General features: G+C 60.0%; 40 protein-coding genes and 1 tRNA gene (2 of these 41 cut by a window edge). 20 read left to right on the top strand and 21 right to left on the bottom strand.

Annotation, left to right across the window (positions count from 1 at the left end; genetic code table 11):
- The 4 genes from ACYU7Q_RS00420 to ACYU7Q_RS00405 all read left to right on the top strand — a co-directional run.
- Positions 1 to 156: the end of a RagB/SusD family nutrient uptake outer membrane protein gene (locus tag ACYU7Q_RS00420; protein WP_460607455.1), read on the top strand. 1,359 nt of this gene lie to the left of the window's left edge; the window shows 156 of its 1,515 coding nt (coding positions 1,360-1,515); its start codon lies beyond the left edge, outside the window; its stop codon occupies positions 154 to 156.
- 165 nt (positions 157 to 321) lie between these two features.
- Positions 322 to 3,336 (top strand): DUF4982 domain-containing protein, encoded by a 3,015-nt coding sequence (locus tag ACYU7Q_RS00415; RefSeq protein WP_460607454.1) that lies wholly within the window; start codon positions 322 to 324, stop codon positions 3,334 to 3,336.
- Positions 3,337 to 3,345: 9 nt separating this feature from the next.
- Positions 3,346 to 6,798 carry a DUF4450 domain-containing protein gene (locus tag ACYU7Q_RS00410; RefSeq protein WP_460607453.1) on the top strand — a complete coding sequence of 1,151 codons (3,453 nt, stop codon included), beginning with the start codon at positions 3,346 to 3,348 and terminating at the stop codon, positions 6,796 to 6,798.
- Between the two features lie 16 nt (positions 6,799 to 6,814).
- Entirely contained in the window at positions 6,815 to 8,950 is a 2,136-nt protein-coding gene (locus ACYU7Q_RS00405; RefSeq protein WP_460607452.1) for a hypothetical protein, read from the top strand.
- Between the two features lie 34 nt (positions 8,951 to 8,984).
- Here the strand turns inward: ACYU7Q_RS00405 and ACYU7Q_RS00400 are convergent, their stop codons facing one another.
- The 7 genes from ACYU7Q_RS00400 to ACYU7Q_RS00370 all read right to left on the bottom strand — a co-directional run bounded on the left by ACYU7Q_RS00400 (position 8,985) and on the right by ACYU7Q_RS00370 (position 24,160).
- Positions 8,985 to 10,949, bottom strand: coding sequence for a hypothetical protein (locus tag ACYU7Q_RS00400; RefSeq protein ID WP_460607451.1), 1,965 nt, complete (start codon positions 10,947 to 10,949; stop codon positions 8,985 to 8,987).
- A 29-nt stretch (positions 10,950 to 10,978) separates the two neighbouring features.
- Positions 10,979 to 14,131, bottom strand: coding sequence for a DUF6603 domain-containing protein (locus ACYU7Q_RS00395; RefSeq protein WP_460607450.1), 3,153 nt, complete (start codon positions 14,129 to 14,131; stop codon positions 10,979 to 10,981).
- Between the two features lie 202 nt (positions 14,132 to 14,333).
- Entirely contained in the window at positions 14,334 to 17,381 is a 3,048-nt protein-coding gene (locus ACYU7Q_RS00390; RefSeq protein WP_460607449.1) for a tail fiber domain-containing protein, read from the bottom strand.
- A 29-nt stretch (positions 17,382 to 17,410) separates the two neighbouring features.
- Positions 17,411 to 21,817, bottom strand: coding sequence for a hypothetical protein (locus ACYU7Q_RS00385; RefSeq protein WP_460607448.1), 4,407 nt, complete (start codon positions 21,815 to 21,817; stop codon positions 17,411 to 17,413).
- A 301-nt stretch (positions 21,818 to 22,118) separates the two neighbouring features.
- Complete coding sequence (locus tag ACYU7Q_RS00380; RefSeq protein ID WP_460607447.1) at positions 22,119 to 22,670, bottom strand: hypothetical protein; 552 nt, start codon at positions 22,668 to 22,670, stop codon at positions 22,119 to 22,121.
- 158 nt (positions 22,671 to 22,828) lie between these two features.
- A complete protein-coding gene (locus tag ACYU7Q_RS00375; protein ID WP_460607446.1) occupies positions 22,829 to 23,470 on the bottom strand; it encodes a glycoside hydrolase family 19 protein in 642 nt (213 codons plus the stop codon).
- A 270-nt stretch (positions 23,471 to 23,740) separates the two neighbouring features.
- Positions 23,741 to 24,160, bottom strand: a complete 420-nt coding sequence (locus tag ACYU7Q_RS00370) for a hypothetical protein (RefSeq protein ID WP_460607445.1) — start codon at positions 24,158 to 24,160, stop codon at positions 23,741 to 23,743.
- Positions 24,161 to 24,382: 222 nt separating this feature from the next.
- On the opposite strand from ACYU7Q_RS00370, the gene ACYU7Q_RS00365 reads away from it, so the two are divergent.
- The gene (locus ACYU7Q_RS00365) at positions 24,383 to 24,649 is read left to right on the top strand and encodes a hypothetical protein (RefSeq protein WP_460607444.1); all 267 of its coding nucleotides are present in this window, start codon (positions 24,383 to 24,385) and stop codon (positions 24,647 to 24,649) included.
- A gap of 153 nt (positions 24,650 to 24,802) precedes the next feature.
- Here ACYU7Q_RS00365 and ACYU7Q_RS00360 read toward each other — a convergent pair whose 3' ends face one another.
- Both ACYU7Q_RS00360 and ACYU7Q_RS00355 read right to left on the bottom strand, forming a co-directional pair.
- A complete protein-coding gene (locus tag ACYU7Q_RS00360; protein ID WP_460607443.1) occupies positions 24,803 to 25,036 on the bottom strand; it encodes a hypothetical protein in 234 nt (77 codons plus the stop codon).
- Between the two features lie 216 nt (positions 25,037 to 25,252).
- Positions 25,253 to 25,326: transfer RNA gene (locus ACYU7Q_RS00355), tRNA-Ile, on the bottom strand.
- Between the two features lie 98 nt (positions 25,327 to 25,424).
- On the opposite strand from ACYU7Q_RS00355, the gene ACYU7Q_RS00350 reads away from it, so the two are divergent.
- From ACYU7Q_RS00350 to ACYU7Q_RS00310, 9 genes are all read left to right on the top strand, one after another.
- Positions 25,425 to 26,084: an HAD family hydrolase gene (locus ACYU7Q_RS00350; protein ID WP_460607442.1), complete on the top strand. Its 660-nt coding sequence runs from the start codon at positions 25,425 to 25,427 to the stop codon at positions 26,082 to 26,084.
- On the top strand, positions 26,071 to 27,330 hold the full coding sequence (locus ACYU7Q_RS00345) for a site-2 protease family protein (protein ID WP_460607441.1): 1,260 nt from the start codon (positions 26,071 to 26,073) through the stop codon (positions 27,328 to 27,330). Before ACYU7Q_RS00350 ends, ACYU7Q_RS00345 begins: the two co-directional genes overlap by 14 nt.
- 203 nt (positions 27,331 to 27,533) lie before the next feature.
- Positions 27,534 to 28,172 carry a hypothetical protein gene (locus tag ACYU7Q_RS00340; RefSeq protein ID WP_460607440.1) on the top strand — a complete coding sequence of 213 codons (639 nt, stop codon included), beginning with the start codon at positions 27,534 to 27,536 and terminating at the stop codon, positions 28,170 to 28,172.
- Between the two features lie 80 nt (positions 28,173 to 28,252).
- A complete protein-coding gene (locus tag ACYU7Q_RS00335) occupies positions 28,253 to 28,978 on the top strand; it encodes a glycosyltransferase (RefSeq protein ID WP_460607439.1) in 726 nt (241 codons plus the stop codon).
- 193 nt (positions 28,979 to 29,171) lie between these two features.
- Positions 29,172 to 29,549, top strand: a complete 378-nt coding sequence (locus tag ACYU7Q_RS00330) for a hypothetical protein (RefSeq protein WP_460607438.1) — start codon at positions 29,172 to 29,174, stop codon at positions 29,547 to 29,549.
- A gap of 126 nt (positions 29,550 to 29,675) precedes the next feature.
- A complete protein-coding gene (locus ACYU7Q_RS00325) occupies positions 29,676 to 30,455 on the top strand; it encodes an MbnP family protein (RefSeq protein WP_460607437.1) in 780 nt (259 codons plus the stop codon).
- A 7-nt stretch (positions 30,456 to 30,462) separates the two neighbouring features.
- A complete protein-coding gene (locus tag ACYU7Q_RS00320) occupies positions 30,463 to 31,518 on the top strand; it encodes a cytochrome-c peroxidase (protein WP_460607436.1) in 1,056 nt (351 codons plus the stop codon).
- Between the two features lie 18 nt (positions 31,519 to 31,536).
- Entirely contained in the window at positions 31,537 to 32,544 is a 1,008-nt protein-coding gene (locus tag ACYU7Q_RS00315) for a hypothetical protein (protein WP_460607435.1), read from the top strand.
- Positions 32,545 to 32,611: 67 nt separating this feature from the next.
- Positions 32,612 to 32,962, top strand: a complete 351-nt coding sequence (locus tag ACYU7Q_RS00310) for a hypothetical protein (protein ID WP_460607434.1) — start codon at positions 32,612 to 32,614, stop codon at positions 32,960 to 32,962.
- A gap of 15 nt (positions 32,963 to 32,977) precedes the next feature.
- Here ACYU7Q_RS00310 and ACYU7Q_RS00305 read toward each other — a convergent pair whose 3' ends face one another.
- Positions 32,978 to 33,406, bottom strand: coding sequence for a hypothetical protein (locus ACYU7Q_RS00305; RefSeq protein WP_460607433.1), 429 nt, complete (start codon positions 33,404 to 33,406; stop codon positions 32,978 to 32,980).
- A gap of 91 nt (positions 33,407 to 33,497) precedes the next feature.
- The gene (locus ACYU7Q_RS00300) at positions 33,498 to 34,577 is read right to left on the bottom strand and encodes an LptF/LptG family permease (protein WP_460607432.1); all 1,080 of its coding nucleotides are present in this window, start codon (positions 34,575 to 34,577) and stop codon (positions 33,498 to 33,500) included.
- Positions 34,578 to 34,663: 86 nt separating this feature from the next.
- On the opposite strand from ACYU7Q_RS00300, the gene ACYU7Q_RS00295 reads away from it, so the two are divergent.
- Complete coding sequence (locus ACYU7Q_RS00295) at positions 34,664 to 36,271, top strand: ArnT family glycosyltransferase (RefSeq protein WP_460607431.1); 1,608 nt, start codon at positions 34,664 to 34,666, stop codon at positions 36,269 to 36,271.
- 43 nt (positions 36,272 to 36,314) lie between these two features.
- Positions 36,315 to 37,199, top strand: coding sequence for a lysylphosphatidylglycerol synthase transmembrane domain-containing protein (locus ACYU7Q_RS00290; protein ID WP_460607430.1), 885 nt, complete (start codon positions 36,315 to 36,317; stop codon positions 37,197 to 37,199).
- 24 nt (positions 37,200 to 37,223) lie between these two features.
- Here the strand turns inward: ACYU7Q_RS00290 and ACYU7Q_RS00285 are convergent, their stop codons facing one another.
- The 10 genes from ACYU7Q_RS00285 to ACYU7Q_RS00240 form a co-directional block, all read right to left on the bottom strand.
- A complete protein-coding gene (locus ACYU7Q_RS00285; protein ID WP_460607429.1) occupies positions 37,224 to 38,027 on the bottom strand; it encodes a carbohydrate deacetylase in 804 nt (267 codons plus the stop codon).
- Positions 38,028 to 38,030: 3 nt separating this feature from the next.
- On the bottom strand, positions 38,031 to 39,056 hold the full coding sequence (locus ACYU7Q_RS00280; RefSeq protein WP_460607428.1) for a glycosyltransferase family 2 protein: 1,026 nt from the start codon (positions 39,054 to 39,056) through the stop codon (positions 38,031 to 38,033).
- Between the two features lie 169 nt (positions 39,057 to 39,225).
- On the bottom strand, positions 39,226 to 46,464 hold the full coding sequence (locus ACYU7Q_RS00275; protein WP_460607427.1) for a putative Ig domain-containing protein: 7,239 nt from the start codon (positions 46,462 to 46,464) through the stop codon (positions 39,226 to 39,228).
- A 51-nt stretch (positions 46,465 to 46,515) separates the two neighbouring features.
- Positions 46,516 to 47,481, bottom strand: coding sequence for a methionyl-tRNA formyltransferase (locus tag ACYU7Q_RS00270; protein WP_460607426.1), 966 nt, complete (start codon positions 47,479 to 47,481; stop codon positions 46,516 to 46,518).
- 111 nt (positions 47,482 to 47,592) lie between these two features.
- The gene (locus ACYU7Q_RS00265; RefSeq protein WP_460607425.1) at positions 47,593 to 48,126 is read right to left on the bottom strand and encodes a phage tail protein; all 534 of its coding nucleotides are present in this window, start codon (positions 48,124 to 48,126) and stop codon (positions 47,593 to 47,595) included.
- 56 nt (positions 48,127 to 48,182) lie between these two features.
- Positions 48,183 to 48,731 (bottom strand): phage tail protein, encoded by a 549-nt coding sequence (locus tag ACYU7Q_RS00260; RefSeq protein ID WP_460607424.1) that lies wholly within the window; start codon positions 48,729 to 48,731, stop codon positions 48,183 to 48,185.
- A 54-nt stretch (positions 48,732 to 48,785) separates the two neighbouring features.
- Entirely contained in the window at positions 48,786 to 49,319 is a 534-nt protein-coding gene (locus tag ACYU7Q_RS00255) for a phage tail protein (RefSeq protein WP_460607423.1), read from the bottom strand.
- A 131-nt stretch (positions 49,320 to 49,450) separates the two neighbouring features.
- On the bottom strand, positions 49,451 to 49,984 hold the full coding sequence (locus ACYU7Q_RS00250) for a phage tail protein (RefSeq protein ID WP_460607422.1): 534 nt from the start codon (positions 49,982 to 49,984) through the stop codon (positions 49,451 to 49,453).
- Between the two features lie 496 nt (positions 49,985 to 50,480).
- Complete coding sequence (locus ACYU7Q_RS00245) at positions 50,481 to 51,671, bottom strand: phosphoglycerate kinase (protein ID WP_460607421.1); 1,191 nt, start codon at positions 51,669 to 51,671, stop codon at positions 50,481 to 50,483.
- A 76-nt stretch (positions 51,672 to 51,747) separates the two neighbouring features.
- Positions 51,748 to 52,602, bottom strand: coding sequence for an N-acetylglucosamine kinase (locus ACYU7Q_RS00240; RefSeq protein WP_460607420.1), 855 nt, complete (start codon positions 52,600 to 52,602; stop codon positions 51,748 to 51,750).
- A gap of 68 nt (positions 52,603 to 52,670) precedes the next feature.
- Here ACYU7Q_RS00240 and ACYU7Q_RS00235 point away from each other — a divergent pair, with 68 nt between their 5' ends.
- The 4 genes from ACYU7Q_RS00235 to ACYU7Q_RS00220 all read left to right on the top strand — a co-directional run.
- Positions 52,671 to 53,687: a N(4)-(beta-N-acetylglucosaminyl)-L-asparaginase gene (locus ACYU7Q_RS00235; RefSeq protein ID WP_460607419.1), complete on the top strand. Its 1,017-nt coding sequence runs from the start codon at positions 52,671 to 52,673 to the stop codon at positions 53,685 to 53,687.
- Complete coding sequence (locus ACYU7Q_RS00230) at positions 53,684 to 54,388, top strand: copper homeostasis protein CutC (RefSeq protein ID WP_460607418.1); 705 nt, start codon at positions 53,684 to 53,686, stop codon at positions 54,386 to 54,388. The genes ACYU7Q_RS00235 and ACYU7Q_RS00230 overlap by 4 nt, the downstream gene beginning before the upstream one ends.
- A 97-nt stretch (positions 54,389 to 54,485) precedes the next feature.
- Positions 54,486 to 57,182, top strand: coding sequence for a D-alanine--D-alanine ligase family protein (locus tag ACYU7Q_RS00225; RefSeq protein WP_460607417.1), 2,697 nt, complete (start codon positions 54,486 to 54,488; stop codon positions 57,180 to 57,182).
- An 85-nt stretch (positions 57,183 to 57,267) separates the two neighbouring features.
- Positions 57,268 to 57,671, top strand: partial view of a PASTA domain-containing protein gene (locus tag ACYU7Q_RS00220; protein ID WP_460607416.1) — the 5' portion only. Its footprint extends 358 nt past the window's final position; only the first 404 of its 762 coding nucleotides appear in the window; its start codon is at positions 57,268 to 57,270; its stop codon lies beyond the right edge, outside the window.

Below are 57,671 nucleotides of genomic sequence, written 5' to 3'. Positions count from 1 at the left end.
CTGACCGTGATGAACGCCTGGGCCCAGCGCGAAGACCTGGCCCCGCCGTTCAACAAAATCACCCGGCCCATCACCGCCAACCTGCTGCTCTACCCCGTGCCGCAGGCCGAACTGGCCGCCGTGCCCGGTCTCTACGACCAGAACCCCGGCTACTAAAAACCTGTTTGCTGAGGCGCTACGCCCGGTTTTGGCTTCGGTCGGCAATTCGCCGATGGGGCCGGAGCCGGGCGTAGCTGCGTTCGGCCCGCCGCACCCCACAGTACAGGAGAGTACGAGCCGTGACGGCCGCTTCTTTTGCTCCTCCCTCCTATTTCCCACCCCATGTTGAATCCCCATTTCCGCTGGTTTGCAAGCGTGTGCCAGCCTGCCGGGCTGCTGCTGTTGCTGTGGAGCCTGGGCGTTGTCGGGCTGGCCGGCCCTGCTCCGGCCGGCCGTCAGAAATTCAACTTCAACCCCGACTGGAAGGTGCGGGTAGGCGATGTGCCCGGCGCGGCGGCTGTCTCCTTTGATGATGCGAATTGGAAAAGCGTGACCCTGCCCTATGCCTGGAACGAGGACGAGGCGTTCAGCAAAGACATCAAGGATTTGAGCACCGGCGTGGCGTGGTACCGCAAGCATTTCCGGCTGCCGGCCGGGGCGGCGGGCCAGCGGGTTTTCATCGAGTTTGAAGGCGTGCGGCTGGCCGGCGAGTTCTACCTGAACGGCCAGCGGCTGGGCCTGCACGAAAACGGCGTAATGGCCGTGGGCTTCGATTTGACGCCTTTTCTCAAGCCCGCGCCGCAGGAAAACGTGCTGGCCGTGCGGACGGATAACGACTGGGACTACCAGGAAAAAGCCAGCGGCCAGACGTACCAGTGGAGCAACCGCAACTTCAACGCCAACTACGGCGGCATCCCCAAAAACGTGTTTCTGCACGTCACGAACCCGCTGCACCAGACGCTGCCGCTGTTTTCGGCGCTGGGCACCACGGGCGTGTACGTGTATGCGCAGGACTTCGACGTGGCCGGCGGCCGGGCCACGGTGGTAGCCGAGGCGCAGGTGAAAAACGAGTTTCCGGCGGCTCACACCTTCACGTTTGAAACGTCGGTAGCCGATGGCGCGGGCAAAACCATCGGCACCTTCAGCGGGGGCGAAACGACCTTGCAGCCGGGCGAAACCAAAACGGTGACGGCCCGCGCCAGCCTCAGCGGGCTGCATTTCTGGAGTTGGGGCTACGGCTACCTGTACACGGTTTCGACCCGATTAATCGCCAACAAACAAGTCATCGACGAAGTAAAAACCCGCACTGGCTTCCGCAAAACCGAATTCGCCAACGGCCTCATCAAGCTGAATGACCGCGCCATGATGGTGCACGGCTATGCCCAACGCACCAGCAACGAGTGGCCCGCCGTGGGCTTGGGCGTGCCCGCCTGGCTCTCGGACTACAGCAACGGCCTGATGGTGGCCGGCAACGCCAACCTGGTGCGCTGGATGCACGTGACGCCCTGGAAACAGGACCTCGAAAGCTGCGACCGCGTGGGCCTGCCCCAGGCCATGCCCGCCGGCGACGCCGAAAAAGACGTGGCCGACCGCCGCTGGGGCCAGCGCCTGGAGCTGATGCGCGACGCCATCATTTACAACCGCAACAACCCCAGCATCCTGTTTTACGAGGGCGGCAACGAGAGCATCAGCGCCGCCCACATGCAGGAATTGAAGGACATTCGGAACCGGTATGACCCGCACGGTGGCCGCGCCATTGGCTCGCGCGAGATGCTGGACATTCCGCAGGCCGAGTACGGCGGCGAGATGCTCTACATCAACAAAAGCGCCACCAAGCCACTCTGGGCCATGGAATACTCGCGCGACGAGGCCCTGCGCAAGTATTGGGACGAGCTTACGCCGCCTTTCCATAAAGACGGCGCCGGCCCGCTCTACAAGGGCGCGAATGCGGCCGACTACAACCGCAACCAGGACTCGCAGGCCCGCGAGGACGTGATGCGCTGGTACGACTACTGGCACGAGCGGCCCGGCACTGGCACCCGCAGCAGCGCCGGCGGCGTCAACATCGTATTCTCCGACACCAACACCCACTACCGCGGCGAGGAAAACTACCGCCGCAGCGGCGAAGTCGACGCCCTGCGCATCGCCAAGGACGGCTACTACGCCCACCAGGTAATGTGGGACGGCTGGGTAGAGCCCGAGAACCCCCGCACGCACATCATCGGCCATTGGAACTATAAAATGGGCACGGTAAAAAACGTGGACGTGGTTTCGAATGGCGAAAAAGTGGAGCTGTTTCTCAATGGCAAGTCCCTGGGTTTCGGGCAGCAGAGCTACCGCTTCCTCTACACTTTCAAAAACGTGGCCTGGCAGCCCGGCACCCTGCGCGCGGTGAGCTATAACGCCGCAGGCAAAGCGGTGAGCCAAGCCGAGCACCAGACCGCCGGCCCGGCCGTGGCCCTGCGCCTCAGCCCGATAATAAGCCCCGCCGGTCTGCACGCCGATGGTGCCGATTTGGCTTTGGTTCAGGTGGAAGTCATCGACGCGCAGGGCCGCCGCTGCCCCACGGCGCTTAACATGGTCAACTTCACCCTGAGCGGCCCAGCCGAGTGGCGCGGCGGCCTGGCCCAGGGGCCGGGCAATTACATTCTGGCCCGCAGCCTGCCGGTGGAAGGCGGCGTAAACCGGGTGCTCATTCGCAGCACCACGCAGGCCGGCAAAATCACGATTGCCGCCACTTCTGAAAGCTTGAAACCGGCCACAATCAGCCTGAAATCGGAACCCGTGATAGTGGAAAACGGCTTGGCTGCGCAGCTGCCGGGCGCGGATTTACCGGTGAATATGCGGCGCGGACCCACGCCGGCGGGGCCGTCGTTCACCGTGTCGCGCGTAACGGTGCCCATTACCGCCGTAACGGCCAGTTCCAACGCCACCAACGCCCCTTTCAGCTTCGATGACAATGAGCTGTCGGAGTGGATTTCGGACCGAAAGGAGGGCCGGCCGTGGATTGAATACGCACTGGCCCGCCCCGCCAACATCAGTCAGGTAGCCATGAAAGTGACCGGCTGGCGCACCAGCACCTACCCTATCCGCATTCTGCTTGATGGGCAGGAAGTTTTCAGTGGCACTACGGAACGCAGCCTGGGCTATTTCACGGCCGTATTTCCGCCGCGCACCGGCCAGAAGCTCCGCATTGAGCTAACCGGCACCACCCAGGCTAAAGACGCTTTCAATATCACCGAGCTCGAAACGCCTAAAGTGCCCACTGCCGCCACCGACCAGGCCGGCCCGCCCGGCACCCTGGGTCTGGTGGAAGTGGAAGTATACGAAAAGCCAGCCGGCTCGCCCGCGCCGTAATCCGCCGCTATGCTCAAAAATGCGTTCCTTTTCTGCGCACTCCTACTGCTGACCGGCCCGCTGGTCCGGGCGCAAACTGCCCCTATCCCGCCGCTCTGGCACAACCAGCCGCGCACCCTGCGCTACCAGCCTGAAGGCCCCGATTTCGTCATCACCAACGGCACGCACCGCTTCACCCGTGCCCTCTACGGCACCAACACGGCCTTCCGCGTCGAGGCCGGCGACCTGCCTGAATTCGCCCTCTACCTGCCCGGCATGGGCGGCAACCTGAAATTCGGGCTGCTAGCCAACGGCCAAAGCAAGTGGCTCATCAATGCCGAAAACATCACCGCCCGCTACCGCCCGGGAATGATGCTCTACGACATCACCGACCCACTTTTGGGCACTGGCAAGCTCCACCTCGAAGTGCTGGCCCGCGCCGAAGCCGAGGGCATCATCGTAAAAGCCCGCTTTGAAAACGTACCGCCTAATAAGATACAGCTGCTCTGGGCTTTCGGCGGAGCCACAGGCAAAAAATTCAGCCGCGACGGCGACATTGGGGCCGACCCCGAATCGAGCTTTTACCTGAAGCCGGAGTATTGCCAGGGCAATGCCTTCGAGCTGAAAAAAAACAGCTTCACCCTGAGCTACGGCGCGGCCACAAAGCCGGTGGCCGGCGCCGCCGAAGCAGCCAAACCAACGGCCGTTACCGACCGCAAACTTCTGGTGGGCACGGTGCCCCCGGCCTCCAAAGCGCACGTAGCCGATGCCGCGCAACAGGAAACGCCGCAGCAGCTTTGGACTTCTGCCGCATCGACCACGCCGGTGCTGGTGGGCACGGTGCCGGCCCGCGCGGGCGAGGACCTTTACTTCGCCGTGCAGAAGCCGGAAATCGCTCCGATTCCCTCCTATGCCGCCTTGCTGGACGCTTTTGCCTGGGCCGAAGCCGCCCGTGTCGCGCTGTCCAGCCGCATCAAAGTCAGCACGCCCGACCCGTACATCAACACACTGGGCGGGGCGCTGGCGGTGGCCGCCGATGCCATCTGGGAAGCCCCCTCCTACCTGCACGGCGCGGTGGCCTGGCGCATCCGGCTCGATGGCTGGCGCGGCCCCTACGCCGCCGACCCGCTGGGCTGGCACGACCGCGCCGCCACCCACTTCCGGGCCTACGCCCAGTCGCAGCTTACCAGCCCGCCCAGCGGCCCGGTCACGCCCGATACTGCGCTACATATGGCCCGGCAGCTCGAAAAGCTGGGCACCACCGTGTTCAGCGAAGGCTACATCAGCCGCAACCCTGGTGGTGATTTCCGCCCCCACCACTACGACATGAACCTCGTGTTCATTGATGAGCTGCTACGCCATTTCAACTGGACCGGCGACCTTAAGCTGGCCCGCGAAATGTGGCCCGTGCTCCAGCGCCACCTGGCCTGGGAGAAGCGCAACTTCGACCCCGACAACGACGGCCTCTACGACGCCTACGCTGCCATTTGGGCCTCCGATGCGCTGCAATACAGCGGCGGGGCCGTCACCCACACCTCGGCCTACAACTACTTCGCCAACCAGAAAGCCGCCGAGCTGGCCCGCTTGCTGGGCGAAAATCCTACCCCCTACCGCCAGGAGGCGCAGCACATCCACCAGGCGCTGCAAAGCCGGCTTTGGCTGCCCGCCCAGGGCTGGTACGCCGAGTATCAGGATGCCTTGGGCCTTCAACGCCTGCACCCCGCCGCCGGCCTCTGGACCATCTACCACGCCCTCGATTCGGAGGTACCAGATGCCTTCCAGGCCTACCAGGCGCTGCGCTACATCGATGCCGAAATCCCGCACATTCCGGTGCGCGCCGCCGGCCTGCCCGATGCCGGTTACTACCTGCTTTCCACCACCAACTGGCAGCCCTACGACTGGTCGCTGAACAACGTGGTGCTGGCCGAAAACCTGCACACGAGCCTCGCCAACTGGCAGGCCGGCCGCCGCGAAGAAGCCTTCCTGCTCTGGAAAAGCGCCCTGCTCGAAAGCCAGTACCTGGGCAGCAGCCCCGGCAATTTTCAGCAGATTTCCTTCTACGACAACTACCGGGGCGAGCTCTACCGCGACTTCGCCGACCCCATCGGCATGGCGAGCCGCTCGCTGGTGGAGGGCCTGTTCGGCATCCGCCCCGATGCCCTGCACGACACGCTGCGCATCAGCCCCGGCCTGCCCGCCGCCTGGGATTCGGCCGCGCTGCAAGTGCCCGACGTAGTCTTCCGTTTCCGCCGCCAGGACCGCCGCGAAACTTACACCATCACCCCGCAACTGCCAAAGCAGCTGGCGCTCCAGCTGCGTATCCCCGCCCTGGCCAGCCGCGTGGCTTCGCTGAAAGTGAATGGCGAGCCAGCCGCGTGGCGTAACGTGCCCGCCGCAGTGGGCCGGCCGGTTATTGAAATCAGCAGCGCGCCAGCAACTCGCTATGTGGTTGAGATTGAATGGCAGGGTGACGCGCCGGATGCGGCTGCACCGCAAGCAGAGGCGGCCAGCGGCGCGGCTTTTTCTGCCACGTTTGACCATGCCCGAATTATTCGGGTTTCCGACCCGCAGCAGGTGTTGCGGCAGCCTCGTCTGAACGGCTCGGTAATCGTGGCACAGGTAGCAGGGATGCCCGGCAGCCGCACCGCTTTCGTGCAGCTTCAGCAGAATGATTTGACGTGGTGGGAGCCCCTGAAAATTACGGTGCACCGCCCGCCCTCGCCTGCTTCTACAGCTAATAATTCTGCGACTTCCGCCAAGTGGGAAGCGCTTGATTTAACCGCCGCTTTCAACGACCGGGTGACGCAGATTTTCCAGAACAAATACCTCACGCCCCGTCCCGCCGTGGCCACGCTGGAATTACCTACCCAGGGCATCGGCAACTGGTGTTACCCGCTCACCCAAGCCAATATTGATGATGCAGGCCTACGCCATCTGGCCGGCCCGCAAAATCAAATCCAACTGCCCGAAGGTGTGCCCCTGCGCACGCCCGGCGCGGCCGGCGCGAAGAATATTCTCTTCGTTTCGCAGTGGGACAATTACCCCCACCAAGCCACGCTACCGCTACGAGGCCGCGCCCGCCGCGCCGTGCTACTCATGGCCGGCTCCACCAACGCCATGCAAAGCCAGTTTCTCAACGGCGAGCTCACCATCACCTACGCCGACAACACCACCGCCACGCTGCCCCTGCGCAACCCCGACTCCTGGTGGCCCATCGAACAAGATTATTTGGACGACGGCTTTGCCTTCCAGACCGGCGCGCCCCGCCCCTACCGCGTGCACCTCAAAACCGGCCTCATCACCCGCGATTTCAGCCAGTACACCAGCATCAAAGGCTTCAGCACCCGCGCCATCGAAGGCGGCGCGGCCACCGTGCTGGAATTACCCCTCAACCCCAGTAAAAAGCTCAAATCCCTCACTCTCAAAGCCCTGGCCAACGACGTAGTGATTGGGCTGATGAGCGTGACGCTGGACCGTGACTAGTGCTTCTTCCCATAAAATGAAACAGACTTTCCGCTTTTTACTCGCTAGCTCGTTAGCAGCCAGCAGCCTCTCGCTGGCCGCCCAGCCCATCAACCGCCAGGCTTTGGTAGAGCGCCACAAAGTGGTAATCACCAATACCGATTCGCTCAATTCACTGTCCGTGGGCAACGGCAAATTCGCTTTCACCGCCGACATCACGGGCTTGCAAACCTTCCCGCTGCACTACGAGAAAGGCATTCCGCTCGGCACCGAATCGGAATGGGGCTGGCACCGCTTTCCCAATAAAGAAGGCTATCAATTCGCCCAAAGCCTGCGCGAATACCAGTTCAACGGCCGCCCGGTGAGCTACTCGGTGCAGGTGAAAACGCCCGGCAGCAAAGACGCCGTGGATTACCTGCGCGCCAATCCGCACCGCCTGCAATTGGGTAACCTGGGCTTTATCATCCTGAAAAAGAACGGCCAGCCCGCCAAAGTTCAGGACCTTAAAAACATCCATCAGGAGCTGAATCCTTGGACCGGCGAAATCCAGAGCCATTTCACGGTGGAAGGCACGGCGGTGGACGTGGTCACCGTGGGCCACCAAACGCAGGATGCCGTAGCCGCCAAAGTCACTTCCGAGCTGCTAAAAGCCGGCCGCCTAAAAGTGGCTTTGCGCTTCCCCTTCCCCACCGCCGGCTGGGCCGACATGGGCACCGACTATTCGCACGACGCCGACCATAAAACGGCCATTGCCACGCAGGCGGCGGGCCGCGCCCTGCTCACTCATCAGCTCGATACCACCAAATATTACACCGCCCTAAGCTGGGCCCAAACTGCCACGCTGGCCCCCGGCCGGCCGCACGAATTCATCCTCACGCCCGGCCGCCAAAGCAGCGTGCTGGAGATGAGCTGCTGGTTTTCCCCCCGCAAGCCCGCATCTACCGCGCCCACCTTCGCCGCCACCCGCGCCGATAGCCGCCAGCAGTGGCAGGCCTTCTGGCGCAGCGGCGGGGCCGTCGATTTCAGCGGCACCGCCGACCCGCGCGCCGCCGAGCTGGAGCGCCGCATCGTGCTCTCGCAGTACCTCACGCGCCTGCACAACGCCGGCTCGCAGCCCCCACAGGAAACAGGCCTGCTTTTGAACAGCTGGTACGGCCGCCCCCACCTCGAAATGCACTGGTGGCACGCCGCCCATTTCGCCCTGTGGGGCCGCCCCGAGATATTAGAAAAGAGCCTAACCTGGTACGCCCGGCCCGATGTGCAGGCCGTGGCCAAAGGTATTGCCCAGCGGCAAGGCTACGCCGGTTGGCGCTGGCAGAAAATGACCGACCCATGGGGTGCCGAAGGGCCGTCATCCGTCGGGGCGTTTTTGCTCTGGCAACAGCCACACACCATTTATTTTGCCGAAGAAGCCTACCGCGCCCACCCCAACGCCGCCACCCTAAAGCTCTATCAGGAGCGGGTGCAGCAAACGGCCGACTTCATTGCTTCCTATCCATTTTTCGAGAAAGACAAAGGCCGCTACATCCTCGGCAAGGGCGTGATTCCGGCCCAGGAACGGTTCAAAGCCGAAGACACCTTCAACCCCACTTTCGAGCTGGTGTACTGGCACTGGGCCTTGGAAACCGCCCAGAAATGGCGCGAACGCCAGGGCCAGCCCCGCAACCCGCAGTGGGACGACGTGCTGGCCAAACTCGCCAAACTGCCCGAAGCCAACGGCGTGTACCTGGCTACCGAAAGCGCCCACGATTCCTACACCAATCCCGAATACAAAACCGACCACCCCTCCGTGCTGGCCGCGCTGGGCATGATGCCCGCCACGGGCCAACAGGACGCCGCCACCATGCGCCGCACCTTCGACCTGATTTGGAAAGATTGGAGTTGGGACAAAACCTGGGGCTGGGACTTCCCCATGACGGCCATGACGGCCACCCGCCTCGGTCTGCCCGAAAAGGCCGTGGACGCCCTGCTGATGAAGGTGCAAACCAACACCTACCTGCCCAACGGCCACAATTATCAGGAAGGCCGCCTGCCGCTTTACCTGCCCGGCAACGGTGGCCTGCTCGCCGCCGTGGCCCTTATGTGCGCCGGCTACGACGGCTGCCCCACGCCTACCCCCGGCATTCCTAAAAACTGGAAAGTGCGCTGGGAAGGCCTGCAAAAGATGCCGTAGCACCGGCATCTTTACCCATACCCGCTGTAGCTGGTTAATTAATCTCAAATACCACTTCCTCTATTTTTTGAATTAGCGCCCTCGTAAATTCAGCCACATTTCTGGCTGCTACGCCCGTATATATTTTTTCTATATCTACTTTATTCAAAGAAGTATAGTCAATATCTGCCTTTTTATTTTTGCCTTTTTTATCGGTATATTCTACCTGCAATTGGGAAGAATCACCGTCCTTGTCTATAAATCCAAAATGCACCGACTCTGGCTTTTGGTTAATAGACAGGGAAGTAATTTGCTTATCGTACAAACAAAACAACAGGTCCTCCGCCAGTTCGTCCCGCCGCCGTACCTGCCCATCGGTTTGGATAATCAGGTCAGGCCAGCCATCAACCGCCCGCGAACGCAGCAAAAAGCCTGATTTTGGTATGTCGCCGCCCGAAGCAATTGCCCCGGTGTCATACAGCTCCGCATCCGTAGCCGCATCTGTCGCGGACAGCCGCCCAATGCTGAAAGCACCATCCACCAAGCACCTAACCCACTCGTCATCAACACTAAAGAACCGCAGAGATTCAAACGGCAGAAATGCTTCCGTAGGCACCAGATAGTTGAATGGAACACCTTTCAACAGCTTCAAATCAGTGAGCCACCGCCCGACAAATTCCGGCATAGCTGGATACTGGCTTGCCACTGATTTCAATATGAGGTGGCCAGTGAGCTGGTTGCTTGCCGATGCTTTTTTAAACTGATAACATTCCCGCTTCCACCGAAATAAAGCGGTGGAGAAGTTTTTATCACTCAGGGCCAGTATCCGGCCCAGCTCCCAGGCCGAAGCGTACGAAACATCAACATACTTCCCCTCGCCATAGGCCAGGAACCGAAACAGCTCATCTCCGTCCATCACCGGCACCTGCGCAACCGGCCGTCCCGGGCCCGCCACCGGGTTAGGCACCAATGGTCCCCGGTAAACGGCATTAATCCGTTCGCCCGTTTTCAATACATACGGGAGCTTTACATACCCGTCCAGCGATAAATCATCGGTATCCGGCAGGCGCAGATTTGCGGGGCTCCGGTTCAAATGTTTCAGCAGCGACGTAAGATGCGCTATTTCAAACGTCTTAAATAAGCTCGCCGCCGCCTCATCACTGACCGGAATACTAATTGCTTTTAAGAAATCCGCTTTATTAAAAAATGCAAGGCCCGCTATTTTAGCTAATGCCGATGCCAAAGCCGTGCTGACCCCACCAGCCGACACGTAAACAGCCAACACTTCGGGCGTAACAATAAAATGGTCGTTGCAAAAGAACTCCCAGCTGTACAAAGAAGCAAAGCCGTAAAATCCGTCTTTGGGCTTGCCGATAAAATCGCCCTTCTTGGTGTACATATCCTCTAGGGATACCAGATGGACAATGTTCTTTTTGTCTTTTACCGGCATCCGGCTGCCCACCACCGATGCTTTTTCTTCTTTTTCCTGCCCCCGCACGTGGGCCAGATAGCCCAGTTCCTGATAAGTGGGCAGAATACTGTTCAGAAACGCCGCTTCAATTAGCAGGCCCCGTACCGAAATATCCGCTTCGCTCGTGCTTTCAACGGGAGCAAATGGCGTCGTTTCCCAAGTGGACTTTACGGCATTTATTTTCCTGGCTTTGCTGGCATCGGCCACTTCATCTTCCGTAAGCAGCAGCAACGCCAGCCACGGTTTTACGGTGTCATCCTTTTCGTTGGTCTTTCTTTCCCAAGGGAAAGTGCTTCTTTTCAGAATAATATTGGGCAGAATTGTTGAAAAATCGCCTAATGCGGACATGGGCGGAAATACCGAGTCAATCTGACTGGGATTTAGGGAAAACTGTTCGCCTTGCACCGAAAAATATAACGTTGCAGGCGGCAGCGCCAGCGACTCCTTATCAACGCCAAAGCGTTGCGTACTCTCCACCTTGTAATAGCCCGCTGTCAGGGCCGGCTGATGGCTGTCATAAATCAGGATTTTATCGTCGGCAGTAGCCATGATGCTATTATTCGGACAGCTCAGGCTGGCTACTCGGCAATGCCAAGCTGCTTACCCAGTGCTTTAAAGGTGGAATTATATTTGGAAAAAGACAGCGGTGCGCTGGTTTTCTGGCGGGTAAGGCTGATGGGAGTATCCCGAAAAACAATTTCAGCTAATTGCGGAAATTCGATACCGCCTTCCGGCAATACAATCGGCTCAGCAGTGGCTATATTGATGCCGGTGGGCACTTCTACGGTTCTATTCTCCGTATTCAAAACGGGCTGAAAAGTGGTTCCCCAAATAGCAGCGGGCACCGATTTTTGCTGCGGGGTGATAATAAGGTTTCGTAGGCTCTCCGAATCCATTAGCTCATAATCCGACGGCTTATCCGGGTTATGAGAAATGACCACGGCTAAGTCACTTTTAACATCGTCATTATTTTTCGCCATCGGCGAAACGCCAAAACGAATAGCGGAGCTGCTGGTGATGTTATAAACTTCCTCCTTATTAACCGATATACTTTTGACCGGAATAGCCGAATTAACGATTAACTCCAGCTCTTTAGGGTTTACAATAGGGTTCTGGGATTCATCCTTGTCGTGCTGCCCGCGGGCAACCGCCGCCCCGAGCACCTTGCTAGCCTCGGGCAGGCACTTGGTTTTGAAATCATCCCAGGTAATCGGCTTCAATTCGGCCGAGTCATTCGCGCCGAAGTGTATCGTAATGTCGCACACGTAGATGTGCACCGTTGCCCGCCCCGAAAATTCCGGCCCCCATATCGCCAGGTCGGCCCCCAAATCGACCGAGATGGTGTGGCTGCCAAAAAAGTGAATGGTATACGAGGCCCCCATGCTCACGTAAATGCTGGCCTCGTAATGATAGGGCTGCCAGGTAACCAGGAAATCGGCGCCGGCCTTGAACCACGCCTTAAAATCCCCGTCCTCGTACACGGCCTCCAGGTGGCCGCCCGCCATAAAGGCGTGGGCGCACAAGGCAAAATACATATCGCCTTTCACGCTCAGCTGCTCGCTCACCTGCCAGTTGAGCGCCAGCCGCGGCACACTCGGATAATGAGCCGGCACTTTAAATGCCGGGTGGTACCCGCCCACCGTGGCCACAAAATCGCCCTCATGCTCCCCCTTAAACCAGCTGTAAAACGCCGCCCCCCCGGTTAGGTGGCAATCCTTGGAAAAGATGTAAGAATCGGGGCTCAGCTGCGCCATTACCGCCAGAAAGCCTTCGTCGGGCAGGTATTTAGCCATCAGCAAAATTTTGACCTCGGCCAGCGGCGTAACTGCTTTGCCTAATTCCTGCAGCGGCACCACAATGTTGGATTGCCCCAGCAAATCAATCTCCATGCGGTTGCCAAAGGAAACGACGAGCAGCGCAAACGAATTTATCAGCTTGAACGAGCTGAACTTTACTCCGACAGCCAGAAATATGTCGCCCACCGATGGCGGCACATAGGCCGATAAGGCCTTTAGCTGGGCCTGGAGCGCCATCGCCGGGTTCGTCTCGGCCGGCACCGAACTGCCCCCCATTACCTGCGCCACCAATGGAAAATTGGCCACCTGGCTGATATCAGGCATTACCAACGCCCTGTTATACCCGAAACCAGCAGCCAATCCTTCTACAAAGAAGAAACTGGGGCCACCAAGCGCTTTTTCTAGGTAGGCATAAATAAACAGCGAAGGATGCCCGTCGTAATAACAATACGACCCCATGGCAGAAAGGGCAAAACCAGTAGTTTTTATGGTAGCCGCCCCGTTATACACCTCGGTGCTTACGCCATTGATTACCTGCTGCTGCCTCAAGAAAGCAGCCCCAATTTCTAATCCGTTTTTGCTGAAGTCGATGCTTAAGCCGGACAAATTGAACGACGGCCGGAAGTGCTTGATGGAGGAGCCAACCGACAATTCATCAAGCGCAATGGACAGCCCGCCCACGGAGATGCCGGCATCGAGATACAGCCACAGCTCGCTGTTTTTAAAGTCTACGCCGACGCGTTTAAAAGTGGCAGGACCAATTGTTTTCTCGACATTAAACCACTTCACCGAGGTGTCGGCCGCTGCCGGAACGGCGGGCTCGCTTGCAGTGGACGAAGTAGCTTTTGAGTTTTTGGGCAGGGCCTTTTGCTTCGGCTTGGGGGCAACGGCAGTTGTCGCGCCGCTTCCGACCATTAGCGTTTGGCTGGTTCCCGCAATGTTGAAGCGGCCGGAAAGGGCCAGGCCTTTGGCAATGCCTGTGGCGGCAAAACCGGCAATATGCGACGGAAGCAGCTGGTTGATGCCGACCAGTTGGTCTTCGCTGAACTGGCCGGAGCTGTAAAGAATTTGCAGGTCGTCGAGGCCCAGCGACAAGTCTTTCGGCAGTTGCTGGCCCACCATCGGCAGGTTGGCCAGGTCAATGGTCGTGCCTAGGTCAATTGCCAAAATAAACTGCTTGTTGCCCGCATTTTTATCCTGTTGGTACACAAACCTGACATCCTTCAAGTCAATCCCAATACCATCGGGCACCTCCCGCGCCATCTCAGCCGATATCGTGTTCAGCAGGCTATTGAGCTTTATGCTGGTAGTGGAACCATCCGGCTGGGAATAGGTCGCAATAAACGTATTAGCCTGGGGGTTGCCATCAAAACGCAAATCAAATTGCAGGCTGCCAATTCGGATAGTGCCACCGAAAGTATATTGATACTCAATCTTTCCCAAAGCAGACTCCTTGGCAACGATATCAATAGTTACCACCGCATCCACGGCCGTACCGGCGATGTTGAAACCACCCCGGCACGAAAAATGAAATTTCTCGGTGCCGGTGTCATACCTGAAATCGATGCCAGATAGCTCAAACGTTTTGAAAGGGGCCGGCACTTTTACCCCAAACTTTTCGCTCAAATCGGCAATCAAAGCCCCCACCTTCACGGGTTGTCCAGCTTTTGTAGCGCCCTCTATCGACCAGCCATCGTCAGGCGCGCTGTTTTTCGACAGCGACAGCGCGGCCGGAACTCCCGCAATGGCCATGCTGCCCTTGAGGGCCACCGTGTGCTTTCCAAACTCGAAAGCCACTGTGTTCATTTCAAATACCGTCGCGCCAGTTCCGACCTGCTGCAACGATACCTCGGTCAGCATCTCGAAACTACCCTGGGACGAAATAACCAGGTTGAATTCGCGCGGGGCGCCGAAGGAAAGGAAGTGGTAAAACATAGGCTATTGCTCGTGGGAAGCGGAAGCATGCGGTGAGGCAAGGCGCAGGCGACAAACCGCTTCCTCTTGGCACTCACAAAAAAACGGACTCGGATAGCCGAAAGACCGAACGATTAATTTTCGTCCGGCTTCTTTCCCGGGCATTATAGGTTTTGGCATCGCTGCCTGCGTATCTGAAGGCGACGATAAAGGCGTGTTTATATTATTCCGGCTTACTCAACAAGGCTTCCAGTCGCTGCAACCGGGTTTCCTGCTGCCGCAACTGCTGAGTAAGCGCGTCGACCTGCTTGCTCAGCTCCTGAATGGCGCTGATGCCGGTGCAGAAAACATAGTCGTAATCGAGGGTTCGAAAATCGTCTACCTCCTTCCCATAGATAAACAGGTGTTCTTCAGAGAATGCCCAGCCCTCAACTGCGAAGGTCAATTCATCCAGGACATTCACGGGCACCTCCTGAGCACCACTTTCTTCGGTAATGATTCTTACCCGGTCGCCGCTGCCGAGTTGATGTGCTTTTTTCAGCGTGATAATGAGCAAGCCGTCCACCAGCGTTGTCTTTTCCGGCAAAGCGTAGATATCGGGCGTAAAATCTTTATTTACGGATACTGCCTCGGGAATAATTTTTTCAACTTCCTGGGCAATGAACCCCTTTTTCAAATTGGGGCCGTGAGCAACAAAGTCTTTGTAATAATAATTTTTAACGGCCAGTTTATTCAGCAATTCCAAGTCCTGCCGCCCGTCTGCCAGCGCTATTTCTTCTTTGATTCGCTCATCGCTGTAGCAATAGTATGCTTGGCTATAGATTGAGGTTGAAACCTTAATAGCCACCGAGTTTGAGTAAGTACCTCTTGAAGCGCGGCAGTCGCCCTGCATCAAGAACCAATACCCTTGATTCATGGTGACATTGTTCCAGGAATCAATGTGGAGAGGAAACTCCGGGTCATGTTTCCCTATTCCCATCCTGCCGTTCACCAGCAGATTCCCTTCGCTGGTGATAATAGCCAAATCACGGTAACCATCGGGGTTGCCTTGATTGGCCAAGGTTCTGAAATATAGATTCCCGCTGCTTTGATTCCCCCAGTCAATAACAGCATCCCGGCTATCGTACACCAGGTGCGTGCCCTTGATATATAAATCTCTGGCTTGCAGGTCGCCATCTACCTGTAGCTTCTTGCGTGGGTCATTGGTGCCAATGCCAACGTTGCCATTGGGCAGCAGGCGCATTATTTCAGGGTAAGACTGTTGGCCATAGCTCCCCGAATTGGTATTTCCCACCCGCAAGGACAGCCCATTTTCTGCTCCTCCGGCACTAATATAGCCCGTGGCACCGTCATGATGCATCGTCAGGTGGTCCCAGGCCGCCTCGTTTCTAATGCCGATACTGCCCACTACATCCAAGGTCTGCTGCGGGTCGATGTTATTAATTCCCATTCGCCCCGCGCTGGTGATGACCGCCACATCGCGATACTCACTGTTATTGCCCTGGTTGCGCAGGTTTCTGAAATAAAGGTTGCCAGTACTTTGGCTGCCCCAGTCAATGGTAGCGTGCTGATTGTCGTAGATTAAGTGGGTGCCCTTGATATAACAGGTGCTGGCCTGCAGGTCGCCGTTTACTTCCAGTTTCTTGCTTGGGGGATTCGTTGTCCCAATGCCTACGTTGCCATTGCTGGCAATTGTCATGCGGGCATCGGCCAGGGTTACCGGATTGGCATTCACCTCGCTGTTTACCAGAAACTTCAGATTGCCGACGCCATAACCAGCCAACCTTTCGTGCACAACGGCCGCTTTTGCCCAATTGCCATTTGCTTCGTTGATGAAGCCCACTCCCACCGCGTTGCCATTGCCCTCGGCGCCACTCAGGTTGCTTAGCAGCAAGGGAAAATTTAAGCCGCTATTATTTACGGTTACTTCTAGTTTCTGAGCGGGATTATTGGTCCCTATGCCTACATTTTGGTCCTGAAAAACCATCGGCTGCTTGTCAATGTGCAGCACGAATGTCTCGTCCCAATAGCCGGGGATATTTTCCAGCCGCACACTCAGCCTGGTTTTGCCGGTGATGTAATTGGTAACGATGTTATCAAACGAAAAATCAATATATGTGATGCTGTCCGGCATGTCAGCAGCCTTATCGTTCCGTACGCCCAGAGATGATTTGATGTATCCAATCTGCGAGCCTCCTTCGATAATTTTACCAACTGTAAATCTATCTTTATCAATGGTCTGAATAAATTTACCAGTTATGGGCACGTAAATCCTGCGGTCATCAATCGTAAATAGCAATTCGCCTTCGTTTACCAGCCGGCCATTCACGCAATTCTCCGCTCTGCTCGTCAGCACACCGGCATTACTGTTAGATACTTTTATTTGAGCCGGAAGCGGCCGGGTAAGTAAACCGGTATCACTGCTATTAATCATCGGTAAAAGCAGTAGGCCCGCACTATCAGCTACCGTAAAGGTCCACACGGGCAAAGGCTCTTGCCCCGATGGAGAAGCGCCGTTAAAATGAGTATCGAAGGGAGCCTCTTCTTTAACAATAATTCGTTGAATAGCATCGGCACTCGCCAGCGCAGCAGCGGTTGAATTATGGTTGGGGTCGAAGAAAAAAAGAATTTTAGAGTTTTCAGTGAACTCAATCGCTCTGTCCCCTTCGGCGTCTGACTTATTGGTATTGCTGATTCTCAACCGCAGGCTGTTGCGGGAAATCCCGTCGTTCAGAATGGTATCGGCATCTTTAAAGCTGAGCTGCAACGGCAGTCCGGCTTTTCCGCGGTGGTTTATCAGCGTCCAGTTTATTTGCCGAACAGAATCCTCAAACAGCACATCGCCGGCCGTAATGTTCTTGCCCAGCAGTTCCACATTGGTGGTTCGGGAACCCTTATTGCCATTTATATCTACCAAAAACTTAATTTCAATGCGGCCCTTGCTTTCGCATGTAAGCGGTGCAGCGCCGGCATATAGCAGATATACTGTTGAGCAGCCCTGCGCGTCAATTACAGCCCTGCTTATTTTCCAATCCCCGAAAGCCTGTTCTTCTTTCTTGTTATCATTAAGCACCTCCGGCCGGAATTTCAGTGCAAAATGGTAATTGTTTGCATCAGCTTTTCCACCCAGCAGGTTAAGCTGCATTGGAACCGCCAGTTGGTTGGTAATTTGAAGGGTTACGCCTTCTATTTTGTCCTCCAGGTAAAAAAAGTCCTCCTCTTTGCTATTCAGCAGGCAAAAATCAAACGGGTAATTAGTTCTGAAACCCATAAATTCGGTCAGTAAAAGAAATTGGCGATTTATTTGGTCACGCTCAAGCTTAGCCAGCCCTCCCTAATGAGGATATCTTCTGAGAAGTGGCCTTGTGCATTCATGGGTACAATGTGCCCGGCATCCAGCATTTGTTGAATGCGTTGCAAATGGGCCAACAGCAACGGCGACGGAGCAGTCCATTGCGTTTTGGGGTTGATAAGCGCCTTCTGGTCGGCGGTTTCTTTTATCCAGCCGGCGGTCAGCATATCCTGCCATATGGCTTCACCATCGGCCGCGAATACCTGCGAGAACAGCGCCTTATCTGCGGTGCCCGTAGTAGAAACCTCCGTCCATTTGCCGGCTTCCATTGCCAGCCACGACCACGAATAGCCCGCCTCCTCGGGCAGCGAAATTGCAATGCTGCCCTTGGCCATTAGCAATGGCCTGGTGAAAAAGCTCACATTCATGCGGGCGAGGGCGGGCTTGAACTGGCTGGCGGGAATGGATATGCTTTTGGCCGGCAGAATTCCAGTGGTGGCATGGGCCTCTCCCCGCGGGTCTATCAGCAGCGTAAGGTTTTTGGGCTTGTCAGTGATGGATAACGAGAAAGTGTGGGCACCATCCTGATGGGCTAAAAAGTACCCTTTATCGATATCTTCCGGGTATACCGACTGAAATACGCTGGCACTTTCATCCTCATCCCAGAAGCCCAAAACGCCGTCATTCAGAATGCCGGGCTCGCCGATGAGAACGGGGAATTTAACCTTTTCCCAGCGGTTGGTTTCCCGGCTGTTGCGGCCCAAATCCGCATTGAAATAATCCCAGCTTTGATTGATAGCCGGCATCCCCTTCACCTCCAGGCTGACTGCAGCCTTCACCACGGCCATCGGCCGGCCGACCAGCATGGCCAAATCTAAATGCTGGGCAAAATTTTCGGGGTCTATTTGCTGCAGGGTATTGTCCAGCAGTTCAACAAAGTCAGCAAAGTCGCTTTTTCCCAGCAACCTACCAACTACTTCCCGCAGATGATTATTGGGTATCTGAGTTGCATCCGTAAGCGTGACGTTGCCGGGGGCCGATGCCCATTCGGTTAGCGAGCTGCCACCTGCGGTTTTATTCTGCTGAATAAGGCCGAGAAGATAGCCATCGGCATCATATACCATTAGGCTGACATCCAGTTTATTGGGCATTAGCCACCCGCATACCGGGTTGGTATTCTGGCTGGCGTCGGCAGTGAGTCGGTTTGCAGCACTATTAGCGGCCGAAACCCATCTGAAATTCAAACGTGCCGGCTGAACTATGCGCGGCGGCAAAAACGCCTCCTTACCCTTGGAAACTACTGTGAACGAATGGGAAAACAGCACATCAGTGGTTCGTATCGGAATATTAACCACCTGGCCAAAATTGTCGATAATGCCCAACTGGTTAATTCTAACAGTACCTGTTTTTATCGGATTAAACTGGTTGAGCGGCAATGGTGCCCGCTTATTTTCGCCCCCTATCAACTTGGCCGCCAGCGAAGTCACCGCCTGCGATTCTGTGAAAGACACTGGGTCGTCTACGGGTAGCTGCATAGTCTCATGCAACTGCAACAAGGCCGCATTGAACCCACCCAGCGACTGCGATAGGTAATTGCTGACACTTACTTCCATCGCTGCCGCCACTACATGCTGCAGAAATGGATTAATGGATTCCGGTGGCTTAACTGCCTTCAGCAAATTATCAAAGGCGACAAAAACGTCGTTGTGAAAGCTATTCGCTTCCGCTTCAGTAGTTTGGTTTTTAGCAGCGCCTTTAAGCCTGGCAATTTCTTTTGCCAGCTTGGCATACATCACCTGCTCCAAATCACCTTTTTCCAAGCCCAGGTTGGCCGTAAGTTCGTCGGCATCCATGGCCAGCAGGTACGCGCTGATTACACTTTGCAGCTTCGTCTGGGCATGGGCTGATAAGATGGTTGAGCCGGCATATGATTTAATTCTTTCCCCCTGCAAAACATCGGTGCTCGCAACGGCAAGGTCGTAGTCACCGGTTTTAATGGCGTAATTAGACGTGATAAAATCCTCAGCAAACTCCGTTGAATAAGGCCCGTTTAATTTGATATTATCCTGAACAATTACTTCCCACTGCAAAAGCGTAGGGTTCCAATTGCCTTCCGGATTTCCCGGTCTTTGCGTCAATCCTTTAAGCGTCTTTGCCGCAGGAATTTTTTTAAGGTCATAATGTGACGATTGATTTCTGCCGATAATTCCGGTAAAATCAAAGCAAACACAATCGAGCTGCTGACTTACCAGATGCCTATTCCCAACTTTCACATCACGGCCGGCAATCAGCACTACGGGGTCGTTGGGCAGCCAGAACCGGGGAGCTTTGTCGCTTTTCAGCTGCGCCCTTTTTAGTTTCAGCACATTTCTATCAGTGAAAAGCTCCTCTTCGCTCAACAGCTTTTCACTGATTCGCAGACTGGCCAGCTTGCCCTTCAGGCCCCGAAACAGGGTTATTTGCCGAGCAGCCATGGGGGCGCGGGCCACAAGATGGATATGCACCCAACGGTCCTTGGGAATATCATCCCATTGGCGCAGCTTATAGGGGTCCAGCTTTACGCCATCTATAAAAACAGCCGTCCACCAATCGCCGGGCGTGGCCGGCCCCAGCACACTCGCCGGGTCGTCATCGATTTGCAATAGATAGCTCCCAATGGCTGGGGCCTTAGCGCTTATATTAACCAGCACCGACAGCGCCACCATTTTGGTGGCCGGTGCTGCGGCATAGCTGAAAAAATCCGGTTCGGCCGCAGTGCCATCCGGGCCTTGAAATACCGCAACGTACTGCCCGGCTAAGCTGGCCTCCGGGCTCAGCGTGAAAGATGGGGCCGGAGTGGCATCATCAAACAGCACCACATTTCCAAGTTCCGGCCCTCCTCCGTCGAAATCGGCGATGCTTTGATTGACTGCTGTAATTGCTTTTGATAAGTCCGCTTCGTAATCGGACAGGTCCTGTTTTTTTTGGTTAATCAGCCCGAAATGGTCGATTTCTATCAAAAACTTAACCCGGTCAGCGTCTGCGGTATGCGTATTTAAGTCGTCGTGATAGCACGAAACCATGTATTTATACCAGTCAGCAAACAACTGCTGCTGAAGGCTGATAAGCTCGTCACTTGCCCGGTCGTACCCTTGCTGTAGACGGTTTAAGGCCTGAACTTTACTTGCCATGAACGTCGGCAGGTCGAAGGCCACACCGTCGGGCTGCACAGCTGGGCTACCATCCGCGTTGGGTCTGGTGTCGGTCGACGAGGCATTTTCGATGCTTACGCTCCAGGCAATGCCCCCGTCAACCTGAGCAAAACCCTGCTCGTGCATGGCTTGCAGCATTTTTTTACCGGTATCCAATTCCTGGCCCGCCATTTTGGCGAAAAGCTGCAACGCTTCCAATTGGTCTTCGATAATTGTGTGATGATTATCGAGGCCAAATTGCTGATTGACGCGACTGCCGAGCAAAGTGGACAGTGCTTCCGTACCGGTGTTGCCAACAGTCACGGCGAGCCCGTCTGCATTCAAAGCATCTTTTCTTGCTACGAAATCCTGGTAGGTTATCGTACCGCAGCATATCAGGCCGTCGCAGTCAAAATCAAGGCCAGCAATTTTCCAGTTGAGTTTATTCAGAATAATTTCGGCGTAGCCGCCGGCCGATGAATCCTTATTTGCTTTTTGAAAAGCGTGCAATAAGCCAACAGGGTCCTTCGATGCGTCGCTGTACCAACCCCAAACATCGTACTCAAGAGCAGCCAGCATATCTGCGGTTACATCGGCATCATAGAACCCAAAAACACTGTGGCAATTGGGATAAAAGGCCGAAAAAACCGGACTGCCGTAGCCTATCGAAGTCAGGTTTTGAAAATAGCCCGCTCCTCGGGGAATCCTGAGGTCATCGGGGCTTACATTGCCTTCGCCATCCACCGGATAATGCCGCCCCATGTACCGGTAGGGCTGCTCGCTACCGCTGTTAATGAGCGGATAGCTGATGCCGTTGTAGGGATTATCGGCGGAGGGGCCAGTGCAATGCAGGTAGTTGCTCTCAACAATCCAGGCCTGGTTGATATTTTTTCCAACTTTCCGGATAACCAACCACCTATCGGGCACCACCGGAAAAACTACTCCACTGTCTCCAACGGCATTTTGAGCAGTAAAAATCTTAGGGGCCCTTTCATTTGAAATCCCATTTACCAATGCGGCCGGCAGTGCCCAATGCAAATGAACACCAGGCGGCAGCAGCAAATTCTGATTTTGGAATGGCCTGGAAATAAAGCTTTCACTCAAATACGGCACTTCATAATTGAAATCAGTAACCGTATTATTATAAGGCAGATTCGTGAAATTAGCAGTTGGCTCAGCAATGACCTTTTCATCTAACAGATATAATCCATCGATATGTATTGGGACAACTACTGATTTGTTCATGACAAAGGGTTAGGAAAAGCAACGCAATTATTTTGGCAGTATGCTGCCAGTAATGTGGTGCCCGATATGGCACCACATTACTATTTTTGAGGACGTTAATAGCTTTAATAACTTAACGAACCGCTACCTGGGCAGCATTCAGAAGCGTAGTATATTAATAGCTGATATTCTACCCGATACTGCTTATTATTTTATTTTTTTGATTCGATAACAATAAAAAGTCACAGCATCTCCAGCCACTAGCAGTGCATTGACGGGAGATGCTGTGACTTTTTATTGTTATCGAATCAGTCGCTGCTATTTATTCTGCTACTACTGCATAAGTATTGGTGCGCTCAATACCGATACCGCCCCCAACGACACTGAAAATACCGCCAAATGGAATGGGTTTCTCTACCGTAGGATTGTCGGGGTCCATGGCGGTGCCGGTTAGTGCCAGCTTGAATTCCGGAGCCGGGTACTTACCAGCTTCATCCTGGGGGTCTTGCCGGAACCGGAACTGGGTGACTTTCGTCTCGACATTCAGCACCCCGTTGAAAATTGCTTTAATGGCATCCGGCCAGTCTCTGTCGACCTCGGTCGGAATAGCATCCGAGCCAATTTTCGCATTAAACCACTGCAACAATTTTTTCAAAGTGCCAAGGGTAACCGACGTTCCCGCCGGAAGCTCGAAGGTAATTCCTTTGGTAGCCACTTTGGCCAGGTCCGAGGCATAAAGGGTAACGACGTTTTCAACATTATCTCCGAGTTGCAGCGTAATGTTGAAATCCGTGGTCGTGGTCGTTGTTACCGTGTTGGCAGCCACTGCTTTGGTTTTTGTGGTTGTTGCTGGCGTGGTCGTTGATTCAGGCATTTTACGTGGGGGTTGAAATGGTTATTGGAAATATTGCTTTCGGGTTTTCCTAAGCGGCGGTTAGCGTGAGCATGAGCAGTAGTCGTGTATTTTTTAATACCTGATGAAGCAGGAGCACAGGAAAATGAACTGTTAAATCCTGGGATTAACCTGCCCTTTTACACCGATTTTTGGTCCTTTAGCAGGGGGTAAAAGCGGTTGAAGTATTTGGTGCGGTCGAGCAGCCCATTAGTGCCGCCATTCACGGCCTTGGTTACCGCCGTTAGCAGCGGCTCTGCGCCTTGGTTGCATAAGTCCACCAGAGACATGGATTTGCCTTGGTAGGCCACCTTCCTGTTGAAAAAGAACCAGGCGGCCGAAACTAACGGGTATTTGGTGGCTACAAGGTCGGGGCCGGCGAGCACATCGTCGTCAACAAATTTATTGAATGCCTTAAAATTATCTTTCCCAGTGAGTTGGATATAGCCCCGGCCTCTGTATTTCCAGCCATCTTTTGATGCTTCATCGCCATTGCCCATGCGCGACGCATAGACCCGGCACGCAATGGCTTCCGGCTTTCGGGCGTAAGTATCGCACAGGCTGCTGGTGGCCGGGAAGTATTTGGGGAATGTCTTTTTGAGGCCGTCACCCGAATAGTTCAGGTTCTCGACCACGGCGGTAAAGTTGTTGCTCTCGTGCGCGCACTGCGCTAAAAAATGCGCCAGCTTCAACGGGGTATCTATTTTGAACAGCTTAATAACCGTGGGGATTTGCGCTAAAACGCTACCGGGAATTTGCTTATCAAGCTTGTCGAGGTTCATGCCGTTTGGTTTTGGGGGCTGGTCAAAACTAATTGAGCGAGCCGGGGAGGTTTAACCTTCCCATGCGCCCTGCAAACGTACATTGCGCATATTGCTTTGAACCACGTATTAATACCTGTTTTTTGTTTCAGGCGCCACTATTTAACCCGTCAATTAGCATTGGTTATGCTTTCTGCATCAGAGGCTTGATTTGGCATGCCGGGACGTTCTCCAAGCATTTCGGTAGTGAGCACCGCGATGCGGCCAAGCCCCGAATTGATGGCTCAGGAATTAGGGTAGTTGCGCCAGCCAGATTGCAGCTTCGGCCTCTTCTGCAAACAGGCGGTAAGTCATGGCCTTGGCTGTGGATTCGCCGGTGGCCTGGTCAAGGGGGAGACGGGCCAGGACCTCGGTGGGCAGCAGCACGGCTCCGTAGAAGTCGTGCATGCGCGTGCGGGGCATGCTCAGCCAGCACTCGGTGACCCAGGTGGATTCTTCGGGCGTGAAGGGTGTCATGCGGCGGTGGTCGCCGATGACTTTATGCCAACGGCGGAGCGCTAAGAGTTGCTTGGCGTGGCCAAGCAGCGTCTGCAGGTCGGCCAACCGGCGCGGGCCGGTGGTGTACCGGATGATGATGTATCCGCCGGCGGGTTGTTCCAGCAATTGACCGGCCGCGTTTCGAAAGTGGATGCGAAGTTTACCAGAAGCCATAATCGTCGCTAAGGTAATCTTAGAGATGATAAATCGGCCCAAATCGCTGATTTAAGAGGCTTCTACGCCACCTTACGTCTGGCGGCTCGGCTGTTCTGCCCCCGGCGGGCATTGGCATTTCCAGTCAATCTGGCTTAAGGCAGAGCGCACCGATAGAAAACGCCCGGGAAATTGCACGAAAGCGAAGCCGGTTTGGTTGGGCTTTTTCTATACCTTTATTTTATGGAAATAGCTAACCACACTTTTGCCGAAGCAACTTCGGCGGCTCCGTTTCTGGATTATGCCATTTGCGTAGATGCCGACAACCGGCCGGCCAACCACGTGGGCGACTGGCCCGTGCAGGGCCAGGCCTACGCCGTGCGCGTGGTAGAGAGCCGCACCGAAGGCCTGGACCTGGTGCACGTATTGGGCTTTGAGGGCGAAGCGCCGTATTTCAACGCCTTTGCCCCGCACCGCTTCGAGTTTATTGAGCGCGTGTGGCTTAATTAAAGCATTCTTTTGAAACAATGGCCCGGCGCACTAACGAGTGCCAGGCCTATTCAAACCACTATAAAAAGCCCCTCTACGATGAAGCGGAGGGGCTTTTTATGTAGTCTGTGCGGCTACGCATGGGGCAGCGTACACGGGCCGTGGTGTTCCTTATCACGCACCCGCAGCGCACTCTTGGCGGCTGAGGGCAGCACAGGTGGCGCAACGAGGCCGAGTTTCCTCCCGGGTTCGGGGCTCGTAATACTGCCAGTTGCCACTGGCTTTCACTTCCTGGCCAATGGGGCAGGCGTCGTTATCATGGAAAGGGTAGCGCTCGGGCTCAGGGGCCGGGGCCATCAGCCCGGTGACGTGGGCAACGTGGTGGAAAAAAGGAAGCGTTTGGGCCATGAGCTGCAAGGCGGAAATACTCGCAAACCTACCCGGACAATCTGTGCCGAATCTGAAGCAGGCACGTCGGCTTGCCGGTCGACTGGACGCAGCCATTTGTACTGCACTGAAGCGGCTGCTAGCAGCCGCAGACAATGCCTTGGCGATTGGCGCAGCTACTCTACTGATGGCGCAAAAACAAAGCCGCCCCTAAATTGCGTAGGGGCGGCTTTGTTGTGGGCCCAACTGGAATCGAACCAGTGACCTGCTGATTATGAGTCAGCTGCTCTAACCGATTGAGCTATAGGCCCGGTGCTGGAGGCAGTCATCTTTCACCTCAACCCTGCCGTTACCGGCCCTCCAACGGTGCAAAAGTACGACCTTCGCGGACGGAAAAACAAGCCAGCCCATGCTTCCCCACTTATTGTTCGATTTTGGCGGCGTAATCATTGACATTGATTACGATGCCACCCCCGCCGCCCTGCGCCGGCTGAGCCGCGCCGGCAGCACCATCCAGTTTTCGCAGGCCAGCCAGGCCGAACTGTTCGACCGCTTCGAAACCGGCCACCTCTCCCCGGCTGAGTTCCGGGCCGGGCTGCGGGCGGCCTACGACCTCGACGCCACCGATGCCGAGCTGGACGCTGCCTGGCACGCCATGCTGCTCGACGTGCCCGCCGAGCGCCTCGCCCTCATTGGCGAGCTGCGGCAGCAGGGCCACCAAACGGCGCTGCTCAGCAACACCAACGCGCTGCACATTGCCGAAATCAACCAGCGCCTGGCCGCGAAGTACGGCTTCCGAAACGGTATTGCCGACGTGCTCGACCGTGTGTTCTACTCCCAGGAAGTGGGCCTGCGCAAGCCGGGCGAGGAAATATTCCACCACGCGCTGCGCGAAATGAACTGGCGGCCGGAAGACGTGTTGTTCATCGAAGACAGCCCGCAGCACATTGCCACGGCCCGCCGCCTGGGGCTGCGGGTGCTGCACCTGGCCCCGCCGCTCACCCTCACCACCGCCCTGCCCGAAGCCCTCCGTGCCTTTCCCCGAGAATACCCCGTTGCCCATTCCTGAACCTGATTTTGCGGGTTTCCCTACCGGGCACGGTCCGGTCGAGGAAGCTGCTCCGGCGGCTACTAATGGGCCCAGCCGCCTGGACCGGGCGCGGGCCTTGTTCCGGCGGTTCGAGCGGCCGGAGCCATCGCCGGGGCGCACGGCGGCACTGCACATTGGGCTTTTTTTGATAACGCTTGTCACCACCACGCTGGCCGGTATTCAACTCACGCGGGGTGCGGTCGATTTTTTGCCGCTTGATGTATTTCTGCTGCGCGGGCCGGCATTGTGGGCGGAAGTGCAACGCGGGCTGTGGTTTGCGCTGCCGTTTCTGAGCGTGCTCACGGTGCACGAGTTCGGGCATTATTTCACGGCGCGCCGCAACCGGGTACGCACGTCGTTGCCCTACTACATTCCATTTCCGATGGGGCTGGGCACGTTTGGGGCCATTATCCGCATTCGGGAGCGGATTTTTTCGCGCCGCGAGTTTTTTGACATTGGGCTGGCCGGGCCACTGGCGGGTTTCTTGGTAGCGGTGCCGCTGCTGATTTATGGCTTCACGCACCTGCCGCCGCTGGCGTATCTGTACGCCATTCATCCGGACTACGCCCAATATGGGGCTGATTATGCGCAGCATGTGTACGGTGCCAAGGAGCTGGCCAACGGCCTGACCCTGGCCCGCCCGCTGCTTTATCAGTTCCTGGAAAAAACCTTTGCCGACCCTGCCCGCCTGCCTCACCCGCTGGAGCTACTGCATTACCCCGTGTTGCTGGCCGGCTCGCTCAGCCTGTTTTTCACGGCCCTGAACCTGCTGCCCATGGGCCAGCTCGACGGCGGGCACATTCTCTACGGGCTGCTGGGGCCGCGGCGCTTCAACCGCATGGTGCCGGTGCTGTTCACGGCCTTCATTTTTTACGCCGGGCTAGGGCTGTTTTCATTGCACGACGACTGGCAAACCTGGCTTTATGGTGGGCCGATGTACGCGGGGTATCTGGCGCTGATATTCTGGCGGGTGCTGCCCCGTCCGCGCCAGGGGCTGCTGCTGGCAGCAGGCATCTGGGCGGCGCAGCTGGCTGGGGCGGCGCTGCTGCCGGGCGTGGTGGGCAACCCTGGTTGGCTGGTATTTGGGCTGCTGCTGGGACGCTTCACGGGCATCTATCACCCGCCGGCTCCCGATGAGCGCACCCTGAGCCCCGGCCGCCAGCTGCTAGGCTGGCTGATGGTGGTTATTTTTGTGCTTTGCTTCACGCCGAGTCCATTTGCTTAAGAGGAATGCGAATAGTGCCATGCAAAGGCATCTGTCATCCTGAGCTTGCGAAGGACCTTACCGCGTTTAAGCCGTTTGAATCACTGCAAATAGTTTGGCCATGAAAAGGTCCTTCGCAAGCTCAGGATGACAGACGAATAACCTCGCCATACCAGCCTCCACTTCCCCTGTCCGTTTCTACCACTCCCCTACTCCTCCCCTGAATGATTTTTAGCCAAAAACAGCTTTTTCTGGGCACTACGCACATCGAGTTGCGGGCCGAAAGCCTCTACTTGTGCAAGCGCAACCCGCAGGGCGTACCCACGCTCGAAACCGAGGTACCCTACGAAGAAATTCTGCCCATCAAATCCGGCGAGCACCGCCACATTCCCACCAACCAGCTGCTGCTCACGGGGCTGCTGCTCGTGTTTCTGGGCTACGGCCCCTGGCGCGAATGGCTGACCACTGGCCATACTGACATCGCGCTATACTCGTGGTGGCTGATTTTTGGGCTGAATGCGCTGGCCAGCTGGCTGCGCTTCGAGCAGCAGTGGTGCACGTTTCGGCTGCGCACGGCCCACCTGGCCGTCACGCTGGCCGGCCGGCCCTGGCAGCGCAAGCAGTTCCGGGCGCTGGTGACGGAGCTGGAGCGCCGCACCAAAACCTACCTGCGCGACGAATACGGCCAAGTGAACCCGCTGGGCTTCATCGAGCCGCAGCTGCGCCGCGTGGCCTGGCTGCACGAGCTGGAAGTCCTCAGCGCCCCCGAAGCCCAGGCCCTGAGCACGCGCCTCACCGGCCGGCGCGGGGCCGATACGCTCCGCAGCATGGGCCAGGAGCTGGAATCGCCCTACCTGAACTAGCAGTATGATAAGTTAAGAGTTAGGAGTTAAGAGCTATGAATTCCCATTTGATAATTCTTAACTCCTAACTCTTAACTCCTATGCGCCCCGCCCCTGCTGCCGCGCTGGTGAGCATCATCATTCCGACCTATAATGAAGCGCCGGGTATAACCGCGCTGCTGCACTACCTGCGCCGGGCGGGCACCGCCACCGATGCCGCCGTGGAAATCATCGTGGCCGACAGCCCCGGTACCGATGCCACCGCCGCACTGGCCCGGCAGGCCGGTGCCCGCGTGGTGGCCTGCTCGCGCAAGGGCCGTGCCGCTCAGCTCAACCACGGGGCGCGGCACGCCACGGGCAGCATCCTGTATTTCCTGCACGCCGATTCGCGCCCGCCGGTGGGCTTTCTGGCCGATGTCCGGCGGGCGGTGGCGGCGGGCTACGGCTGCGGCTGCTTCCGGCTGGCGTTTGATATGCCGCACTGGTTTTTGCGGGCGCACGCCTGGTTCACGCGCTTCGACATGACATTGGCGCGGTTTGGCGACCAGAGCTTATTCGTGGAGCGGACCATTTTTGAGCAGGCCGGTGGCTACCGCGAGGACCTGCTGCTGCTGGAAGACCAGGAAATTACGCGGCGGCTCCGGCGGCTGACGCGGCTGCGGGTGCTGCCCGGCCCCATCATCACCTCGGCCCGCAAGTACCGTGAGAACGGTGTTTTTCGGCTTCAGGCGGCTTTTTACCTGCTGACGGGGTTGTACTACCTGGGCGTGGCGCAGCCTGCTTTGCTGCGGGTGTACCGGGCCATTATTCGGCAGGACAAACTGTAGCGCCGGCGCAGGAACTGGCTGGCCCAGGCAACGGTTGCCAGCCAAGAGCCGAGTATCCGGCCAACCGGCGCATGCAGGTAGATTATGCACGCAGCTGATACAATCCAGGGTTACCCCGCTGCCGTTTATCTGCCCAGGACATGGCCCGAGTGTTTGGCCGCTGGCCTATCTTTGCCATCATAGCTTCTGCTTCATGCACCGCATTCTGGCTTTTTTCCTCGTCGCGCTCATGCTGCTCCAGACTTTGGGGCAGGAGGTGCTGGTCGTGGATTATCAGCTGAATAAGGCCCGCATCACGGAGCTGTACTGCGTGAATAAGGCCAAGCCGATGCTGCATTGCAACGGCAAGTGCCACCTGGCCCAGCAGCTGCGCAAAGCCGAGGGCGGCGACAAAAAAGCCCCCGAGCAGCTGGCCAAGGTGAAGTACGAAGTGCTGCCAATGGCCGCCCTGCTGCTGCCGCAGCCGCGGCGCTGGCCATCGGCCGCCCGGCCCTACGCTCGCCCGGCAACGGCGCGCTACGCAGCCGTGCCCGGCCGGGGCGTATTCCGCCCGCCCCTCCTATCCATCTGATTGTGGCTTCTGGCTTTCTGCGTGGCAGAAGGCCGGCCAATTTGCTGGCTCCGCTAGGTTCGCGGCGGGCCGGGCATGCGCGTACACGCTTCTTATTCAATCAGTTGTTGATTCTCCCCTTTTCCGATGAAACGCTTTTCTATTTCCGCCCTTTCCTGCACGTTCGCCCTCGCCATGCTCGCCTTAGCGGGCTGCAAGAAGGACGATGTAGTGGTAGACCCGCCCACGGTATCCCTCGAATTTGAGCAGACCGTGGGCGCCGACCCGCTGGTGCTGGATACCAAAACTTACAATACGCTGGCCGGCGACCAGTTCACGGTCAGCACTTTTAAGCAATACATCTCCAACATCGTCTTCACTAAAACCGATGGCTCGACCTACGCCGTACCCGACAGCTACTACCTGCTGGATGCGGCCAAGTCCGAAACCTTGCACCTCACGTTCACCGGTGTGCCGGAAGGCGACTACAAGGGCCTGACCTTCACCATCGGCGTTGACAGCCTGCACAACGTTTCGGGGGCTCAGAAGGGCGCGCTCGACCCTAACAATAAGATGTTCTGGACCTGGAATTCGGGCTACATTTTCACCAAGCTGGAAGGCTCCTCGCCACAGTCCCGCACCACGGCCCTTACCTTCCACGTCGGAGGATTCCAAAAGCCGTACAATGCCGTTCGGACGGTTTCGCCGGCCTTCCCGACCGGCACCACCTTGCTGGTGCGAGCCGGACATAACCCCGAAATTCACCTGAACCAGGACCTGCAAAAGATGTTTAGCGGGCCGAATACCATACGCTTCGGTGGGACTGGCTCAGTGATTGAGATTATGTCGGCCGGCCCCAACGCCGTGATGATGGCCGATAACTACGCGGCCGGGATGTTCTCCGTCGAGCACATTCACGCCAACTAGCCCGGCCATGCGCCGCACACTGGTCGCCTCGCTGGCCTTCGGGCTGGCGGGGCTGCTCCTGGCGGGCTGCGGGCTGGATGATGTGGCCGTGCCGGATGCCTCGGTACCCGGCACCACCCTCCCGGCCAATTTCCCTGCCCCCGTATATGCCCTCGATGCCAACCCGCCCACGTCGGCGGCGTTTGCGCTGGGCCGCCGCTTGTTCTACGACCCGCGCCTGTCGCGCGACGGCTCCGTGTCGTGCGGCAGCTGCCACCAGCAGTTCGTGGCCTTCGCCAACGCCGACCACCGCCTGAGCCACGGCGTGAGCAACCGCTTGGGCACGCGCAATGCCCCGGCCTTGCAGAACCTGCGCTGGAAATCGGAATTTTTCTGGGATGGCGGCCCGAAAAACCTGGAAACCCTGCCCCTGGCCCCGCTCACCAACCCGCTGGAGATGGACGAGACGCTGGACCACGTCCTGGCCAAGCTCAATGCGGACCCCGATTACCCCAGCCGTTTTGCAGCGGTGTACGGGCCGGGGCCCATCGATTCCTACCAGTTTCTGCGGGCGCTGGCGCAGTTCACAGCCTCGCTCACTTCGGCCAATTCGCGCTACGACCAGGTAGTGCGCGGCGAAGGCAGGGCGGTGCTCACGGCCAGCGAAGGGCGGGGCCGGGCGCTGGTGGCGCAAAAGTGCGCCAGCTGCCATACCACCGACTTATTCACCGACGAAACCTACCGCAACAACGGCCTGAGCATCTCGTTCGGGGCCGATTCTGGGCGCGCCCACATTACCGGCCGGGCCACCGACGTGGGCCGCTTTAAAGTGCCGAGCCTGCGCAACGTGGCCCTTACCGGACCATATATGCACGACGGCCGCTTTACCACGCTGGCGCAGGTGCTGGCGCATTACGACCACGGCGTAGTGTCCTCCCCCACCCTGGATGCCGCGCTGCGGCCAGCGGGCGGGCCGCTGGGCATTCCCCTCACAGCCACCGAGCAGGCCGACATCATCGCCTTTCTGAACACGCTCACCGACGACTCGTTTATCCACGATGCGCGGCTGGCCGAGCAGCGTTAGGCTTCAGCATTTACTTCCATGACCATCAAGAAATTTATTCTCATCCCCTTGCTAATGAGCGGCCTGGCGCTGCCCGGCCGGGCCTGCGACATCTGCGGCTGCTTCATGGGTATCACGCCTTATGACAACCAGAGCAGTTTCAGTCTGATGCACCGCTACCGCATCTTCAACGGCTACCAGGCGCTGGGGCAGTCGGCGCAGTTTTTTCCGGCGGGGGCGCGGCCGTTTTTTCCCTCGCCCCTCAACGGCGACAACGGCTACGCGCACTCCCATCACGGCGACCCGACCGATTTCGAAGCCTTCCGGGTGATTGAATTGCGGGGCAAATACTTCCTCTCGCAGCGCGTGGAGCTGAACGCCTTCGTGCCCTATGTGATGAATACCTCGCAGATAAACGGCCGGCAGCTGAACTCGGCCGGCGTGGGCGACGTGACGGTTTTTGCAGGCTACCACCTCATCCGGGCCATTGAGACGGCCGGGGTGCAGAGCCGGCTCATCGTGGGCGGCGGCGTGAAGCTGCCCACCGGCGAGTACACCCGCCAGAACGCGCAGGGCCAGCGCTACCCGCTGCTCAACCAGGTGGGCACCGGCACCACCGACGGCTTTGTGTACGCCAACTACATCGGCAGTTTCCACAGCTTCGGGCTGAGCGTGAACAGCAGCTACCGGCGCTCCAATCAAAACACGTTCAGCACCAGCCTGGCCCCGAGCACGGCCACCTACGCCAGCTTGTTCTACCGGGTGCCGCTGGGCGAAAACTGGCAGATTTACCCCTCGGCGCAGTTTTTCTACGAGAAAACCAAGGGCGAAATGCTCGACGGCCAGCTCACCGGCGAGCACGCCATGAACAACGCCCTGCTGGGCCCGGGGCTGGACGTGTACTACAAAAACGTGTCCTTGAACACCAGCTTTCAGCTGCCCATATACACCGCCGCCACGGACCACCCGGCCAGCGCCGGCCGCCTGGTGGTGTCCGTTGGCTACAGCTTCAAGCAAACCAAATACCTGCTCCATGGCAAAAGCTGAGCAGTAGGAACCCGGGCGCAAATGCCACGTAGGACAACGGATTCAACCACTTTTTTCCTTCTGAGCTATGAGCATTTCCCTGAATTCCGCCGCCGTAACCTTCGCCAAAAAGCTGATTAAAGACGGTAAAATCAAGAATGACGAAGGCCACTGGGGCCAGCACAACCCCGATTCGTCGGACGAAAACGCCTTCCTTAAAAAGCACGAGATGGACGAGTATGCCACCTGGCACCTCGGCCTCGACAAGAGCAAGGGTGAAGACACCAAAGGCCGCTACAAATTCCCCTACGGCGACTTCAAAACCGTGCACCGCGACGGCCTCATCGCCGCCAAGGAGCGTGCCGCCCAGCAAGGCTACGCCGACATCGAAAAAGCTGCCGACGAGCTGCTCGGGCTGTTGGAGAAGGCCGCCAAGTAGTGCCCCGGCCGATTCCTACAATACAGCGGGGTTGAGCCAGCGCATGGCCGCGCCCTCGTCCTCAAACAAATTCATGTCGAAGGGCCGGGCGGGGTCCATGATGTAAGTCACGTATTTTTTCTGCTCGGGGTCCGAGGTGTAGGCTTCGGTGAGGGCCGGCGAGTTGAGCACCGCCATGCGCAGGCGGCGGGGCGCCATGCGCTGGGTAGCCTGCGGATAAAACACGTTGGTAACCCAGTCGCTGAGGTCGGCCGGAATTTTGTTCCGGCGCCGCACATCCAGCAGCCAGTCGCTGACGCCGTGCTCGTCGGCTACGGCCAGCATTTGGGCGTAGTCGGCCTGCACCACTTCAAAAGAGGCGTGGCTGTGCCAGCGCACCACCATCACCCGCAAATCGGGGCGGAAGGAAATGCTGCGCGAAGGAAGCTCAATGGTTTGATGCATGGGCCAAAAGTACGCCGCCCAACCTGTCGCGCAGTTTTTATTATTAAGCCCAAAGCCCTGGCTGCCCGCGCAGTCGGGGCTTTTTTGCAGCCTACTTGGGCACGAAGCGGTAGAGCACCAGCCCGATGCCGGAGAAAATCAGGCTGGGCACCCAGGCCGCCAGCATGGGCGAGAGCTTTCCTACCTGCGCCAGGTTGCGGCTGAACATCACAAAAAAGATAAAGATGAAGGCCAGCACGAACCCCAGCGCAATTTGCCCGCCCACGCCGGCCCGCGCCTTCCGGGCGCTGAGCGTGACGCCAATCAGGGCCAGAATGAGGATAGCGAAGGGATAGGCGTAGCGCTCGTATTTATCGCTCTGGTAGGTTTGCGTGTCGCTGGCCCCGCGCTCAATTTTGGTGCGAATCAGGCCATTGAGCTCGGGCAGGGTAAGGGTTTCGGCCAGGTGATAGTCGCTGCCGAAGTCCTTGGGAAAGAGGTTCAGGGTGGTGTCGCGGGCGGGCAGGGTTTGCAGGGTTTCGTCCTGCAGGCCGCGAAAAGTACGTATCAGTTGCGGCGATAAATGCCACGCGTGCCGGGTCGAATCCCAGTTGATGGCATCGGCCGTGAGGCGGCGGCGCAGCACCGTGCCGTCCACGGTTTCGAGGGCAAAATGGAAGCCGATGTTGCTGATGTTATCGTAGCTCTCCATGTACACGTAATGGCGCGGCCCGATTTTGATGTGCACGTTGCGCCCTTCGTAGCGCCAGGGGCTTTTCACGTAGTCGCGCTCGAACTGCACGCGGCGCTTGTTGCCCAGCGGCAGCACCCAGCCCACCACCGCAAACGTGAGCAGGCCCAGCAACCCGGCCCCCACGGCATACGGCACCAACAGCCGCCGGAAGCTGACGCCCGAGGCCATAATGGCCACGATTTCGGTGCGCGCCGCCAGCTGCGCCGTCACAAACACCACGGCAATAAACACCGTGATGGGCGAGAGCATGTTGGCGAAATACGGGAACACATACACGTAGTAGCCGAAAATGATTTTGTGCCCGGATAGCCCGTGGCGCAGGAAATCGTCGTTTTTCTCGGTGTAGTCAATCACGCAAATCACCGATACGAGCAGCACCACGGTGAAAAAAAACGCCGTGAGAAACTTGCGGATGATGTAGCGGTCGAGGATACGCACGAGTTTTAAATAAATATTCAATATATAAAATACAAAGACTAATTTGAATCCTACCTTTAGCGGGCTAATTCACCCTGCTTTCCGCCATGCCTCCCGTCGTTCATTGGTTGCGGGCGCGCCCCTGGGTGCCCGCCGTGCTTGCCCTGCTGGTGCTGCTGCCGGCCCTGCTGCTCAACCTGGGCCTGCTCCCGCTCATCGCCGATGAGCCCATCCGGGCGCTGGTGGCCCTGGAGTTGAAGCTGCACGGCAATTTCTTCGTTTCGACGCTGCAGGGCGAGTACTATTTCAACAAGCCGCCGCTGTTCAACTGGCTGCTGCTGGGGTTTTTCCAGCTGTTTGGTTCCGTCGAGGAGTGGGTAATTCGGCTGCCCACGGTGCTGGCGCTGCTGGGCATGGGGGCCAGCCTCTATTACTTTGTGAGCCGCCGGCTGGGCCGAATGCTGGGCGTGGCTGCCGCACTGGCCTTTGTCACCAGCGGACGCATGCTGTTCTACGATTCCTTCCTCGGGCTTATCGATACCCTGCACGCCCTGGTCACCTACCTCGGCTTCATGACGGTGTTCGAGCTGGGCGCGCGGCGGCGCTGGACGGCGCTGTTTGTCGTGAGCTACGCCCTTACGGCCGTGGGCTTTTTGCTGAAGGGGCTGCCGTCGCTGGTGTTTCAGGGGGTGGCGCTGGGAGTGTATTTCGTGTTGGTTGACGGCCACTGGCGGCGGTTGTTATCGGGGGCGCACGCCCTGGGGCTGGCCGTGCTGCTGGGGCTGACGGGCGGCTATTTTGCCGTGTACCGGCATTTTCACCCGCTGCACGACTACCTGGCCACGCTTCTCGACCAGTCAACGCAGCGCACCGTGGCCGCCCACGCCTGGCAGGAGTCGCTGGCCCATCTGGTGAAGTTTCCGTTCAATTTCATTTCTGATTTCCTGCCCTGGACCCTGCTGCTGCTGTGTCTGGTCCGGCCCGGCTGGCGGCAGGTGCTGCGCGAGCAGCCCTTCCTGCGCTTCAATGCGCTGCTGTTTGCGGCGCTCACGCCGGTGTTCTGGCTGTCGCCGGGCACCATTCCGCGCTATTTGTTCGTGCTCACGCCGCTGGGCTTCACGGTGGCGGTTTATTTCTACCAGCAGTTTCGGGCCGAGGGCCGCTGGCCCCACCGGGTGCTCGATGCCGTGCTGCTCACGGCCATGGCGCTGGTCAGCCTGAGCCTGGTGGCCGTGCCCTGGATACCCGCGGCCGCCGTGCAGCCCGGCGTGGTCTGGAAATCGGCGCTGGGGGTGCTGGCCCTGGCCGGGTGCACGCTGGCGTTCTGGTACCTGCCGGCCCAGCGGCTGGCGTGGCTGGGACTGTTTTTGCTGTGCATGCGCGTGGTGTTCAACTGGTTTGTGCTGCCGGCCCGCCTGCTCACCCGCGACGAAACACCCTACCGCACGGCGGCCATTCGGGTGGCACAGATAGCCGGCCACGCCCCGGTGTACAAGCTGGCCGATACCCACGTCGACAACGACGAGGCGTTTTACATCACGCGGGGCACGGGCCACATCGTGTATTCGTCCACGTCGCCACTGCTGCCCGCGGCTCCTGCCAAAAATGCCTTCTACCTGGCCGAAGACCGGTACCTCACCGGCCGGCGCTACCGCCAGTACTATGAGTTCGTCATCGACGGGGGCATCCGGCTGCACCTGGTGAAATTTGATTAGCCGGATTTATTTTCATTGCTACACTTCGACTCCCATCTGCGCATTGACCCTCCCACCCCGCCTGCGCGCCACCCTCCTCCTGCTGCTGAAGCTGGGGCTGCTGGCGGCCGCGCTGTGGTTTGTGTTCCGCCGCATCAGCCCGCGCCAGATTGGCCAGGTGCTGGCCAGCGTGCAGCCGGGCTGGCTGGGGCTGGCGGTGGGGCTGTTTGCGGTGTCGAAGTGGCTGGCGGCCCGCCGCCTCAACTATTTTCAGCGAGCCATCGGAGTCGATTTGTCCGAGGCGGCCAACCTGCGCCTCTACTGGCTGGGCATGTTTTATAACCTGTTCCTGCCCGGCGGCATCGGCGGCGACGGCTATAAGGTGTTGGTGCTGCGGCGGGCCTACCCGACTAAAACCGCCGCTCTGGTTCGCGCCTTGGTGCTGGACCGCGTGAGCGGTCTGCTGGCGCTGGGGGTGCTGCTGGTGACGCTGGCCTGGGTGGTGCCCCTGCCGCTGCCCGGGCTGTGGGTGTGGCGCGGGGTGGCCGGCCTGGGGGCGGCGGGGCTGCTGCTGGGTGGCGCGGCCGTTACGGAGCGGTGGTTTGCGCCATTTGGCCCCGCGTACTGGCGCACGCAGGGGCTGGCGCTGGGGGTGCAGGCGGCTCAGCTGCTGTGCACGTTGGCTTTGCTGGCCGCTACGCACACCGTCGCGCAGCAACCGGCGTATCTGCTGGTGTTTCTGGCGTCGTCGGTGGCGGCGGCTCTGCCGTTCACGGTGGGCGGGGCCGGAGCACGCGAGGTGGTGTTTCTGCTCGGGGCGCAGTGGCTGGGGCTCGATGCGGCGGTATCGGTCAGCCTCAGCCTGCTCTTTTACCTGCTGTCGGCGGCGGTGGCGTTGCCGGGGGCTTTGGTAGGCGAAGGCAGATGGAATGCGGTTGAACGAGGTTGAAAGCCGGTTTTTACCATTGCGGTTTCAGACTTCATCGTACCGAATCAAGCTACCGCCCTGCTCCGCCAGGTGCTCGCGCCAGGCGCCCCCGCGCCAGAACTCATACTCCGTGCGGCGGGCCAGGTACGAGCCGGGCCGGTCAGTTAGGCCGGGGTGGGTCATAAACTCCACGGTGGGGCCGTGCCGCCGGGCGCGGGCCAGCCCCTGCGCAAACAACGGCAGCGTAGCCGCCTGCGCCGCCGAGAAATCGGCCACCAGCGCATTGGGCGTGGCAAAACCTCGCAGGCCGGAGGTTGAAATTCTTCCAAATACGTTCAGAATACGGCCGCGCTGCCCGTAGCTGGGCTGGGGCGTCCAGCGTCGCAGCCGCCGTACGCCTAGCTGGCCCAGGATGCGCGTGAGGGCGGGCCCCAGCCGGGGGTAAAGGTGCAGGTGCCGGTGCGAATCGGCGTGGCTCAGGGCAAGGCCATGGGCCCGCAGGCGGTCAATTTGGGCGGTCAGCTCCACGGCCAGCTCGGTGAACCGCACCTGGCCGGCCAGATAGCGCAGCCACAGCTGCTGCGCGGGCCAGAAATGGCCATCCGGCCCTAGCAAACTGGGCACCGCAGCGGCCGGCGCCACCGGCGGGCCCAGAATCAGGTTCAGGTGGTAGCCCACCGATATGCGGTCGGAGAGCTGGCGGAGGGCGGCCAGGTCCATTTCACTGGCCAGATTGGCCATTACGGTGGTGCTGCTGAGGCAACCCTGGGCGGCCAGGTCGAGAATGGCGGCCGTGGCCGCCGCATCCCAGCCAAAATCGTCGGCGTTGATGATGAGACGCAGCGCCATGCGTTAAAGCGTTAGGGTTGGCGCGCGCAGCTCGCACCGCACCACGTAGGGCGCCCGGTTGCGGCGGGCGTAGTAGGCGTGCGTACCGATTTCGGCCAGCAGGCCGAAACAAATCAAAAAGATGCCGCTCATTATCAGAAACAAGCTGAAAATAAATTCCATGGGGAACCGATGGGAAATATTTACCCCGAAGAAAATGGAGCCGGCCAGCAGGCCCGCAGTAGCCAGCAGGCCCACGGCCAGCGTCAGGATGCCCAGCACCCCAAACAGTCGGAAGGGCTTGCGCGAGTAGCGCAGAAAAAACCGCAGCATCACCAAATCGACCACCACTACCAGGGCCTTGCCCAGGCCGTAGTGGCTGGTTCCAAACTGCCGTCGCTGCACCTCAATCGGGAATTCGCGGTAGCGGATGCCGCGCTGCGCCACCAGAGCTCCCAAAAAGCGGTGCGAGTCGCCGAGCAGCTCCACGTTGCGCAGCAGGTAGCGGCGGTAGGCCTTATAAGTGGCGCCAAAGTATTCGAGCTGCACCCCCGACAATAAGGAAATAACCTTGTGGGCCGCGTTGGCGAGCAGCGAATGGGCGCGGCCGTCGGGGCGCTTGGCTTTGGCCCCGCTCACCATGTCGTACCCCTCGCGGATGTAGGCCACAAACTGCGGCAGGTAGGCGGGGTCGTGTTGCAGGTCGCCGTCCATGGCCACCACAATATCGCCCCGGGCCCGCTCAAAGCCAGCCCGCAGGCTGAGGGTCTGGCCGTAGTTGCCGGCCAGGTCGATGCCAATTACGGCCGGGTTTTCGGCGGCCAGGGCGGTAATGTGCGCCCAGGTCTGGTCCTCGCTGCCGTCGTTCACCAGCAGCAGCTCGTAGGGCAGCCCGTGGGCGGTCATCACGCCATCAATCTGCTCCGCCAGAGGGCGCACGCTGTCCTGCTCGTTATGAACCGGCACCACGATGGACACCAGGTCTTTAATTTCCACGGCTGGGGTCACCACTTGACGGGCCGGGGCGGGAGCAAGAAAATCGGTGAACATGGCTTGCAGGCTGTTCCGTAAATTCAATTAGTAAATATATATTTAAATTTATTGTTACAAAAACACAACCATGCCTCCCTAATCTTTCATCGGTCTGCATGTAGCCCAACAAAAAAGCCCCGACTGCTAATACAGTCGGGGCTTTTCAATGCCTGGTGAGGCGGGTTACTTATTCCACCACCAGCTTTTTCACCACCACGCCGGCTTCCGTCTGGAGGCGCAGCGAGTACACGCCGGTGGCCAGGTTGGTCAGCGGCAGGGTGTAGGTGGGCTGGCCGGCAGGCAGCGCCTGCGTGAGCACTACCCGGCCCAGCGCATCAACCAGCGCGGCCGTCACGGCCTTCCGGTTGAGGACGGAGGGCAGCTCGACGAATACTGCCTTGCTGGCGGGGTTCGGGTACACGGCTACCTGGGCCGCCAGCTTGGCCGAAGCCACGCCCAGCACCCGGGCCCCAAACACCAGCTCGAAGCGCGGCGTGGTATTGGCCGCGTTCATGGTGAAGGTGTAGTCGGGGTGCAGGCTCAGGTCGGTGAGCGTGCCCAGCTGCAAGTCGCGCAGGAAGGGCTGCTCGCCGGCCCCGAAGTTGAGCACCTGCGCCGCGTGCAGCGTGTAGGTACCCGTCACGGGCAGGCCAATGAACAGCGGCACCGTCACCGAAGTCGTCGAGGTCAGCGGCAGGGCGTTGATGGCCAGCTTGTCGCTGCCAGCCCAGGCGGCCAGGTTCAGGCCGGTGGAGTTGGGCAGTTTCACGGCATCGTATTCCGAATCCGTGCCGGCCGTAGCGGCCTGCTCGAAGTACACGTACAGCGGGTCGGAACCGGTGGCGCTTTGCAGGTCGAGTTGCACCAGCGGGCGGGTTTCGGTCGTGCGGTGGTACACCGGGTTCTGGTAAGCCGTCACGCGGTGCGAGTTGCGCAGCGTCAGGTTGCCGCTGGTCTGGCCGTTGCTCACCCGCACGAAGAAGCCCTGGCCTTGGGCCAGAATCGAGTTCGGGCTATTGGCGTTGCCGCCCACGCCATTCACGTTGGCGCGGTAGGTGCCGCCGTACAGGCTGGTGCTTTCAAACACATACATGGCAGCGTCAAGGTTGTTGCGGTCGGCCGCGCCTACCAGCGAGTAGTCCAGCGGCGACGGGTAAGGGTTACCCACCAATTGCCAGCCGGCATCGGTCGCCGTGGCACCGCTGTTGCGGCCCAACGCCAACGAAATATTGCCGTTGTTCTGCGGGCCGTTCACGCTCAGGGTCTGGTTGGCGGCCAGGTTCACGGTGTAGCCCTGGCCCACGTTCAGCGGGTCGGTCAGTGCGCTGGGCGACGTCCAGCCCTTGTCGAAGGGAGCCAGGCTGTTGGTCGAGGTGGCCAGGCGGGCCTGGTCGTAGTAGTACACCGTGGGGAAAGGCCGCACGCTGTTGGGCGCAGCCGAAGTGTTGTAGGCCGGGTTCACTACGGGCGTGAAAGTACTCGTAGTCAGGCTACCCACAGTAGCGGTGCTCACCGGTGCCGAGTAGTGGCGGTAGCCGAGGCCCGGGTTCAGGTCGGGCGCGATGTAGCGCTGCACCGTGGCGTTGCCCACAATCACGTTGCTGCCGTTGTTCACCACCAGCGCCGTGAGGTTGGCGTTCGACTCCAGCGTGAACGGGTTGCCGTTGGTCGTAAAGTTGCCGTTGAGCGTGAACAGGCGCTGCACCGACGTGCTGGCTGAGGTGCTCGACTGCGCGCCGTTGGCACCAACGGTCAGGTTCCAGAAGCGGGTATTGCTGCTGCCCAAGATGTTGGCCTGCGTGCTCGTGCCCAGCACCACTGTGCCGCCCGTGGGCTGGTAGGTACCGTTGTTGGTCAGGTCAGCCCGCACGTCGAGTGTGCCGCCGGCCTGGGTCAGGGCTGCACCGCTGTTAAGGGTCAGGTTGCGCACGCTGGCCGTGCCGGCGAGGATGGCCGGGAAGCGGTTGCCGCTGGGCGCGGTCGGGATGGTGGCGTCAATCGTGCTGGTGGGCACCGTGATCGGCGACCAGTTGTTGGCCGTAAACCAGTCGGTGCTCACGTTGCCGGTCCACGTCACCAAAGCCGGAGTCGCAATGACGAGCGTGTAAGCCTGCGCGCCGGTTGAGCCGAACGCATCGGTCGCCGTCACCGTGAAGTTGGATGTGCCATTGCCCGTGGGCGTGCCCGCAAGCACCCCGCCCGTCGAAAGGGTCAGGCCCGTCGGCAGGGCGCCGGCCGTGATGGCGTAGCTATAAGGAGCCGTGCCGCCCGAAGCCGTAATCGTTTGGCTGTAAGCTGTGCCTTGCGTACCGCCCGGCAGCGTGGCCGGGGCCACTGTGATGGTCGGGGCCGTGATGGTGAGCGTATAGCTGCGCGAGCCGCTATAGGGGCCCGGAGCCGACGAGGCATCGGTGGCCGTCACCGTGAAGGTGAACGAGCCGCTCGTCGTGGGCGTGCCCGCAATGGTGCCGTTGGTCAGCGTCAGGCCCGCCGGCAGGGCGCCGGCCGTGATGGCGTAGCTGTAGGGCGCCGTGCCGCCCGAGGCCGTGAGGGTCTGGCTGTAAGCCGCGCCCACCGTACCCGCCGGCAGCGTGGTCGGGGCCACCGTGATGGTGGGGGCCACGAACTGCACGCTCACCGTGTTGCTGGCCGAGTTGCCCGTGTTGTTGGCGTCCTGGGCCACATTGGCAGCCAGGCTCACCGACACGGTGCCGAACCCGCTGGGCGTTACGGTGAAGGTGTAGGGGCCGGCACCGCTGCCGCTGAAGCTGCCGCTGGTCAGCGTGCCGCCCGTCACCGTCACGTCCGAAGCCGTGAAGGTGGTACCCACGCTCAACGGCGAGAAGCTGACCGAGAAGGGAATCGGCGAAGTGCTGGTCGGGCTGGCCGAGGTGGTGCTCACCGTCGCCGTCAGGGCCGAGGCCGTCACATTGAACGAGGCCGATGTGAAGGTGTTGTATGTCGGAGTGTTATTGGGCTGAATGTTGCCCACGAATACGTCGTTCACATACACGTTCAGGCGCTGGTCGAGCGAGGTGTAGTTGCGCTGGATGGCCCGGAAGCTCACCTGGTAGCTGCCCGTGGGCACGGCCAGGTTCTGCAACACGTTGCCGTTGTTGCCAGCCGCGCTTTGCAGGAGGGCCACCGCGTCGCCGTCGGCCGCCGTCGAGCCAAAGGCGCTGCCATTACGCGACACGCCAGCCTGGGGGCCGAAGGTCCAGGGCGTGGCCACCACGCCGTCGCTTTGGTACAGGTAGCTACCCGCGGGTACGTTGTTGCTCTCGAAGCTGCCGTTCTGCAAGCCATTGGCGAAGGCCGTGCCGCCGCTCAGCACCTGCACCATGTCCACGAAGGCCGTCACGTCGCTGTTGCCGCTGGCGCTGCCCGCCGCCTGAATGCGCAGGGTGGGCGCGGCCGCAAAGCTCTTGGTGATGGTGTACTGCTGACCGCTGGTGTAGGGGACGTTGCTAATTGTGGGCGATACGCCCGTGGTATTGGCCACGTTCAGCGTCAGGGTGCCGCTGCCCGTGCCGGTGTTTACTACTACCGTGTAGGTAGTGCCCGACCCCGATACGCTGGTTACGGCGGCGCTGCTCAGCCCCGTGGTCGTCAGGTCAAAATTCGTCGTCGTCAGGCCGGTTACCGAGCCCGAGAAAGTCACCTGGTAGCTCACCGTGGCCGTGGCCGTGGGCGAAGGCGTCAGGCGCGTCACCGAGACTACCGTCACGGTCGGGGGAGGCGCGATGGTGAGCGTGTAGGTGCGCGAACCGCTGTAGGGGCCGGGGGCGGCCGAGGCGTCCGTCGCCGTTACCGTGAAGGTGAACGTGCCGTTGGTCGTGGGCGTGCCGGCAATCGTGCCGTTCGTCAGCGTCAGGCCCGCCGGCAGGGCGCCGGCCGTGATGGCGTAGCTGTAGGGCGCCGTGCCGCCCGAGGCCGTGAGGGCCTGGCTGTAGGCCGTGCCCTGCGTGCCGTTGGGCAGCGAGGCCGGCGATACGGTGATGACGGCCTGCACTGTGAAGGCGGAGGTCAGCGTCTGCCCACAAGGGGCCGTCACCGTCAGGGTGCCGGGGCCGAAGGTGGCCCCGGTGGGTACGACAAAAGTGAAGCCGCTCGCCGAGAGGCCGCTCACGGTGGCCGTTGCGCCGTTCACCGTCACGCTGTTCACGCCGCTCAGGTTGGTACCGGCGACCGTCACGGTCGCGCCGCGCTGAGCCGTAGTGGGGCTCACGCTGCTGATGGTAGCCGTGGCCGGCGGATTCACCGTAACCTGGGCCACCGAGGTGCTGGTGCTGCCGCTACCGTCGGTCACGGTCAGCAGCACGTACTGGGTTTTGTTCGCTTCCGAGCAGTTGTAAGTCAGGCTGGCGGCGTCGGCGGAGTAGGCCGCCTGCACGGCCAGTGCCTTGGGAGTGCCCGCACAGGGGTCACCCAGCGTGGGGTTGTTGTTAGCAGTGGCCGCATTGTTGGCGTCCATGCTGCCGGTGCTGCGGCCCACATACGAGTTCTGGGCCGTTATCACGCTGTTGGCCGCGTTGCAGCTGCCCAAGCGGTAATTGCCGTTGGCGTCGTTGGTAGGTGTGCCGTAGCTGGCGAAGCGGATGGCCGTGAAGTTGACCCCGCTGGGCGTGGTCATTGTCAGTGTGTTGCCCTCAGCTACCCGCCCATACACGATTTTCTGGATGGTGTAGGTGAGCGTGCCCCCGCCGGTGCTGCCGTTGTTCACGCTGCTGGCGTTCAGGGTCGCGTTGCCGCTGGCGTCGAGGTTCACCGTCACGTTCTGTGCCACGGCTACTACCGGCTGCTGGTAGGTGATGCTGAACTGTGAGGCCGCCGTGTTGAAATTGCCAGCAGCATCCTGGGCCACGCTGGCCGGCACGTTCACCGTCACAGTGGTGCCGCTGCCGGTCGGAGTCACGCTGAAGGTGTAGGTGGTGCCCGAGCCCGCGAAGCCTGATACCGTGCCGTTGGTCACCGTCAGGTCACCCTGCACAAAGCCCGTCACGCTTTCCGAGAAGGTCACCGTGAAGGGAACGGGCGTAGTGGGCGTGGTGCTGCCATTCGAGCCCGCCGTCGAGCTGATGGTTACCGTCGGGGCCACTGTGTCCACCGTGAAGGTGTTGGTGCTGCTGCTGGAGCTGTTGTTGCCAGCCGCATCGCGGGCCGTAGCCCGCACCGTGTGGCTGCCCTGGCTCAGGGCCGTGGGCTGCGCCAGCGACCAGTTGCCCGAAGCGTTGGCTGTGGTAGTGCCAATGCTGGCCGCGTCCACAATTACCGTCACCGTCGAGTTGGCCTCGGCCGTGCCGGAATAGGTTGGGATAGTGGTCGCCACGGCGCTGCCGTTGGCTGGCGTCGTCACCACCGGCGCGGCCGGTGGCACCGTGTCCACAATAAAGGTGTTGGTGTTGCTGTTGGCGCTGGCGCTGCTGCTGGTGCCGCCCACCGTTACTACGGTCGTGGCGTACACCGTGTGGCTGCCCTGGCTCAGGGCCGTGGGCTGGGCTTTGCTCCAGTTGCCGCTGGCATCAGCCGTCACCGTGCCGCTCAGGGCCGCGCCGTCCACGGACACCGTTACCGTACTATTGGCCTGTGCCGTGCCCGTGTAGGTTGGCGTGGTAGTGGCCACGATGCTGCCATTGGCCGGGGTGGTTACGACCGGCGCGTTCGGGGTCGTCACAAATTGCAGTACGCTGCCGTAGCTGGTGCCCACGCTGTTGGTGGCGTAGGCCACCACGTAGTAGCGGGTACCGGCCGACAGGCCCGAGATGGTAGCCGAGAAGCTGCCCGTGCCCGTGCCGTTGGGCGCCGTCGTGGTGCCGCTGCCACCCACGGTGGGGGTGGCGTTGGTAGTGCTGTACACCACGCCACGGCCGGTCACGGCGTCGCCGCCGTCGGCAGTCACGTTGCCGCCCAATACGGCGGCGGCGGTGGTAACACTCCCAGCTGTGGTAGTCGTCACCGTGGGGGCCGCGGCAAAGCTTACGCGCGCCGCGTAGGCGTTGCCGCTGGTGAGCGAAGTCCCGAAGTTGGCAGTGGGCACCATCTTGCCGCCTACCACGCCTTGGGTGCCATTCACGGCGAGGCCGAAGCCGGTGTCATCGCCGCTGCCCCCGCCGCTGAGTGCCCCGTTGCCTGCAAAGGTTGAGCCGGTATCCGTGTATTTGGCGACGAACGCATCATAGCCCCCAGCGCTTGTCAAGGTAGTACCGGCGATGCTGGTCGATGCGCTGTAGTCGGTCGTTACGTATACAAAACTGCCATTCACGGCAATATCTCCCCCAATTGAGCCATCAATAGCGTCTTCGGCATTAGCACCACCGTCGGCGATGGCATAGCCATTCACCAGAGCGGCCCCACTGTCGGTGTACTTGGCCACGAATATATCCTGGCTCCCTGCCGACGTTGTCAGGGCAGTACCCGCTACCGAAATCCCAACCGAGCTGGTGTTAATGGTACCCATTACATAGATGCTTCCGGTCGTCGTATTCACGGCGATGCCCTGGGCCCCGTCGCTACCGTCGCCCCCGCCCTTCTGTGCGTAGTTGGCGGTGATACCGCCCGTTGCGGTGGGAGTGGTGTCGGTGAAGCGCGCCACGAAAATATCGTTCGCGCCCCCGTTTGTTAGGGTGCTGGAGCCGATGACGGCCGTGCCGGAGCTATTGAAACGCCCGCCGATGTAGATGTTGTTGCCGTTCAGGGCCAGGCAGGTAGCAATTTCGCCGCTGGCACCACCGGCGCGGACGGCGCCACCGTTCGAAAATGTCGTCCCGTTGTCGAGAAACTTAGCCACGTATACGTCGGCCGAGCCGCTGCTGGTAAGCGCCGTGCCGCTGATGGTCGCATTCGGCAAAGAGCTCGAACCGAAGTAGCCCGTCACGTACACGTTGCCGTTGGCCGGGTTCACGGCCATACCGTAGGCATATTCCTGCGATGCGCCGGCGGTGCTGCCCTGCAGCCCGCTCGCCGTCACGCTGGTGGTGTTATCGGTGAACTTGGCCACAAACATGTCCCAGCCGCCGTTATTGGTCAGGGTAGTGCCCGAGCCGGTGGTAAACTGGGTGGCCCGGTACACGCCCGTCACGTACACGCGGTTGCCGTTCACGGCGATGGCATTGCCCAAATCCTCGGCCGTGCCGCCGGTGCCGGCCGTGCCGCCGCCGCCGCTCGCGCCCCAGGCCCATGTGCTGGCCCCGGAGGCCCACTTGGCCACGAACATATCCGTGTCGCCAGTGCTGTTGAGCGTGTTGGGGCCGAACGTGACCGAGCCCGTGAAAGAGCCGGTCACGTACACGTCGCCGCTGGCAGTGATGGCAACATCGCGCACATCGACGGCCGCCGAGCTAAGGGCGCTTTGCCAGGTGGGAGCCTGCGCACGCGCCCCCCAAGCTGCCAGCAGTAGAAGCAGCAGCAGCAGTAGTTTTTGTCTCATATGTTAAAGAGAAGCAAAGGTTTGAAAAATAAATGTGCAAAAAATAGCAAGTTACGCGTGTGTATAAGCGTGATTATCAGCTGGTATTGGTGAAGACGCATTGCCCAGTACCTCTCCTGCCTGCACGCCCATGCCGGCCAGCTGCCCGCCGGTAAAGTACCCTTCATCTAGGGCCAGCACGTCGAGCTGCAACACCTGGTTTCCGCCGCAGGCCACCAGCAGAACCTGGCCGGGGGCGGCCAGTACCACGGTGCCGGGCGCGGCGGCCACGGTTTCGGGCCGGGGCGTGGCCACCAGCACCCGCAGCAGCTGGCCGCGCAGAGTGGCCAGCGCGCCCCGGTTCCAGGGATTGGCGGCCCGCACCAGCCGTGCAATGGCAGCGGCCGGCTCTTGCCAGTCGATGCTCACATCGGCCAGTCCGGCGCGCGGCCAGTAGCGGGCAGCGGCTTCGTTCTGGGGCTGTTCGGGTAGGGGCATTTCGCCGCGCAGGCCGGCCAGCAGCTGGCGGCCGGTGCCCACGGCTGCTAAGGCCAGCTGGGCCCGGTGCAGGCCGTGCGTATCATTCGGCCCGATGGGCACCGGCGTGGCCAGCAGCACCGGGCCGGTATCGAAGTCCTCGGCCATGCGATGCACCGTTACGGCCCCGGCCGGTTCGCCGTGGCGCAGCTGCCAGAACGTGGGCTCGGGGCCGCGGTAGCCCGGCAGAGCGGCGAAGTGAAAATTGAGAAAGCCACGCGGCGGCAGGGCCAGCACGGAGGCGGGGATGCGCCACGGAAAGGTGAGCACCAATACGACCTCGGCTTCGGTAGCGGCTATCCACTCGGCCAACTCCGGCCCCAGGTTAGCCCGTGCTAAGGTGCGCGGCACCACGTGGGCCTGGGCGAGCAGAGCGGCTACCTGCACGGCTTCTTCGCGGCGGCTGGCCGGCATGGCCACGCCGGCTACTACGCCCTGGCTCAACAGGTCTTGCAGCAGGGGCCAGCCCAGCAGGCTGCTAAGGATAACGGCAACGCGCATAAGTAGTGGGTGGAAAGGAAAATGCTGCGCCGGCCAGCTGTTCCGATACCGATTGAAACTCCCCGAAGCGGGCAGTGGCCGAGATTGGAACAACTAGCCGGCGAGCGAAACTTAGCTGCGCGAAGGGTAGATGCCTTGCAGGGCGATGACGTAGTTGAGGCCCAGCACCGGCTGGCGGTTCTCGTGGGGCTGGCTGCCACCAGCATTGCCCGAGGTGCCTTGGGCGGCACTGCCCATGGTGGCATTGGCGGGGCCGGCACCATACTGCGCATTGGCATCAGCGGCCAGGAAATTGCCTTTGGGCGTGTTGGGGTCGCCTAGCTCGGCCGTTTGCATGGTGCCCGTAACGGGGTGTATATGAGCTGGTATTTGATTGGTATTCAAACCTACCGACTCGACCCCGCCAACCTGGCCCAAGGTATAAGCGCTGCCGCCCGCAAGCTGCCCGGCACCTACTGGCACGCGGCCGTTCAGGTTGGGCAGGTTGAAGGTGGTGGTGCCATTACCGCCATAAGTGGTGCCCAGCAGGGAAAAGAGGGCTTGGTTTTGATTGATAGCCAGCGTCTGGCCGCTGCACATTGCCCAGCCTCTGGGAGCAAAATTGAAGCTGGTAACTTGAATCTCGCCGATAAAGGGGTCGCTCATGGTGATGAGGTGCTGAAAAGATTATAAATGACTGAATGCCGAAAAAGAGGCTGTTCTTACTGCGGCGACGGGTAAATGCCGTCCGTGCAGATGATGAAATTCATCGCCAGCACGGGCTGGATGTTGGAGTGCGCCTGGCTGCTCCCCGCTACGCCCAGCGAACCCGTCAGCGCCTGGGCGTTCAGGGTAGCGCCAGCCGTGGCTGCGGCCGCGTAGGGCTTGTTGCCGGCGCTGGTGGCCGGGAATTTCCCGACCGGAGCTGAGGAAGCTGTGCCGCTGGTTACGGCTTGCAGCGGCACGTTCGCGGCGTGCCCGTGAACCGGCAACTGGGTGGCAGTCAGCGTGACGTTTTCCGTACCAACCTGTGCTCCCAGCGGGTAGGGACTAAGCCCGGCCCCTTGGCCCTGGGACCCAACCGCCAGGCGGCTGTTCAGGTTAGGTACCGCGAAAGTGGTTTGGCCATCGCCCCCGTAGGTAGTACCTATCAGGTTGAAGAGGGTATCGTATTGACTGATTTGCAGCAATTGACCATTGCAGGAAACAAAGCCGACCGGTGCGAAAGTAAAGCCGACCGCAATGACTTGGCCGATGTATGGGGATGACATAATGAAGCCGCTTGTGCGTTGTTTAGAGAGGTTAAAGGGAAGGGCGATGCCGTACTATTGCCGCTGCGGGAAAACACCCTGCGTGGCAATGCAGTAGTTCAGCACCAGAAACGGCATGCGGTTTTCGTGGGCCTGGCTGCCGCCGGTCGGGGCACTGGTGCCGTTGAGCAGGCCCGCCGCCATATTGCCACCGCCGCCCGAGTCGCCATACTGGGAGTTGCCCGTGGCGAAGTAGCCCGCCGCCGGCGAGTTATTGTCCCCCGCCACCGTGCTCACCGGCACCGTCGCGCTGAACGTGTGGGTGTGCGCAGGCAGTTGGTTGCTGAGCAACGTCACGCTCTCCGTGCCGACCATAGTGCCCTGCGGGTAGTTGGTGAGGCCAGCACCCTGGCCCATGCCCACCATGGCACGGCCCCGCAAATCGGGCAGGCCAAAGGTGGTGCGGCCGTCGCCGCCGTACTGCGTGCCCAGCAACGAAAACAAGGCGGTGTTCTGACTGATTGACATCAACTGCCCTTGGCAAAGCGCCCACCCGCTCGGGGCGAAGTTGAACGGCAGCAGGCGGATTTCTCCAACAAAAGGGTCCATAAACGAAAAAAAGGTAAGAGTGGGAAATTGGCGTCAGCAAGCTGCTGGCGCTTGGAAAACTATCAATGGAGGCCGGCTACGAGCGCCGGAAAAGCCAGCGCCGGACGGCCCAGGCTCGCTGCCCCTCCTGCTTATACCGTGGCGTGGCGTGACCGGTGCAGATGCGCCAGGCGCAGCTCCAGCACGGCCGTGGTGGTGGCGGGGGCATTGGCCAGCTTAATGGCGAAGAACTGCCCCAGCGGGGCGGCACCGGCGGGCTGGCGAGCGGCCGAGGCCTGCATCGTGGCCATTTCCTGGCGCAGGTCGGGCAAGGCGAAGGTGCTGCGGCCGTTGCCGCCGTAGGTGGCGCCCAGCAGGGCAAACAGCGCCGGATGCTGAACCACACTCAGCTCGCGGCCATCGCACAGTGCCCAGCCCGAAGGCAGCTCCGTGCCGGCCAGCAGCTTCACTACGCCAATGTATTCATCGCCACCCACCGCAGCCGAGGCCGGTAGTGGGGCCACAGCCGGAGCCACCGGACTAGCCAGCAAAGCTGTGGGCGCGGCCAGCAAACCGGTGCCGAGCAGGGCGCTCAGCCCCTTCAGCCAGCTGCGGCGCGACGCAAGCTGGGGCAGGGCCGGGGCCGAAACATCGTGAGTAATAGATTGAGTAAGGAGTGTAATCATATTTTAAATGTGATTCTATGAGGAAAAGCAGGGTAAAGGTAAGGATTGTGATTACACTACAAACTGCTCAGCATTAATTAATCTTACGTTTTAAAGGTCAGCGCTTTCGAAATGCATTGAAATAGCGATTTCAGGGGCAAGACAAGGAATCGTTTATTTCTATAACGTTACCTTAATACTGCGTCTAGGTGCCTGCAATGGCGTTACAACAATCCATTTTTCTTTTCTGGCCAAGTGCTTTTTCCTACCCATATTTAATATATAATAATTTTAATATTAATGCCTTCCAACAGGTTCCCTTACCTGAGGCACCGATGCTTTAACTACACCGCAAAATACCGGCATTGCCAGTGGCTGCAATAGCGTATAAATACGTGGTTTTCGAAGCTGGCATATTTGACGATTGATGCGGTAAACATCAAAATCCCCGCTAGCCGCGGCTGCCATGGCAGCCGCGGCTAGCGGGGATTTTGATGTTCGAAAGTCGGTTTAAAGCCTATCCCAGGGCCGTTACGCCGGGCAGCTCCTTGCCTTCCATATATTCTAGCAGCGCGCCGCCGCCGGTCGAGATATAGCTCACCTGGTCGCCAAAGCCGAGCTGCTGCACGGCCGCGGCCGAGTCGCCGCCGCCGATGAGCGAGTAGGCGCCGGCCGCCGTGGCCTCGGCAATGGCGCGGGCCACATACTCGGTGCCGAGCGAGAAGTTGCTCATCTCGAACACGCCCATCGGGCCGTTCCAGAGGATGGTTTTGCTCTGGCGGATAACTTCGGCGAAGGCCTCGCGCGAATCGGGGCCGAGGTCGAGGCCCATCCAGCCGTCAGGGATGCTGGTGTTGGCAGCCACGTCCACGTTGGCGTCGTTGGCGAACCTATCGGCGATGAGCGAGTCGGACGGCAGCATCAGGTTCACGCCCTTATCCTTGGCTTTCTGGATGAGCTGGCGGGCCAGGTCCACCTTGTCAGCCTCCAGCAGCGAACTGCCCACGTGGCCATTCTCGGCCACGGCAAACGTGTAGGCCATGCCGCCGCCGATGAGCAGGTTATCCACCTTATCAAGCAGCTTTTCGATGATGAGAATCTTGTCCGAAATCTTGGCACCGCCCATGATGGCAGTGAAGGGCCGCTCGGCATTCTCCAACACCTTTTTGGCATTGTCAATTTCGGATTGGAGCAGGTAGCCACCCACGCGGTCCTGCGGGGCGAAGGAGTTGGCCATCACGGCTGTGGAGGCATGGGCGCGGTGGGCAGTGCCGAAGGCGTCGTTCACGTACACAGTGCCAAGCGCGGCCAGCTTGGCGGCAAAGGCCGGCTCGCCGGCTTCCTCTTCCTTATAGAAGCGCACGTTGTCGAGCAGCAGCACCTGGCCGGGCTGCAAGGCGGACGCTTTCTGGGCAGCTTCGGCCCCCAGCACGTCGCCGCCGAACTGCACTTCGCGGCCGTATTCCTGCGAGAGACGCGCCACGAGGGCTTCGAGCGAGTATTTCTGCTCGTAGCCGCCCTTGGGCCGGCCCAGGTGCGAGAGCAGCACCACGGAGCCGCCGTCGTTCAGGATTTTCATCACCGAGCGGGTGGCCATGCGGATGCGCGTGTCGTCGGTGATGCGCAGGTCTTTGTCGAGCGGCACGTTGAAATCGACGCGCATCACAGCGCGCTTGCCGGCGAAATTATAGGTATCGAGGGTGTTCATGGGGTTGTGGGGACTTGGAGTGATGGTGGCGCAAAAGTGCAGCGCTTTCGCAGATTTACTTGCTTACCGGCAAAACTCATTCGGGGTTGGGCGCGCGGTGGTAGCGCACCAGCGCTTCAATCGGCGTTTCCATAATCTGGCCCACGGCCATGCCGTGGCGGGTGGCCGCAGCAGCCAGCGCCGCCCGAAAATGGTAACCGATGGAGCCCACGCAATTGAAAGTATAGCTTTGAAAATTGGGATAATGAGTGACTATTTGCGCAAAAAATGTGTCGAACGCCTCCCCTACCACGGCCTGGCAATACGGTTCGGCGTAATGGTCGCCGGCAAACCGGGCGAAGCTGGCCAGAAAGCGGTTGGGCGAGGGCTGATTGTAAAGCCGGTCGAGCACCTCGCTGATTTCGCCCAGCTGGTAGGTGGCCTTAAACTGGTCGGCCAGACCCGCGGGCAGGCGGCCGCGCAGGTAGTCGCGCAGCACTATCCGGCCAATGGACGTGCCCGAACCTTCATCGCCCAGCGAGTAGCCCAGCGACTCCACCACCTGCGTAATACGCTGGCCATCATACAGACAGGAATTGGTGCCCGTGCCCAAAATGGCCGCGAAGCCCGGCTGCCGGCCCAGCAGCGCCCGCGCCGCCGCCAGCAGGTCTTCGGCCACCTGCACCTGCCGCGCCTGCGGAAATACCTGTCGCAACGCCCCGGCCACTATCTCCGCTTTGGTCGGCGAGAGCACACCCGAACCATAATAGTAGATGGCGCTGATGGAAGCCTGGCGCACCGCCGCCGGCACGGCCCGCGCCAGCGAGGCGGCAATGGCGGGCGTATCCCAGAAGTAGGGGTTGTAGCCTTCGGTGCTGAAATAGATGGGCTTGGCGGCATCCAGCAGGCACCAGCTGCAAGTGGTCGAGCCGCCGTCGGCGAGAAGTAGCATAGCGGCGAAAGTACGCGGGAGTTGGCGGCTGGATGTATCTTTCGCCGTCTCATTTTCTCGTTTTGTATATGTCGTCTCGTCGGAAATTTCTGCACACTTCCGCCGCCGGGCTGGCCGGACTGGCGGCGGCCCCGCTCGCCGCCGTGACCTTGCCGGCTGCTCCAATGGTGGGCAAGCCCATCGTGATTTCGACCTGGGACGCGGGCGTGAACGCCAACAAAGGTGCGTGGCGCATCCTCGGTCCCGGCGGCTACGCCCTCGATGCCGTGGAGGCCGGCGTGATGGTGACCGAAGCCGAGCAGGGCTGCTGCGTGGGCCTGGGCGGCAACCCCGACCGCGACGGCATCGTGACGCTCGACGCCTGCATCATGGACGAGAAATTCAACTGCGGCGGCGTGGCAGCGTTGGAGCGTATCAAGCACCCCATCAGCGTGGCGCGGCGGGTGATGGAGCGCACGCCGCACGTGCTGCTGGTGGGCGAGGGCGCACAGCAGTTTGCCGTGGCCCAGGGCTTCCCGCTGGAGCCGCGCAAGCTGAGCGCCGATGCGGAAAAGGCCTATAAGAAATGGCTCGAAACCAGCCAATACAAGCCAATGGTCAACATCGAGAATTCTAAAAGCCGCCCCAACGGCCCCGTGGGCGGCCCCCAAAACCACGACACCATCGCCATGCTGGCCCTCGATGCGCAGGGCCGCATCTGCGGCAGCTGCACTACCAGCGGCATGGCCTTCAAGATGCGCGGCCGGGTGGGCGACTCGCCCCTCATCGGCTCCGGGCTGTTTGTGGACCCGGCCGTGGGGGCTGCCGCCGCCACCGGCCAGGGCGAGGACGTGGTGCGTATTGCCGGGGCCCACACCGTGGTGGAGCTCATGCGCCAGGGCCGCTCGCCGCAGGCCGCCTGCCAGGAAGCCATCGGACGCATTGCGGCCATCAAGGGCGTGAAAGCGAAGGATATCCAGGTGGCCTTCATTGCCCTGAATAACCAGGGCCAGACGGGAGCATTTGCCCTGCAAAAGGGCTTCAACTTCACGGTGAGCACCACCGACACGCCGCTGTTGCGCGACAGCGAGTTCCTGCTGAAATGAGCCGGCAACTGGAAATCTGTGCGGCTTCACTGCCCTCGGCGCAGGCTGCACAGGCGGGCGGCGCGCACCGTATCGAACTGTGTCAGAACCTGGAGCAGGGCGGCATCACGCCTTCCTACGGCCTGATTAAGGAGGTGCTGGCGCAACTCAGCCTGCCGGTGTTCGTGCTGATTCGGCCCCGAACCGGCGGCTTTGCCTATAATTCCGACGAACTATCCATCATGCGGGCCGATGTGGCCATTTGCCGCGAACTTGGCTGCGCGGGCGTGGTGCTGGGTGTGCTCGACGAGGCCGGACACATCGCCATGGCCGCCTGCCGGGCGCTCATAGCCCTGGCCGGGCCCATGCAAGTCACCTTTCACCGGGCCTTCGATGCCTGCCACGACCAGACCCAGGCCTTGGAAGACATTATTGCGCTGGGCTGCCAGCGCCTGCTCACTTCCGGGGGGCAGGCCACGGCCGAGGCAGGGCAGGCCCAACTGGCGGCGTTGGTGGCGCAGGCGGCCGGCCGCATTTCCATCATGCCGGGCGCCGGCATTACGGCCGCCAACCTCCAGCAACTGGCTGTTGGCACTGGTGCCCAGGAATTTCACGCCAGTGCCAAGCGCCTGCTCCCGGCGGACCCCGCGGCGGGCCTGTTTCAGACTGAACGTTTTGAGACGGATGCGGTTTTGGTGGCCGAGCTTGTGGCGCAGCTGTAGCGCGGTCGTACCCGGCAGGGACTTTTAGTCCGCCAAAGTCGGTTGTTCACCCGCGGACTAAAAGTCCGCGCTACGGGTTCTTACCTTTGCTGCACTTATGAAAATCGGTATTTTTTTCGGGGGCACTTCGCGCGAGCGGGAAATTTCCTTCGCCGGCGGCCGCACCGTGTTTGATAACCTGGACAAGGCGCTGTTTCAGCCCGTGCCCATCTTCGTTGACAGCCTGGGGCAGTTCATTCTGCTCGACTGGCAGTACATCTATAAAGGCACCATCCGCGACTTCTACCCGCCGGTGAGCTCGCAGCCGCCGTCGCTGCACCATTTGCAGGTCTACATCGAAAGCCTGGGCGAGCTGAGCCACGACGAGAAGTTCGAAGCCATTGCCAAAGTGGGCCGCAAGATTGACGCCGAGCAGCTGCCGCTGCTCATGGATTTTGCTTTCCTAGCCCTGCACGGGCCGGGCGGCGAGGACGGCGCCATTCAGGGCCTGCTGGAATGGCTGGGCATTCCGTACTCCGGCTCCGGCATTCTGCCCTCGGCGTTTGGCATCGATAAAATCGCGCAGAAAAACCTGCTGAAAGCGCTGGGCCGGCCCACGCCGGATTTTCGCGTCATCACGGCCGAGGAATGGGACCGCACCGACCACGCCGCCACCCTCGCCTACCTGGTGCGCGAGCTGGGCCTGCCGCTGGTGCTCAAAGCGCCGCGCCAGGGCTCCAGCATCGGCGTGAGCATTCTGAAAACCGATGAGCTGGCCAAGTTTGAGGCCGCCATCGACAAAAGCCTGTTCCGCAAAACCGTGACGCGGGCCGACTGGCAGCGCCTCGGCGAGCAGGACCAGATTGCCTGGGTGCAGCAGCTGACGGACATCCGCGAAGGCATCGGCCTGCCGGTGGTGCTCGATGACGACACGGCCCCCATCTACCACCCCGAAACCCTGCTCTTCACCCTGAATGAGCGACTGGAAACGGCCGAAGAAGTGCGCCTGACCAACATGGACGGCGAAACCCAGGTGCTGGTAGAAAGCTTCGTGGCGGGCCGCGAGTTCTCGTGCATTGTGGTGGAAGACCCCGACGGCGCGCCGCTGGCCCTCCCTCCTACCGAGATTGTGAAGGGCGAGGAGATGTTCGACTACCGCTCGAAGTACCTGCCCGGCCTGGCCCGCAAAGTCACGCCCATTGACTTGCCGGAGGATAAAATTCAGGAAATCCGCGAGGCCTGCGAAGAGATGTTCCGCACATTCGGCTTCCAGGTGTATGCGCGGCTGGATGGCTTTGTGGGGCACGATGGCAAGCTGTTTTTGAATGACCCGAACACGACTTCGGGCATGCTGCCGGCCTCGTTCTTCTTCCATCAGGCGGCCGAAATCGGGCTCAATCCGAGTCAGTTTCTTACCTACCTCATTCGCACCTCGCTGGCGGCCCGTCGCCGCGCCGGCCTGCGCCCCGTGAAGCTAGGGACGCTGCTTGATAAGCTCGATACGGCCGTGGCCGGCCGCCAGCACGAGGCCACCGAGCGCATTCGCGTGGCGGTGATAATGGGCGGCTATTCGTCGGAGCGCCACATTTCGGTGGAGAGCGGGCGCAACATTTTCGAGAAGCTGAGCTCGTCGGCCAAGTACGCGCCGGTGCCGGTGTTCCTCACCGGCTCGGCCCAGGAGCACAAGCTTTACGTGCTGCCCGTGAACGTGATGCTGAAGGACAACGCCGATGACATCCGCGAGAAAATCGAGCACGCCGAGGCCGGCGAGGGCCCGCACCCCATTCTGGCCCGCATCCGGCAGGAAGCCAGCGTGATTACCAGCACCTACGCCGGGCAGGCCCTGGCCCAGCCGCGACGCATCTCGTTTGAGGAATTGGCCGGCATGGCCGACGAGGTGTTTATTGCCCTGCACGGCCGGCCCGGCGAGGACGGGGCCTTGCAGCAGGAACTGGAGAAATTCCACCTGCCTTACAACGGCTCGGGCGTGGCCAGCAGCAGCATCACCATCAACAAGTTCGAAACCAACAAGCGCCTGCGTGAAGCCGGCTTGCTGGTAGCTGAGCACCGCATGGCCAACAAGCTGGAGTGGCAGGCCGACGCCGAAAGCTTCTACCGCAGCCTGGAAACGCAGTTCCCCTACCCCTTCATCGCCAAGCCGGCCGACGACGGCTGCTCCTCGGCGGTGAAGAAAATCAAGAACCGCGCGGAGTTGGAAGCCTTCTGCCAGTTGATTTTCCGCACCGAGGAAGACCTGATACCTGGCCCGGCCGAAGTGCTGAACCTGGGCTTTAAGGAGGAATTTCCGCGCAAGGATGCTTTCCTGGTCGAAACGCTCATCAGCCGTGATGGGGCCGCGCACTTCCTCGAAATCACGGGCGGCCTGCTCACGTCTTATGATGAGGACGGCCTGCTTGATATCGAAGTTTTTGAGGCCAGCGAGGCCTTGGCCACCGGTGAAGTGTTGAGTCTGGAGGAGAAATTCCTGGCTGGCGAAGGCCAGAACATCACCCCCGCCCGCTACGACGTGGACCCCGTGGAGCGCCAGCGCATCTCCAACGAAGTGAAGAAAGTGCTGCGCCGTGTGGCCGAAGTGCTCGACATTCAGGGCTACGCCCGGATTGACGCCTTCGTGCGGGTGCGCCAGGAGGGCGAGGTGGAGGTGCTCATCATCGAAGTGAACTCGCTGCCGGGCATGACGCCGGCCACCTGCATCTTCCACCAGACGGCGCTGGCCGGCTATACGCCTTACCAGTTCATCGACCGGATTCTGGAGTTCGGCAAGGCGCGGGCTTCTAAAATGGTTAACGGTTAATGGTCAATGATTAATAAAGTCCGCCCAGACTTTTATAAACCATTCGCCATTAATCATTAACCACTAATCATTAACCATTAAAAAAATGGCTTTCCTTACCTCCAATACCCCGCTCGACGTTGTGAAGCACCTCGTGCTCATTGCCGTGGCGGGCCTGCTGCTTGTGCTGGGCTTTTTCTACGTGTACCTGCCCGTGAGCACACACCACGGCGAAACCATCACCGTGCCCAAGGTGACGGGCATGAACGTAGCCGACCTGGAGAAATACCTTGACGAGCGCAACCTGAACTACTTCGTGGACGACTCCAGCTACAGCCCCAACATTCGCCCCTTCACCGTGCTGGTGCAGGACCCCGCGCCGGGCGAAAAGGTGAAGGAAGGCCGCAAAATCTACCTGCAGGTGAGCATGAAAAACCCGCCGGTAATCAAAATGCCCAAGCTCACCGACGGCTCCTCGAAAAATGCTATGCTCATCCTGAAAAGCTACGA

This window comes from Hymenobacter terrigena (assembly GCF_054776515.1).
The sequence above is the reverse complement of the archived record's forward strand: the minus strand, read 5'-3'. Positions and strand labels throughout refer to the sequence as shown.

Excerpts from the sequence above, each read along its gene's own strand:
- ACYU7Q_RS00280 (WP_460607428.1), bottom strand. The coding sequence starts at position 39,056 with ATGTTCACCGATTTTCTTGCTCCCGCCCCGGCCCGTCAAGTGGTGACC.
- ACYU7Q_RS00315 (WP_460607435.1), top strand. The coding sequence starts at position 31,537 with ATGACCATCAAGAAATTTATTCTCATCCCCTTGCTAATGAGCGGCCTG.
- ACYU7Q_RS00250 (WP_460607422.1), bottom strand. The coding sequence starts at position 49,984 with ATGATTACACTCCTTACTCAATCTATTACTCACGATGTTTCGGCCCCG.
- ACYU7Q_RS00275 (WP_460607427.1), bottom strand. The coding sequence starts at position 46,464 with ATGAGACAAAAACTACTGCTGCTGCTGCTTCTACTGCTGGCAGCTTGG.
- ACYU7Q_RS00265 (WP_460607425.1), bottom strand. The coding sequence starts at position 48,126 with ATGAGCGACCCCTTTATCGGCGAGATTCAAGTTACCAGCTTCAATTTT.
- ACYU7Q_RS00240 (WP_460607420.1), bottom strand. The coding sequence starts at position 52,602 with ATGCTACTTCTCGCCGACGGCGGCTCGACCACTTGCAGCTGGTGCCTG.
- ACYU7Q_RS00325 (WP_460607437.1), top strand. The coding sequence starts at position 29,676 with ATGAAACGCTTTTCTATTTCCGCCCTTTCCTGCACGTTCGCCCTCGCC.
- ACYU7Q_RS00255 (WP_460607423.1), bottom strand. The coding sequence starts at position 49,319 with ATGGACCCTTTTGTTGGAGAAATCCGCCTGCTGCCGTTCAACTTCGCC.
- ACYU7Q_RS00350 (WP_460607442.1), top strand. The coding sequence starts at position 25,425 with ATGCTTCCCCACTTATTGTTCGATTTTGGCGGCGTAATCATTGACATT.
- ACYU7Q_RS00385 (WP_460607448.1), bottom strand. The coding sequence starts at position 21,817 with ATGAACAAATCAGTAGTTGTCCCAATACATATCGATGGATTATATCTG.
- ACYU7Q_RS00390 (WP_460607449.1), bottom strand. The coding sequence starts at position 17,381 with ATGGGTTTCAGAACTAATTACCCGTTTGATTTTTGCCTGCTGAATAGC.
- ACYU7Q_RS00235 (WP_460607419.1), top strand. The coding sequence starts at position 52,671 with ATGTCGTCTCGTCGGAAATTTCTGCACACTTCCGCCGCCGGGCTGGCC.
- ACYU7Q_RS00375 (WP_460607446.1), bottom strand. The coding sequence starts at position 23,470 with ATGAACCTCGACAAGCTTGATAAGCAAATTCCCGGTAGCGTTTTAGCG.
- ACYU7Q_RS00365 (WP_460607444.1), top strand. The coding sequence starts at position 24,383 with ATGGAAATAGCTAACCACACTTTTGCCGAAGCAACTTCGGCGGCTCCG.
- ACYU7Q_RS00415 (WP_460607454.1), top strand. The coding sequence starts at position 322 with ATGTTGAATCCCCATTTCCGCTGGTTTGCAAGCGTGTGCCAGCCTGCC.
- ACYU7Q_RS00230 (WP_460607418.1), top strand. The coding sequence starts at position 53,684 with ATGAGCCGGCAACTGGAAATCTGTGCGGCTTCACTGCCCTCGGCGCAG.
- ACYU7Q_RS00400 (WP_460607451.1), bottom strand. The coding sequence starts at position 10,949 with ATGGCTACTGCCGACGATAAAATCCTGATTTATGACAGCCATCAGCCG.
- ACYU7Q_RS00245 (WP_460607421.1), bottom strand. The coding sequence starts at position 51,671 with ATGAACACCCTCGATACCTATAATTTCGCCGGCAAGCGCGCTGTGATG.
- ACYU7Q_RS00305 (WP_460607433.1), bottom strand. The coding sequence starts at position 33,406 with ATGCATCAAACCATTGAGCTTCCTTCGCGCAGCATTTCCTTCCGCCCC.
- ACYU7Q_RS00335 (WP_460607439.1), top strand. The coding sequence starts at position 28,253 with ATGCGCCCCGCCCCTGCTGCCGCGCTGGTGAGCATCATCATTCCGACC.
- ACYU7Q_RS00225 (WP_460607417.1), top strand. The coding sequence starts at position 54,486 with ATGAAAATCGGTATTTTTTTCGGGGGCACTTCGCGCGAGCGGGAAATT.
- ACYU7Q_RS00260 (WP_460607424.1), bottom strand. The coding sequence starts at position 48,731 with ATGTCATCCCCATACATCGGCCAAGTCATTGCGGTCGGCTTTACTTTC.
- ACYU7Q_RS00405 (WP_460607452.1), top strand. The coding sequence starts at position 6,815 with ATGAAACAGACTTTCCGCTTTTTACTCGCTAGCTCGTTAGCAGCCAGC.
- ACYU7Q_RS00380 (WP_460607447.1), bottom strand. The coding sequence starts at position 22,670 with ATGCCTGAATCAACGACCACGCCAGCAACAACCACAAAAACCAAAGCA.
- ACYU7Q_RS00395 (WP_460607450.1), bottom strand. The coding sequence starts at position 14,131 with ATGTTTTACCACTTCCTTTCCTTCGGCGCCCCGCGCGAATTCAACCTG.
- ACYU7Q_RS00320 (WP_460607436.1), top strand. The coding sequence starts at position 30,463 with ATGCGCCGCACACTGGTCGCCTCGCTGGCCTTCGGGCTGGCGGGGCTG.
- ACYU7Q_RS00295 (WP_460607431.1), top strand. The coding sequence starts at position 34,664 with ATGCCTCCCGTCGTTCATTGGTTGCGGGCGCGCCCCTGGGTGCCCGCC.
- ACYU7Q_RS00310 (WP_460607434.1), top strand. The coding sequence starts at position 32,612 with ATGAGCATTTCCCTGAATTCCGCCGCCGTAACCTTCGCCAAAAAGCTG.
- ACYU7Q_RS00370 (WP_460607445.1), bottom strand. The coding sequence starts at position 24,160 with ATGGCTTCTGGTAAACTTCGCATCCACTTTCGAAACGCGGCCGGTCAA.
- ACYU7Q_RS00410 (WP_460607453.1), top strand. The coding sequence starts at position 3,346 with ATGCTCAAAAATGCGTTCCTTTTCTGCGCACTCCTACTGCTGACCGGC.
- ACYU7Q_RS00330 (WP_460607438.1), top strand. The coding sequence starts at position 29,172 with ATGCACCGCATTCTGGCTTTTTTCCTCGTCGCGCTCATGCTGCTCCAG.
- ACYU7Q_RS00360 (WP_460607443.1), bottom strand. The coding sequence starts at position 25,036 with ATGGCCCAAACGCTTCCTTTTTTCCACCACGTTGCCCACGTCACCGGG.
- ACYU7Q_RS00285 (WP_460607429.1), bottom strand. The coding sequence starts at position 38,027 with ATGGCGCTGCGTCTCATCATCAACGCCGACGATTTTGGCTGGGATGCG.
- ACYU7Q_RS00340 (WP_460607440.1), top strand. The coding sequence starts at position 27,534 with ATGATTTTTAGCCAAAAACAGCTTTTTCTGGGCACTACGCACATCGAG.
- ACYU7Q_RS00270 (WP_460607426.1), bottom strand. The coding sequence starts at position 47,481 with ATGCGCGTTGCCGTTATCCTTAGCAGCCTGCTGGGCTGGCCCCTGCTG.